Here is a 56753-nt window from a genome sequence, read left to right as displayed (position 1 = left end):
TGTACCGGAAAAGGCGGGCGCGACTGCTCTCGATCATCGGCGAGCATGTCGCCGATGCAGGGCCGGTCGCCTGGGGAGATCCGCGGTTCACGGTCGACGGACGATGCGACACCTGCGACGCCGAGGTACAGGCGACACGTGACGTGCTGCTGGTCGCGGGCATGCGCGTGACGCAGCGGGAGCATCTCCTGGCGGCGGGGCTGGGGACGATCGACGCGCTCGCGGCGTCCACCGGGCCGGTCGACGGCATCCCGGAGGGGACGCTCGACGGCTTGCGTGAGCAGGCCCGTCTCCAGCTAGAGGCCGCGCCAGGCAGCCCGCCGCCGGTGCGCGTCTTCAACGCGCCGGTCCTCGCGGTGCTGCCGAAGCCCGACCCCGGCGACATCTTCTTCGACTTCGAGGGCGACCCGCTCTACACCGAGGGTGCGGGGGAGCGCTGGAATCTCGATTACCTCTTCGGCCTCGTCGACCAGGAGGAACGGTTCACGGCGTTCTGGGCGCATGACTTCGCGGCAGAGCGTGTGGCTCTGGAGGCGTTCCTCGCCTACGTGCGCGACCGGCGGCGGCAGTATCCCGGCATGCACATCTACCACTACGCCGCCTACGAGCAGACGCACCTGCTCGCAATGGCCGCCCGGCACGGCGTCGGTGAAGAGGAGGTCGACGGGCTGCTGCGCGAGAACGTCATGGTCGACCTCTACCCGCTCGTGCGCAAGGCCGTGCGCGTCGGGTCGCGGTCGTACTCCATTAAGAAGCTCGAGCCGCTGTACATGGGTGATGAACTGCGCGAGAGCGACGTGACGAACGGCGCCGACTCCATCACCGAATACGCGAACGCGCGCGACCTGCTCGCTCTCGGTCGGCTCGACGAGGCCCAGGCGCTGCTCGACGACATCGGCTCGTACAACCGCTATGACTGCGTCTCCACTCTCCGTTTGCGCGATTGGCTTCTCGCCCGCGCGGCCGAGAGCGGCATTCCCATCGGCGCGGCGCCGCCTGAGGAGGCGGAGGTTGCTCCCGACGAGTCGCCACTGCGTGCGGGGCTGCTGGCGTTCGCCGGCGATCCGCTCGACCCGCATCGTTCGAGCGACCGGGAGGCGATGGCGCTCGCCGCGGCCGCGATCGACTTCCATCGTCGCGAACAGAAGAGCTTCTGGCAGTCCCACTTCGCGCGACTGATCCAGCCGATCGAGGAGTGGGCAGAAGCGCGGGACGTGCTGGCCGTCGAGACGGCGGTGGTCCTGCGCGACTGGTACCTCGACGAAGGACAGCGTGTCGAGCGACGGGAACTGCTGCTGACCGGCCAGTGGGGCGCGGGAAGCGCCGTGCGGGTCAGCGAGCGCAGCGGTCCGTACCTGCTCTACGAGTACCCCGGGCCTTTCCGTCAGTCGCGAGCGCAACCGGGAGCCCGAACGGCGCGGACCGTGTCCATCATCGACGCCCGCGACGACGGATCGATCGTGGTGCGCGAGACGCTCCCGCCCGAGGTTCCGACGTACAGCGATCTCCCGAGCGCAGTGACGCCGGCCGCGCCACCCGACTCACGGAGACTGGCGGAAGCGATCCGGGAGTGGGGAACGGCGCTGCTGATCGCCCGCCATCACGAGACATGGCCGGTCGATGGCACGATCGATCTGCTGCGGCGAACGCCGCCACGAACACGGTCGGGCATGCTCGTGGCCGATCCCACCCCGAGCGTCGGTGACGCGGGAGGTGGCGGGGTCGGCGGCGACCGGACCGGCGGTGACGGCACCGGCAGACTCGACGCCGTTGTGGCGAGCCTGCTCGACCTCGACCACTCGTATCTCGCCGTGCAGGGGCCACCCGGCACGGGCAAGTCCTATCTCGGGGCGCACGTCATCGCACGCCTCGTTTCGGAGCACGGCTGGAAGGTCGGCGTCGTCGCGCAATCGCACGCCGTGGTGGAGAACCTACTCGATCGGGTCGTCGACGCAGGACTCGATTCGGTCGTGGTCGGGAAAGTGCCCAGCGGGGGAGGGCGAACCGACGCCGTCGCGTCCGATGCAGCGCGACCATCCGGTGACCAGGAGGGGCAGCACCGCTTCACACCGCTGCCGGCGAACGGTCACCTGGAGTTCGCGGCCATCAACGAAGGGCACGGTTTCGTCCTCGGTGGCACCGCCTGGGACTTCGCGAACCCGGCCCGTGTCCCACGCGGCAGTCTCGACCTGCTGGTCGTGGACGAGGCAGGACAGTTCTCTCTGGCTTCGACCATCGCCGTCGGAGTGGCCGCCGAGAACGTGCTGCTCCTCGGCGATCCTCAGCAGCTGCCGCAGGTGAGTCAGGGACGGCATCCCGAACCGGTCGACGGGTCCGCCCTCGGCTGGGTCAGCGACGGGCACGACGTGCTGCCCCCAGAACTCGGGTACTTCCTCGCCGAGACGCGGCGGATGCATCCCGCTCTCGCGACGTCGGTCTCGAGGCTGTCGTACGAGGGGAAGCTCCGTGCCCACGAGGGCGCCTCCGAGCGCGAGCTGCGCGGGGTCGAGCCGGGCGTCCATCCCGTCCCGGTGCTCCACGTCGGCAACTCGACGGCATCGCCCGAAGAGGCCGAAACCGTCGTCGACCTCGTCCGCGACCTCATCGGGCGCTCCTGGAGCGACGCGACCGCCGGCCGCGACGACGAACCGCTCGGCGAAAGCGACATCATCGTCGTCACGCCGTACAACGCGCAACTCGCCGAAGTCCGGGCGCTCCTCGACGCCGCAGGGTATCGCGGGGTGCGAGTGGGTACCGTCGACAAGTTCCAGGGGCAGGAGGCAGCGATCTCGATCGTGAGTCTTGCGGCCTCGTCCGCGATCGACGTGCCGCGAGGCATGTCCTTCCTGCTCATGAAGAACCGGCTCAATGTGGCCATCTCGCGCGCGAAGTGGGCGGCCTATCTCGTGCACTCGCCGGAATTGACCGAGTTCCTCCCCACGACCCCGGCGGGAGTGGGGGAGTTGAGCGCGTTCATCCGGCTCGTCGAGAACGTCGACGAGGCGGCGGCCGTTCCGGTGCTGTGAGCCGCAGGACCGCCGGTGTTACGCTCGACGCGTGTCACCGGAGGAACTGCAGACGCTGGCGCACCTGCGCCGTGCCCGGGACCTGATCGACCGCGACTACGCCAAGCCGCTCGACGTCCCGACGATGGCCGCCCACGCCTACATGTCGCCCGCGCACTTCTCCCGCCGCTTCCGCGCGGCGTACGGCGAGACGCCCTACAGCTACCTGATGACGCGACGTATCGAGCGTGCCATGACTTTGCTGCGCGGGGGCATGAGTGTCACCGACGCCTGCATGGCCGTCGGCTGTACGTCGCTCGGCTCGTTCAGTTCCACGTTCACCCAGGTCGTCGGGATGACTCCCACCGAGTACCGCGCGCGCGAGCATGAGGCGGTACGCGCGATGCCGGACTGCATCGCGAAGCAACGCACCCGGCCGGTCCGCTCCCGCAGCTGACCGTCCGCATCTCGTCCACCGCCGGCGCTCGAACCGGGTTCTCCACAAAAGCAGTTTCGGAGAAGCGCCGTCCGACCGCGATTCCTAGAGTCGACTCATGACCATTTCACTCCAGTACTCGCAGATCACCGTCCTCGACCCCGAGGAATCCCTCGCCTTCTACCGCGACGCTCTCGGGCTCGACGTCATCCAAGACGTCACGTCCGGCGACCACCGCTGGGTCACCCTCGGGGTTGCCGGCGATGAGAGCGCCGCCGTCGTCCTCAGCGACCCGCACGCGGGCCGCTCCCGCGCCGACGGCGACGCCCTCGAAGAGCTCGTCGTGAAGGGGGCCATGAGCCCGATCGTCTTCCGCACGGACGACCTCGACACGGCGTTCGAACGGGTACGCGCGTCCGGCGCCGAGGTGCTCCAGGAGCCCATCGACCAGCCGTGGGGTCCACGCGATTGCGCCTTCCGCGATCCGTCCGGCAACATGGTGCGGATCCTGCAGACCGCACCCGCGACGCAGAGCGCCTGAGCAGACCGCGCGATCAGCTCCAGGGCGGCCAGCTCCAGGGCGATCACCTCACGCGGGATCAGCTCCGCGCGACCGACACCGGAACGAACTCGCGCACCGGATGCGCGATGGTGGCGGCACACGTGCTGAGCAGCGGTTCCGAAAGGCGTTCGCCGACCTCGACCGCCAGCTGGTCGCTTCCGTGCTGCAGCTCGACGGTCCAGCCGTGCGGATGTGGATGCTCGCCGAGCACGCGGAACGCGTCGATCCGATCGTCACCGGTCTCGGCCCGGGCGAACGCCTCAGCGGCCTGCGCGACCGTCGTGAGCGACGTCCGGCCGCGTAGCAGGTCGGGCACGATGCGTCCCTCCGCGTGGCGCGCGACGACCGTCGCCGCTTGGTCGGCGGACACCCGCCCGTAGAGCAGCCCCTGGGGGAACACGATCATCGTGGCGGCGAACCGGTCACCGCCGAGGTGGGAGCACTCCCAGGTGAGTTCGGGATGGGCGGCGGCCAGCGTCTCGACGACCGGCCGTCCGCGCACGGCGCAGCACTGGTCGTGGCGAGCGTGGGTGCACACCGCGTAGATGGGCGCTTCGCTCGGTTCGCCGGCCGAGCCGTCGAGCGGCAACGCGAGCAGGTCGGCCGGGCTAGCGACCTGGCCCCAGCGGATGCTCTCGCGACCGGGTCGGCAGTCGACCAGCGCCCACTTCCACGCCGTCTGCTCGCGCCGGAGCGGTGCGCGCAACCGGGTGCGGCGGATCGCCAGCGGGCGGATGCCGGCCTCCTCCGCCCGGGCGACGATCCGCGCGCCCAGGGCAGGATCGAGAGCGGAGTCGAAGAACGCATGACGCCCCCAACCGCTCTCCACCTCGACGAGCAACCAGCGCTCGCCGAAGCCGGCCGTCCCCGGCAGCGGGTCGCCACGATCCACCGCCCGGTCGCTGCACGGCATCCAGTCGGGAAGGAGGGTGTCCGTCACGTGGCCGTCGCGGTTCCGAAGTCGGCCGTCGCGCTGCGCTCGCCGTCCGACGAGACACCAGAAGGATCAGCGAAGTCGATGTCTTCAGCACTCTCCGACGTGGGTCCGCCCCCACGGGCCTCTGCCGCCAGGACGACCACGCCCTCGCGCAGGAGCCGCCGCGCCACCACCACCGCCGACCGTTCGTCGAGCGGCAACTCGCCGACGGCCGTGGGCCGCCCGTCGAGCAATCGCTCCACGGCGGCCCGCGCGGCGATCGGCAGCGCGACCGTCTTGCCGGGCAGCCGCACGGTCACCGTTTCGACCTCGACCGTCACGTCCGCCCGCAGCTCCCGCCGCGCGACGACGACCGTGCCTGCCGCCAGCGCATCCGCCGCGACGATGGTGGCCAGTGGCCGCACCGGCGCAGGGGGCGAGTCCGAACGCTGCCGGCGGCGCAGCCGCTCCGCCACGGCATCCGCCACCGCCGACCGGGCGGAAGGATCCGAAAGCGCCTCGATCAGCGCAGCAAGGGTCTCGTCCACGACCGGTGCCACGGCCGCGGGGTCTCCGGGATCGAAACCGACGGGAAGGGACGCGCGGAGTTCGGCGATATCCGCGGCCCGCGCGACCGCCTCGCGCACCACGTCGTGCCGGGTGTACGCCGCAACGCCGACCGTGAGGTGCACGGACACGCCGCCCAGCGCTTCGGCGGAGTGGATCCACCCACGCGGCAGGTACAGCACGTCGCCGGGACGGAACGTCTCGTCGATCGCCGGTTCCTGTTCCCCCCGGGCGGCGACCGCCTCGCGGTGGTCATTCCACGGCTGGTCGCGCAGAGGGTCCACGTGCACCGGTTCGTGGATGCGCCAATGCTTCTCGCCCGCGATCTGCAGCACGAAGACATCGTGGACGTCGTAATGGGGGTCGAACCCGCGGGAGGAGGCCGGCGTGATGTACGCGTTCACCTGCGCCGGGTGCCCCAGCTCGGCCGAGAGCCGCCGCGAGAACTCCGCGACGGCCGGCCACGTGCGGTGCAGCCCCTGCAGCACCAGCGTTGCGCCGTTCCCGAACTCGGTCATCACCTTGGCCGAGTCGAGCTGATCGCCCACCTCCGCTCCGAAGCCGCCCGGCCCCGTGAACCGCGACACCGGGAGGACCGCCCCCTCCTTCGCCATGCGCACGAACGGCGTGCGCAGTGCACGCGACGAGACGAGCTCGTCCACCGCGTCGAGGCTGAACAGATCGGCGAAGTCACCGCCCAGTTCGGCCGCACGAGTAAACAGCGGCCGCCGGCCCCAGTACTCGGCTGCGAAGCGCTCGCGGTCGACCGGCACGCAACGCGAAAGCGCGGGCCGGTCGCCCGGCCCGCGCTCGTCCGTCGTCATCAAGCGGACCCGTCGGCTCCGCCGTCGTGGCCGCCCGCGTTGGCGCCGCCGTCCGCGGTGCCTTCGCCCGATCCGCCGGAGCCGGCCGAGCCGTCCGCCCCGCCGTCGTGGCCGCCCGCTTTGGCGCCGCCGTCTGCGGTGCCTTCGCCTGACCCGCCGGAGCCGGCCGAGCCGTCCGCCCCGCCGTCGTGGCCGCCGGGGTTCGCCCCGCCGTCCGCGGGGCCTTCGGCGCCGCCGACCGCGTCGGTGGTGATGTCGTCGTCGTTGATGTCGCTCATCCGGTCTCCCGTTCGTTCATGGGCACCCAGTTCGTTCGTGGGCACCCAGTTGGTTCGTGGGCATGCTGACGCGACTCACCTTACGCGTGGGCACCGGCGACCGTAAGGGTGCCCGGATGAACGCGAGGGGTCGGTCCCACCGTCACATTTCGCAAGACGTTTTGACCGCCGAAGCGCGGCACGGGAGGCTCGAACTGCCGCCAACCGTCGCCGGCAACACCCCCACCCCTTCACAAGAGAGGCACAGCCATGTCCGATGCCACCCCTCCCGCCCCCGTCCTTCCGGAGAAGCCGAAGCGTTCCCGAACCGGCCTGTTCGTCGGCATCGGCATCGCCGTCGTGGCGGTCATCGTCGCCGTCGTGCTCGTCGTGGTGAACCTGACGGGATCGGGCTCCGCGTCGGCCAAGACCGTCACCGTGAAGATCGGCACCACCGAGGCATCCTCTCCGTACTGGGCGGTGCTGAAGAAAGCGGCCGCGAAGGAGGGCATCGACATCCAGACGGTCAACTTCCGCGACTACACGCAGGCAAACCCGGCCCTCGCCGACGGCCAGCTGGACCTGAACCTGTTCCAGCACCTGCAGTTCCTGGCCAACTACGACGTGCAGGCCAAGCAGAACCTGGTGCCGATCGGATCGACCCTCGTCGTCCCACTGCCGCTGTACTCGACGAAGTACACGAACATCGATGACATCCCCCAGGGCGGAAAGATCGCCATCCCGAACGACCCGACCAACCAGGCACGCGCGCTGCTCGTGCTGCAGAAGGCGGGCCTCCTCAAGCTGAAGAGCGGCGGCAGCACCCTGGCGACCCCGGCGGACATCGACGCGTCCGCGTCGAAGGTCACGGTCATCCCGGTGGATGCCGCGCAGACCGCGCCGGCGCTGAGCTCGGCCGACGGCGCGATCGTCAACAACAACTACGCGCTCACCGCGGGCATCGACCCGAAGTCGGCTCTGTTCCAGGACGACCCGAAGTCGGAGACCGCCGAACCGTACATCAACGCGTTCGTCGCCCGGGAGAAGGACAAGGACAACAAGACCTACCTGAAGATCGCCAAGCTGTACCACACCAAGGCCGTGACGGACGCGGTACTCGCGGAGTCGAAGAACACCGCGGTGATCGTGGACCGCAGCGAGTCGGACCTGATCGGCATCCTCGACGGCCTGAAGAAGACCATCCAGGCGGCTCAGTAGTGCCTGAACGCGACAGCGCGGCTCCGATCATCGAGTTCCGCGGCGTCACCAAGAGCTTCGGCTCCGGTGACGCCGCGGTTCCGGCCGTCGACCGGCTGGACCTCGCGATCGGGCGCGGCGAGATCTTCGGCATCATCGGCTACTCCGGCGCCGGAAAAAGCACTCTCGTGCGGCTCATCAACGCGCTCGAGCATCCCAGCTCCGGGTCGGTAATCGTGAACGGGCGCGACCTGACCACCCTGAAAGAGCGCGAGCTGCGGGGCATCCGCGCGGGGATCGGCATGATCTTCCAGCAGTTCAACCTGTTCCGCTCCCGCACCGTGTTCGGAAACATCGCCTACCCGCTGAAGGTGGCGGGCTGGCCGGCCGACAAGCGCAAGGCCCGCGTCGCGGAGCTGCTCGCCTTCGTCGGGCTCACGGAGAAGGCGTGGAGCTACCCCGACCAGCTGTCCGGTGGGCAGAAGCAACGCGTCGGAATCGCCCGGGCTCTGGCGACGAACCCGGACATCCTCCTGGCCGACGAGGCGACCAGCGCGCTCGACCCGGAGACCACCTCCGACGTGCTCGCGCTGCTGAAGCGGGTCAACCAGGAGCTCGGCGTCACCATCGTCGTCATCACGCACGAGATGGAGGTCGTCCGGTCGATCGCCGACCGCGTCGCGGTGCTGGATGCCGGCCGCGTGATCGAGTCGGGAAGCATCTTCGAGGTGTTCTCCGCCCCACAGACGTCGACCGCGCAGCGCTTCGTGTGAACGGTCCTGCGCAACCAGCCGGGGGAGGCGGACATCGAGCGGCTCCGCGGCAAGCACGCGGGGCGGATCGTCTCGGCGCGCATCCACGACGACGGGCGGCTCGGATCGGTTCTGTCGGACGCGGTCGGTCGACACAACGTCCGCTTCGAGATCGTCTACGGCGGCATCTCCGCGTTGCAGGGCCGCTCGTTCGGCAGTCTGACATTGGAGCTGCTGGGTGAGCCTGCCGACGTGGATGCGCTCGTCGCCGAACTGCGAACGGTCACCGAGGTCGAGGAGGTGGCCGCATGACCGACTGGTCGACGCTGTGGCCGGTCTACGTGGAGTCCATCGGCCAGACGCTCTGGATGGTCGTCGCCACCCTCGTGCTCGGAGGCGTGCTCGGGCTCGCGCTGGGCGTGCTGCTCTACACGACGCGGCGGGGCGGGCTGCTCGAGAACCGCACGCTCTTCACCGTGCTGAACGTGGTCGTGAACTTCATCCGGCCCATCCCTTTCATCATCTTCATGACGGCGATCGCACCGCTCACGCAGCTGGTGCTTGGCACGTTCCTCGGCACGCCGGCGGCCATCTTCCCGATGACGATCGCCGCGACGTTCGGCATCTCACGGATCGTGGAGCAGAACCTCGTCACCATCGAACCGGGCGTCATCGAGGCGGCGCGGGCGATGGGGTCGAGCCCGTGGCGGATCATCACGACACTGCTCATCCCGGAGGCGCTCGGCCCGCTCATCCTGGGCTACACGTTCATCTTCGTGGCGATCGTGGATCTCTCGGCGATCGCGGGCAGTATCGGCGGCGGCGGTCTCGGTGACTTCGCGATCTCGTACGGCTACCAGCGTTACAACTGGGCCGTCACCTGGATCGCGGTGATCACGATCGTGGTGCTGGTGCAGGCCGCGCAATTCCTCGGCAACTGGCTGGCGCGCAAGGCTCTGCGGCGCTAGTCGCACGGCCGCGAACGACCAGTCGGTGCGGGCGGCGATGCGGCCGGCGTCAGGGGCCGACGTAGCGGCCGACCGGCCGGAGCCGCAGCGGCGGCTGCGCGTACTCGTCCAGGGCGTGCACCATCCAGCCGACGGTGCGAGCGGTCGCGAAGACCACCTCGCCCGCGTCGTCGCGCATCCCCAGCGCCAGGGTGAGGGCGCCCAGCGCGAGGTCGACGTTGGGATGCGCGCCCGTGCGGTCGCGAATCACCTGTGCCACGGCGTCCACGGCTGCGGTCGCCCGTTCGTGTCGCGGCTCGGCGGACAGCATCCCGAGCAGGAGACGCGCCCGCGGGTCGCCTTCGGGGTAGAGGGGCTGACCGAAGCCCGGCACCGGCCCGTGCGTGGTGACCACCGCATCGGCGATCGCGCGCGCAGGGTCGGTGCCGTCGGCGACGCGCTCCAGCAGACGGTGCGCGGCGCGGCTCGCATTGCCGTGCAGCGACGAGTCCAGAGCTCCCAGGCCGGAGATCACGACGCCGTAGGGCGTTGCCCGGGCGGAGGCTGCAGCGCGTGCCGCCAGCGTCGACACGGCCATGTCGTGGTCGAGCAGCAGGACGAGTGCTGCGTTGAGGAGGGCGGTGTCGGCGGCGACGGTGTCCTCGCTGCCCGTGGGCCGCAACCTCTCGAGAAGGCGCCGCGCCAGCGAGCCGGCGGAGCCGTCGGAGCCGTCGCGCGATGCGCTCGTCGGCAGGACTTCCACCATCCCGGCGACCAGCCGTTCCGCCGCCGACGCGACAACCGCGGGGTCGAGGGATGCGCGCAACGGGTCGGCTGCGGCGAGGGCGGTCGCGGCGACCAGTTGACGATCCCGGTCACCGGCCGCGGCAGGGAGGGCGGCCGCGGCGATGCGCGCAGACTCGAGCCCCGCCCCCGGATCGAATCGCGCCGAGGCGTCCCACTCGCCTGTGAGGGCCCAGTGGGCGACCGTCTCGAACGGTTCCCCGATCAGTTCGTCGACGGGTCGGCCGCGATAGGACAGTTCGCCGTCTTCGATCAGCGCGAACCGCGTCTCGATCACCATGAGCGGGCGCCCCTCCGAGTGTCCCGAATCGTGCGCGGGACGGCGGCGGCGTGTCGCCGCGAAACGTTCGATCTCGAGGGGGTCGAAGCTCGACCCGTCCGCCGTCCGCTGGCGGCTGAGACGGCCGCGGGCGACATAGGCGTAGAGGGTCTCCAGCTTGACGCCGAGCCGGTCGGCCGTCTGCTCGGCGGTGAGGCGGGGGAGCGCATCCATGTTGATCCGATCAACGTTGACGATGTCTTGTATCCAGTTCACACTACCGGTATGGACAGGATGGATGACACCCTCATCGACGTCCCGCGCGGCCTGACGAACGTCGTTGCGGCGCGGACGGAGCTGGGCGACGTGCGCGGGCACGAGGGTTTTTACCACTACCGGCAGTACTCGGCGGTCGACCTCGCCCGCGAACGGACCTTCGAGGAGGCGTGGCACCTGCTGCTCTTCGGGACCCTGCCCTCGGCCGATGAGCTGGCTGCCTTCCAGGCCCGCATCGTCGGCGGTCGCAGCATCCCGGACCCGGTCCGTGAACTGCTCCCGGCGATCGCCCGGCTCACTGCGGGGGCGGACCCGTTGGCCGGCCTGCGCATGGCGCTCGCCGCGGTGGCCGCCTCCGACGGTTCCCGGCCGCTGTACGACGAGGACGGCGACGCGCGCACGGCCGACGCGATCCGCGTGGCCGCGGTCACGCCCGTGCTGCTCGCCCACCTGCACGCACTGTCCGAGGGCCGCGAGCCCGTGCAGCCGCGCGACGAGCTCGGACACGTCGCCGCCTACCTGTTCCAGGTGACCGGCCGCGAGCCGACCGCGCAGGAGGAGCGCGCCCTCAGCGCCTACATGACGGCCGCGATCGACCACGGCTTCAACGCCTCGACGTTCACCGCGCGGGTCATCGCGTCCACCGGGGCCGACCTGGCCTCCGCGGTCGGGGGAGCGCTCGGCGCGCTGGCGGGGCCGCTGCATGGCGGTGCGCCCAGCCGTGCGCTCGACGCCTTGGATGAGATCGGCACGCCCGACCGCATCGACGAGTGGGTGCGCGGCACGGTCGCGGATGGCGGCCGTGTCATGGGCTTCGGGCATGCGGTGTATCGGACGGAAGACCCGCGATCGCGGATGCTCCGGGAGTATGCGGCGGCGTTCGGTGGCCCTCGGGTCGAATTCGCGCTGGAGGTGGAGCGGAGGGTCCCCGAGCTTCTGGCACAGCTGAAACCGGGCCGCGAGCTGCACACCAACGTGGAGTTCTTCGCCGGCGTGGTCATGGAGCAGTGCGGCATCCCCCGGTCGATGTTCACGCCCACCTTCGCGGCCGCTCGCGTCGTCGGCTGGACGGCGCACATCCTGGAGCAGGCGGCCGAAGGGAAGATCGTCCGTCCCTCCGCCCGCTACGTCGGCCCCGCCGCGCCCGTCCCGCTGCCCGCCCGCGGCTGACCCCCGCCCCGATCAGGCGGCGTGGGTCAGGCGCGCGGCGAGTAGACGCGCAGGCTGGCAGGGCGCACGCGTAAGGTGAGCGTCTTCGGCTCGCCGGGCGTCTCCGTCGACGCCTCGCCGTCGTGGGCGAAGCCGGGATCGTCGTGGCCGACGGCCGTGATCGTGATGTCCTCGACCGTCCGCGCTTCGAGGGCTGGCGGCCCCTGAAGGAACGGCAGCCGCGCGACGAGCGCATCCGTCCGCCCGCCGAAGGCCAGCGCGACTGCGCCGCGTGTCCGGGGGCGGCCCCCGGCGAACAGGATGCGCACATCCAGCAGGTGGTCGTCGAGCCGCCGGCGCTCGATCGGCGCCACCGCGACCGGGTAATACCGGTCGACGCCGACGAACACCGACCAGACCTCGCGCCTCGTGCCGTCGATCTCCACTCGAAGCGGGTTTCCGCGGCGGACGACACGGATCGCCGCGATCAGAGCAGCGATCGGCTTTCCCAGTCGCTTCTCGTGCCTCTCGCGCTCTTCGACGAACGCCGGGTAGAGCCCGACGGAGGCGGTGTTGAGCACCGTGAACTCCGTGCCGTCGGCGAACGCCAGATCGGCCACGTCCACCTCGCGCCCGCTCCCGGCCGCCAGGGCGTCGAGGGTCGCATCGACGGTGTCGAGCAGAGCGGCCTTCGCGAAGTGGTTGAACGTGCCGCCCGGAAAGACCAGGAGCGGCAGACCCGCCTTCCGTGCCTGCTGCGCCACCGCTGCGACCGTTCCGTCGCCGCCGTACACCCCCAGCACGCGAGGTGGTGCGTCCCCGTCGAGCTGGCCCGCGATCACCTCGCCGACGTGATCACCCTCGGCGAGCTCGTGGATGCGCGCCTGCGGCAGGCGCTCGCGGAGCAGCGGTCCGGGTTCCGGCCGCCCGAGCCCGCGTCCCGAACCGGGGTTGACCACGATGAACACTCCCTCGCCCGTCCCCGTGGCCGGAAGGTCGAGCATGCGAGCGGTCGGAGGATCGCGGCGCACGATCGGCTTCACCGCGGGCGTGACCGCCTTGAGCGCCAGCGCGGCGCCGGCACCGATGGCCGCGCCCCCGGCGACATCGGACAACCAGTGCGCGCCGGTGTGCAGTCGGGAGTAGCCCACCCCGGCGGCGAGCGGCGCCAAGGCTGCGCCCGCCGCCGGCCACTCCAGGGCGACGCCGGTGGCGAACGCCGCGGCGCTCGCCGTGTGACCGGAGGGGAACGACGGCGACGTGGGGGAGCGCTCGAGGCGTCGGGCGATCGGGATGGATGTGAGAGCCGGGCGGTCGCCGCCGACCAGCCGCTTGCCGACGAGATTGGCGACCAGGCTGGCGAGCCCCAGTGAGGCGAGCCCGCGGGCCGCAGCTCGCGGGCGCCCCAGCGCCAGCAGCACCGCGGCCGCGGCGAACCACAGCTTGCCGTGGTTGGCCGCGAGCGTCAGACCGCGCCAGAAGCCGTCCGAAACCGCACCCGTCGTCCGTGCGTTGATGCGCGACGCGACGCGGGCATCCGCCCGTTTGATGCGGGCGGGGAGGGGGATGCGCGAGCGCGCGCTGCGACGGGGCGAGGCCATGTCCGCCAATCTACGCCGACGCCTGCGGAGCATCCCAGCGGGCGGTAGGATCGACGTCGTGAGCACGCACGTCATCTCCCAGCCCAACGAGCAGGACCGCGAGGCCGTCGGCAGCGACGAGCACGGAACGCTCGTCCGCAGCCTGGCCACCACCCTGCCGAGCGCCCTCGGCAACCTCCTCGCCACCCTCGTGGTGCTGGTGTCCGTGGTCATCGGAATCTGGAGTCTCGTCGCGACCTGGACCGGCAACGCCGACTCCTTCCTGCCGCTCTTCCAGGTGACCGTCGCGGCCACGGTGGTGTCGCTCAACGCGCTCTACGCCCGCCGCACCTTCAGCTACGTGATCACGCTGATCGGCGCCATCCTCTGGCTCTGGGTCTCGGTCACGCCCTTCGCTCCGTTCTTCCAGGTGCTGCTCCAGTCGATCACGGTGACGATCATGCTCGCGGGCGTGGTCTACTCCACCGCCGCGGTTCGCCTCAGCAAGCAGCCGCGGTTCTGAGCGGGGACCCGGCGGACCGCACCGCCGACCCCACCGCTCCGGTCGAGGCCGGCGCTCCGGCGACCGAAGCAGCAGCAACCCTCCCGCACCGCCGACACTTCGTCGACCTCTCGCCGCTGCGCGAGTCGCCCGCTTTCGCCCGCCTCTGGCTGGGCGGTGCGATCTCCGGCATCGGCTCGCAGATGACCATCGTCGCGGTGGGCCTGCACATCTTCGACCTCACGCACTCGACGCTGGCCGTTGCGCTCGTGGCGCTGTTCGCCCTCGTGCCGATGATCGTCTTCGGGCTCTACGGCGGTGTGCTGGCCGATGCCTTCGACCGCCGCACGGTCGCGCTCGTCACGGCGGTCGTCGCCTGGTCGTCGACCGCCGCGCTCGCCCTGCTGGCCTGGATGCACATTCCGGTCGTGTGGCCGCTCTACCTGATCACGACGATCAACGCCGTCGCGGGCGTCATGATCGGCGCGACCCGTCAGGCCATCACGCCGCGCCTGCTCCCGGCGAGCCTGCTTCCGGCCGCCAGCGCTCTCGGCGGCATCAGCATGGGCGTAATGGTCACCGTCGGCCCGGCGTTGGCCGGCCTGCTGGTCGCGACCGTCGGCATCCCGTGGACGTACACGGTGGATGCGGTGCTCTTCACGGCGGCGTTCCTCGGCATTTTCACGCTGCCGTCGATCGTGCCGGAAGGTGAGCGCACGGGCGCGGGACTCGCGTCCGTGCTCGAAGGGCTGCGTTTCCTGCGGACGGCCCCGAACCTCAGCATGACGTTCGTCCTGGATGTGATCGCGATGACGTTCGGACAGCCGCGCGCGCTCTTCCCTGCGGTCGGGGCCCTCCTGATCGGCGGCGGCCCGATCACCGTCGGCATCCTCACCGCTGCGGGCGCCGTCGGAACTCTGGCGTCCAGCGTCTTCTCCGGCCGTCTCGGCAGTGTGCGCTGGCAGGGCCGCGCGGTGGAGCGGGCGATCCTGGTCTACGGCGCCAGCATCCTCGGCTTCGGGATCGTGCTCGCAGTCGTCGCGTTCACCGGGACAGCGGGAGGAGGAGCGTCCCTCGCCCAGGCGAACCTGCCGGCGCTGCTCGTCGCGACGCTGATGCTCGCCGCTTCCGGAGCCGCCGACAACGTCAGCTCCATCTTCCGGATGACGATCCTGCAGGCGTCCGCTCCGGATGTGATGCGCGGCCGGTTGCAAGGCGTGTTCACGGTCGTGGTCACCGGTGGTCCTCGTCTCGGCGACCTGTACATCGGTGTGCTGGCGCTCACCGGCGCGCTCTGGTTCCCGCCGCTCCTCGGCGGCCTCCTCATCGTGGTGCTCGTCGCCGTCGTCGTCCGCGTCCAGCGTTCCTTCCGCCGCTACGACGCGCTCGCCCCCACCCCCTGACACACTTCGGCGGGCGGGGATGCGGGTCAGGACTCGCGGACGACCTCGTCGGGGCGCTTGTCGGGGCGCAGGCCCCGCCAGGAGGGCTGCCGGAGGCGCCCGGGGCCGGTCCACTCGGCGAACTCGACCTCGCCGACCAGGTCGGGTCGCACCCAGTGCGCCCCGCGCGCATCCGCTGAGGGCACGCCCTCCATCGTCTTGGCCTTCTGCTCCAGCTCTCCGAGCTTCGCGGCGAGGTCGTCGAGCGCACGGTCGCTGAACCCGGTGCCCACCTTGCCGACGTAGCGGAGGGTGTTCCCGTCGGGGATGCCGAGCAGCAGCGCGCCGATCGTGTCGGCGCGCCGGCCGTTGCCCGGCGTCCAGCCGGCGATGACGACCTCCTGTGCGAGGTGGTGCTTGATCTTGATCCACGAGCGGGAGCGGCGCCCGCTCGCGTAAGTGCTGTCCCGCCGTTTGGCCATGACGCCTTCGAGACCGAGCTGCTTGCTGGAGGCGACCGCGTGCTCCAGGTCGCCGTCGAACGCGGGGGGCACCTGCACGGCGTCGTTCCGTCCGGGCCGCAGCAACTCGAAGAGCAGCGCACGCCGCTGGTCGTACGGGTCGCGGGTGTGCTTCGTCCCGTCCACCTCGAGCACGTCGAACACCATGTAGTGCGCGGGCGCACGCTTCAGCGCGGCCTGCACGTCCCCCGGGCGCGTCAAGCCCATACGGGTCTGCAGCAGTCCGAAGTCCGGCCGGCCCTGGGGGTTGAGCGTCACGATCTCCCCGTCCAGGACGAGGTCGTGGTCGCCGGTGAGGTCGACGAGTCCCGCGAGGTCCGGGTAGGTCACCGTGACGTCGTTCCCGTTGCGCGTGGTGAGTCGCAGCCGTCCGCCGCGCACCTCGGCGACGGCGCGGATGCCGTCCCATTTCATCTCGAAGGCCCACTCGTCCTCGTCCGAGATCTCCGCCTGCGAGCCCAGCGTGGCCAGCATGGGGGAGACCGGTGCGTCCGTGATCGGCGGCCCCGGGGTACGGGATGTGCGCGCGGCGGACTTCGGTGCAGGCGACTCGGCCGGCGCGACCGCATCCTCGTCGCCCTCCGTCTTCATGCGGTGGATGAGCCAGTTCTTCTCATCTCCGCCCCGCGCCGTGCGGATGAGCGCGAACTTCTGCGGCACACCGCCGAGCCCGCCGTCGGGCTGGCCGTGCAGCGTCGCGATCACTTCGTCGTCGCGCCATTTTTCCAGCTCGTAGTCGCCGTGGTCCCAGATGTCGACGTGCCCGCCGCCGTACTCGCCGTGCGGGATATCGCCGGCGAAGCCGCCGTATTCGAGCGGGTGGTCCTCGGTGTGCACGGCCAGGTGATTCTGCTTCGTGTCGGTGGGCGTCCCCTTCGGCAGCGCCCAGCTGACCAGCACACCGTCGTTCTCCAGCCGGAAGTCCCAGTGCAGCCGTCGCGCATGGTGCTCCTGGATGACGAACGACCGTCCCTCGCGAGCGCTCGGCCGTTCGGCGGGCACCGGCTCCGGCGTCTTCTCAGCGTCCCGCATGGACCGGTACGTGGTCAGCCGGTCGGGTTCGGCCGACGGACTCGCGACCGTTCCGCCGTGACCGGCCGACAGCTCCGCCAACGGGTCGCCCTGCTGTTTCAGCCGATCCATCACCTCCCGGTAGTCGAGGTGTCGGAGATTCGAGGATTCCAGCTCCTCCCACGTCCGGGGAGCGGCGACCGTCGGCTCGAAGCGCCCGCGGAGCGAGTACGGCGCGATGGTCGTCTTCGAGCCGTTGTTCTGACTCCAGTCGACGAGTACCTTGCCCGTCCGCAGCGCTTTCTTCATGTCGCTCACCACGAGGTCGGGATGGTCGGCCTCCAGCGCCCGCGCCAGTTCGTGCGCGACCGCCGAGATCCGCTCGCTGGTCTGCGTGCCGTCCAGTGCCGCGTAGAGGTGGATGCCCTTGGAGCCCGAGGTCACCGGCAGCGGATGCAGTCCCATGTCGGTCAGAATGGCCCGCGCCAGCCGGGCGACGTCCGCGCAATCCGTCAGCGTGACGCCCTCCCCGGGGTCGAGGTCGAGCACAAGCCGGTCGGGGTTGCGGCGCTCGCCGTCCGGTCCGACCCGCCACTGCGGGACGTGGATCTCCAGCGATGCGATCTGCGCCAGCCAGATCAGCGTCGCCCGGTCGTTGACCAGCGGGTAGCTCTTCGTGCCCGACGAGTGCTCGATCGCGACCTGTCGCACCCAGTCGGGGGTGGATCGGGGGTCCAAGTCCTTCTGGAAGAACACCTGGGCCGGGTCGTCGGGAGTCCCCACGCCGTGCACCCAGCGCTTCCGGGTGGCGATCCGGTCGCGGACGTGCGGGATCATCGCGTCGGCGACGGCGTTGTAGTAGCCGAAGATGTCGGCTTTGGTCGTCCCGGTCTCCGGGTACATGACCTTGTCGAGGTTGCTCAGCTTGAGGCGGTGGCCGTCGATGTCGACGACCTCGGTGTCCTGGGCGGCCATAGGCACACCGTACGCCAGAGGCGCCGTACCGGTGCATTCCCTGATCACTCCTTGAAAATGCGCTGATCCCCGGACACGATGGACGCATGAGGGCCATTTGGACGGGCGCTATCACCTTCGGTCTCGTGAACGTGCCGGTGAAGGTGTACAGCGCGACCGAGGATCACGACGTCTCCCTGCACCAGGTGCACGACGAGGACGGCGGACGCATCCGCTATCAGCGGCGCTGCGAGATCGACGGCAAGGTGATCCCGTACGAGCACATCGCGAAGGCGTACGACGACGGTGAGCGCACGGTCATCCTGACTCCGGAGGACCTCGCATCGCTCCCGTCGGAGCGCAGCCGCGAGATCGACGTGGTCGAGTTCGTGCCTAACGACCAGCTCGACCCGCTGATGTTCGACCGCAGCTACTACCTGGAGCCCGACTCCAAGTCGCTCAAGGCATACGCGCTGCTGCGCAAGACGCTGGAGGACGAGGAGCGCACCGCGATCGTGGAGTTCGCCCTCCGCCAGAAGACCCGCCTGGCCGCCCTGCGGGTGCGCGGCAACGTGCTCGTGCTGCAGACGTTGCTGTGGCACGACGAGATCCGCGCCGCCGAGTTCCCGTCGCTCGACCAGGTCCCGAAGATCACCGACCGGGAGCTGCAGCTCTCCAGCGCGCTGATGGAGAGCTTCGCCGGAGACTTCGAGCCCGAGAAGTTCACCGACGAGTACCAGGAGGAGCTGCGCAGGCTCATCGACGCGAAGCTGGAACAGGGCGAGAGCGTGGACACGGCGGCCACCTTCGGCGAGGAGGAGGAGAAGAAGGGCGGCGGCGAGGTGATCGACCTGATGGAGGCGCTGCAGCGCAGCGTCGAGCGCAGCCGGTCGTCGAAGTCCTCGTCGTCCTCGAAGTCCTCGAAGTCCTCGAAGTCCGCGTCATCCGCCTCATCGGAGAAGAAGGCCCCGGCCAAGAAGTCCGCGAAGAAGCCCGCGTGACGCGCCTGAAGCGCAGCAACCCGTCCGGCCCCGGCTACCACCGGACCATGACCGACAAGGGCCCCGTCTACGAAGACGAGGCGGGCAATCGGATCGTCGACGAACGCGAGCTGGAACGCATCCGCTCGCTCGTGCTCCCGCCGGCCTGGCAGGACGTGTGGATCTCGCCCGACGCCCGCGGGCACATCCAGGCCGTCGGCACCGACCAGGCCGGGCGGCGCCAGTACCGTTATCACGACTCGTGGAGGCTGAACCAGGATCGCCTCAAATTCGAGCGCGCCGCTCAACTCGCCGAGACGCTGCCCTCCGCCCGCCGCAAGGTGACCATGGACCTGCGTGAGGAGGGCTTCAGCCGGGATCGCATCCTGGCCGCGGCCTTCCGCATCATCGACCTGGGCAGTGTCCGGATCGGCAGCGAGGAGTACCTGCACGCCAACGGCAGCCGCGGGCTCACCACGCTGCTGTGCCGGCACGCGAACATCGACGGCGACGACATCACGCTGACCTTCCCGGCCAAGTCCGCTCAGAAGTGGACGAGCACCATCACCGACACCGACCTCGCTGAACTGCTGCGGCAGATCCAGGCGTTGCGCGGCCAGCGGTCGCGGCTGCTGTCGTGGAAGGACGGCACGTGGCACACCATCCGTCCCGCCTCCCTCAACGAGTACATCCGCCGGCAGACGCGCGGCGAGTTCACGGCGAAGGACTTCCGGACCCTGCACGGCACCATCGTGGCGGCCGAGGCGCTCGCCGAACTCGGCGTGGCGGGTTCCGACGCGCAGCGGAAGAAGCGCGTCAGCGCCGCCGTGAACGAGGCGGCCGCGGCGCTCGGCAACACGCCGACGATCGCGCGCAACAGCTACATCGACCCGCGCATCTTCGACCGCTATCGCAACGGCGAGGTCATCGACGTCTCCGGCGGCCGCGCCCCCGAGCCCGCCCTCCTGGAGCTGCTCAACTGATCGACGGCCGGACGGCCCGGCGTCTCAGCGCGACGGACGCTGGGCGGGAGTCTCCGACGAGAGCGGCGCCGCGATGTCCTCGAGCGACTTGCCCTCGGCGTCGATCCCGAGGAACAACTCCACGAGCCCCGCGGCGATCATGAGGCCGGCGCCGATGTAGTAGCCGATCGCGACCGCGTGGCTGCCGTCCTCGATCAGGCGACCGAACAGGATCGGCCCCGTGATGCCACCGATCGCGGTGCCGATCGCGTAGAAGAACGCGATCGACATCGCGCGGGTCTCCATCGGGAAGATCTCGCTGACCGTCAGGTACGCGCTGCTCGCTCCGGCCGAGGCGAAGAAGAAGACGACCATCCAGCACGCCGTCAGCCAGAAGGCGTCGAGGATCCCCGCGTCGAACATGATGGCGGTCCCGACCAGGAGCACACCGCTGCCCACGTACGACAGCGTGATCATGAAGCGACGACCGACCGTGTCGAACAGGCGGCCGAGCAGCAGCGGACCGAGGAAGTTGCCCACCGCGATGGGGACGAGCGCCCACGGCGCGACATCGTCCGGCACGTGCAGCAGCTTCGTCAGCACCAGCGAATAGGTGAAGAAGACGGCGTTGTAGAGGAACGCCTGGCCGATGAAGAGCGACAACCCGAGTACGAAGCGCTTCGGGTACCGCGTGACAGCGGTGCGGACGATCTCCCCGAAGCCGGTCGACCGGCGCTGGTGGATCGTGATTCCCTTGTCATCCGGCACGTCCGCCAGCTGCTCGTGGGTCTCGTCCTCGATATCGTGCTCGATCGTGCCGACGAGGGTCTCGGCCTCCTCGTCGCGGCCGTGGATGAACATCCAGCGCGGCGACTCGGGCACGTTGCGACGGACGAGCAGGATGACGAGCCCCAGCACGGCGCCGAGGCCGAACGCGATGCGCCAGCCGATATTGGCCGGGAAGATCGCCGTGTTCAGCAGGAAGACGGTCAGCACCGCGCCGAAGGCGGTCCCGAGCCAGTAGGAGCCGTTGATCGCCAGGTCGACGAGTCCCCGACGGCGCGCCGGGATCAGTTCGTCGATCGCCGAGTTGATGGCCGCGTATTCGCCGCCGATGCCGGCGCCGGTGAAGAAGCGGAACAGGAAGAACATCCACGGCGTGAAGGAGAACGCGGTCAGGACCGTGGCCACCAGGTAGAGGCCGAGGGTCAGGATGAACAGCTTCTTGCGGCCGAACCGGTCGGTCAGGTAGCCGAAGACGAGGGCGCCAGTACAGGCGCCGGCCACATAGATGGCGGCGGCGAGACCGACTTGAGCGGTGGTCAGCCCGAGGCCGCTGTCCGGCTCGGTCAGCCGACTTCCGATGGCACCGACGATGGTCACCTCGAGCCCGTCGAGGATCCACACCGTGCCCAGTCCGACGACGACGAGCCAGTGGAACTTCGACCAGGGGAGGCGGTCCATCCGCGCGGGGATGGTGGTGTGGATCGTCTTCAGCGACACCGCACGCTTTTCTGAGGAGGTCTGCGCACTCACCCGAATGAATATAGGGGCGCTGTGCGTACCCCGTCAGAGCCTTGACAAACGGCTCACTGTGCGCATTGACCAGCGACTAGCTTACGTAGTGCGCAAGTGTCAACCCCTTGTTGGCGGGAGGGGTGCATTGCTTATCGTTGCTAATGACTTCAGACCCGGAAAACGGGTCGGGAGACACCCGAACTGAGAGCACCAACGATGGCTGCCTGCCGAACATGCGGGCTGAATGGGATGACACGATGACGACTCTCGAAGTGACCAGCGACCCGGTACGCGACTACCTCAACTCGATCGGCCGGACACGGCTTCTGACCGCCGACGAGGAAGTCTCCTTGGCCAAGCGGATCGAGGTGGGAGTGCTCGCCGGTGAGCGGCTCGCCATCCGTCCCGGCCTCACCCCGCGCGAGAAGCGCGAACTCCAGTACCTCGCCGATGACGGCAAGCGCGCCTTCGAGCGCTTCATCGAGGCGAACCTGCGCCTCGTGGTGAGCATCGCGAAGCGTTATGCCGGTCGCGGCCTCCCCGTCATGGACCTTATCCAGGAGGGCAACCTCGGCCTGGTGCGTGCGGTCGAGAAGTTCGACTACCGCACCGGCAACAAGTTCTCCACGTACGCGACCTGGTGGATCCGCCAGTCGATCCTGCGCGGCATCGCCGACACGGCACGCCTGATCCGCATCCCGGTGCACACCGTGGAGAAGATCGACAAGCTGGACCGCATCCGCCGCGACCTCGGCGGCGAGCTGGGCCGCACGCCCACGCTGGAGGAGATGGCGGAGGCGTCGAACCTGCTCCCGGCCGAGGTGCACAAGCTGCAGATGAGCGACTCGGAGACCGTCTCCCTGGCCGTGCCGGTCGGTGAGAACGAGGGCGCCGAGCTGGGCGACCTGATCGAGGACGACGACTTCCCAGGCCCGCCGGAGGCCGTGGAGATGGAGTTCCGTCACCGCGACCTGGAGGACCGCCTCCGTGAGCTCCCGCCGCGCGATGCCAAGGTGGTGCGGATGCGCTTCGGGCTCGACGGACAGAAGCCGATGACGCTGGATGAGGTCGGCGAGGTGTACGGGATCACGCGCGAGCGCGTCCGTCAGCTCGAGACCCGCAGCCTGAAGCGCCTGCGCTGCCCGGAGCTGCTCGAGTACCTGCGCTGAGCCCGGCTCGTACCGACACGGAAAACCCCGTACCGATCAGGCGCGGGGTCTTTCCCGTTGCGGCACTCGGTTGCCGACGTGGGTGCAGTGCGTCTGTCGCCGTCAGCGGCCGGGAGGGGCGTCTGCGTCGACCTCGTCGGCGCCGAGCGCGCCGATCTCCTCGGTCAGCTGCAGCCCTTGCGCGCTGTTCGACGACAGCGTCAGCTGTTCGAGCCAGGCCTTGTTGATGCGGGGCCCGCGGCCTCCGCTGTAGCGGAACAGCAGCGGGATGGCCGGGTCGATCCAGATCGCGCTGCGCCCATCTCCGACGCTCTGCTCGTCGCGCCACGAGAAGAAGAAACCTTCCTTGCGGCGGAGCTTCAGCCCGATCACGATCTGCAGGTGCGCCAGGACGCGGTCCTCGAAACCGATCTCGGTGGTCCCGCCGTAGATGAGCTTGCCCATCTGAAAAAAATACATGACGAACGGGGAACCTTAGACCGACGTTCGTTCGGCGAACATCGGACGCCGAACATCCGGACTGCGGATGCGGGCGTACGCTCAGCGCCATGAGCCCCTCGCGCATCCTGGTCACCGGAGCCACCGGCTACATCGGAGGCCGTCTGGTCCCACGACTGCTGGCGCGCGGGCACGCCGTCCGCGTGCTCGTGCGTTCTCCGCAGAAGCTGACCGACGTGCCCTGGGCAGCCCAAGTGGAGGTGGTGGAGGGCGACCTCCACGACTCCGCGGCGGTGGAGCAGGCGATGGTGGATGTGGACGTCGTCTACTACCTCGTGCACTCCATGCGGGCGCGCGGGGACTTCGACGAGGAGGAGTCGGCGGCGGCGCGCACGGTCGCGTCGGCGGCGCGTGCGGCCGGCGTCGGCCGCATCGTCTACCTGGGGGCGCTCCATCCCGACGGCGAGCTCTCCCGCCACCTGCGCTCCCGGGTCGCGGTCGGGCGCATCCTGCTCGAGTCCGGCGTGCCCACCGTCGTACTGCAGGCCGGCGTCGTGATCGGCTCGGGGTCCGCGTCGTTCGAGATGATCCGCCACCTCACCGAGGTGCTGCCGTACATGCCAGCGCCGCGCTGGGTGCGGAACCGCATCCAGCCGATCGCGATCCGGGACGTGCTGCACTACCTGCTCGCTGCGGCGGACCTCCCCGCCGACGTGTCGCGCGCCTTCGATATCGGCGGCCCCGACATCCTGCGCTACGGGCAGATGATGAACGCGTACGCCCTCGAAGCCGGGCTGCCGCAGCGTCCCATCGCTTCGCTCCCCGTGTTCACTCCGTGGCTCGCGTCGCAGTGGGTGAACCTGGTGACGCCCATCCCGCGCAGCCTGGCGGTGCCGATCATCGAGTCGCTGCAGTACGACTGCGTGATGCGCGACCACGATATCGACGCCGTGATCCCGCCGCCTCCTGAGGGGCTGACCGGGTACCGCCGCTCGGTGCGGCTAGCGCTGGCCCGCGAGCGGTCGGGCGAGGTGGAGACGAGTTGGCAGGACGCGTCCGTCGCGGGAGCGCCGAGCGATCCGCTCCCGAGCGACCCGGAGTGGTCGGGCCACACCGTCTACACCGATCTGCGCGAGCGCGACTCGTCGGCCGATCCGGAGATGCTGTGGCGCGTGGTGGAGGGGATCGGGGGCGAGCGCGGCTGGTACTCGTTCCCGCTCGCGTGGGCGCTGCGCGGCTGGGCTGACAAGCTCGTCGGCGGGGTCGGGCTCCGCCGCGGCCGGCGTGACGCCGACCGCCTGAACACCGGCGACGCTCTCGACTGGTGGCGTGTCGAGCGGATCGAGCGGGGGAGGAGTCTGCGGCTCCGCGCTGAGATGCTCGTCCCCGGCCGGGCGTGGCTCGAACTCGCCGTTCGTCCGCGCGACGGCGGCGGATCCGAGTACCGTCAGCGCGCCGTGTTCTTCCCGCGCGGGCTGTCGGGACGGCTGTACTGGTTCGCGATCCTGCCGTTCCATGGCGTGATCTTCAACGGGATGGCGAACCGCATCGTGTACGAGGCCGAGCACCCGAAGGCGGCTAGTCAGCTGGCGCGACCTCTTGAGGGTCAGGATGGCCGCCAGGCATCGGAACCGCGGCCAGCGTCGTCGCGCTGAGCTCCTGGAGGAACCGCGTGACGGTGTCGCGGTCATTGGGGCTGAGCGCCCGGACCACCTCGAACCGGCGCGCGTGCTGCAGTCCCATGGTCCGCCGCACTTCGCGATGGGTCTCCGGGGTGATCTCGACCGTCACCGCGCGGCGGTCGGTGGGATGCGGTCGGCGGACGACGTGCCCGGCCCGCTCCAGCCGGTCCAGCAGCTTGGTGGTGGAGGCGGTGGAGATGTGGAGGTGGTCTGACAGTGCGCCGGCGGTGACCGGCACGTCCGCGTTCATCGAGGCGATGATGTACCGCAGAGCGCGCATGTCGGTCTCGTTGAGCTTCATGTGCGTGCGGGATTCGAAGCTGAGCCGCTGGTCGGCCTCACGCCACTCGCGCATCGCGCCGAGGAGCCGGACGATCTGTGTCAGTTCGTCTTCGCTGAGGTCGTCGTGGCGGACCAGTTCCTGCCGCGGATCGATGATCCGGGGATCGGTGAGGGACTCTGAGATCCGGCGCGCGTTGCGTCGCGCGTCGTCTCGAGCCGAAGTCATGCCGACATCCTATTCCCATTCGTAAGATGCGTGCTAGGTTATTTGCTACCCAAGCTAGACAAGGGAGCGCCGGTATGACGCAACTGCACTCCGAGACACGGAATCCTGTCGAGCACGGCTCCGGCAGCGCTGCCCGTCGCACGAACGACCTCGAGCCCGACCTCGCCGCGGTCGACGCCCGCCTGAACGGGTACTTCGCCGACCGGATCTCGGCGGCCTCCGCCTTCGGCCCGTCGTACCGGCGGCTCTGGGAGAGCGCACGCGATGCCGCCGAGGGCGGGAAGCGCATCCGTCCGCGTTTCGTCCTGACCGCCTACCGCGGGCTGGGCGGAACCGACCACGACGCCGCCTTCACCGCTGCGGTCGCGTACGAGCTCCTGCACACCGCCTTCCTGCTCCACGACGACGTCATCGACGGCGACACCGTTCGCCGCGGCCGGCCGAACGTCGCGGGCGCATTCTCCGCCGACGCCCTGTCCCGCGGGGCCGACAGCGGACGCGGCCGGCGCTGGGGGGAGGCGGGCGCAATCCTCGCCGGCGACCTGCTGCTCCACGCCGCCTCCTCGACGCTGGCCCGCGTGCCGGTGGACGAGTGGACGCGCGAGCGCCTCCTCGAGATCCTCGACCACGGCGTCTTCGTCACGGCAGCCGGGGAACTGGCGGATGTCGCGCTCGCCGAACGGCTCGGGCCCGACACCCCCGCGCTCGAAGACGTCCTGGCGATGACCGAGCACAAGACCGCCGCCTACTCCGTGTCCGGCCCGCTGATGACCGGCGCGCTCCTGGCGGGAGGCGGTGAGGACGTGCTCACCACCCTGGCCGAGTACGGCCGGCTCGTCGGCATCGCGTTCCAGCTCGGAGACGACCTCCTCGGGGTGTTCGGCAGTGAGGACGTCACCGGCAAGAGCATCGTGAGCGACCTGCGGCAGGGCAAGGAGACCTCCCTGATCGCCTATGCCCGCGGCACCGCCCTCTGGGAAGACGTCGTGCCCTCCCTCGGCTGCGGCGACCTCTCGCTGCACGAGGCGGCCCGGCTGGCCGAGGTGCTCGAGGAGTGCGGCGCCCGGCGCTTCGTCGAGCGACTCCTCGCCCAGCATGTCGAGCGTGCGATCGCCCTGCTCGACAGCCCGTCCATCCCGTCGGCCCTATCGGAACCGCTGTCCGACGTGGCACGCTCGTGTATCGGGAGGATCGCATGACACGCGCACCGGAGGCCCCCATCGGCACACCGCCGACCGACCTCGCCACCTACACCGGTGCCGCGCATGCCGGCGCAGCCACCATCATCCACGCCTACTCGACGTCGTTCGGGATGGCGACCCGCCTGCTCGGGCAGCGCGTCCGCCCGCAGGTGGAGGACGTCTACGCCCTGGTCCGCATCGCCGATGAGATCGTCGATGGCGCAGCAGCCGAAGCGGGTCTGAGCCTCCCCGACCAGCGTGAACTCCTCGATGCCCTGGAGGCGGACACCGAGCGCGCCATGCGCACCGGCTACAGCGCCAACGTCGTCGTGCACTCGTTCGCGGTGACCGCGCGTACAGCTGGCATCGGGGTCGAGCTGACGCGTCCCTTCTTCAGCTCCATGCGCCGGGATCTGAGCCCCGTCGACTTCTCGGCCGATGAGCTGCGGGACTACGTGTACGGCTCGGCCGAGGTGATCGGGCTGATGTGCCTGAAGGTCTTCCTCGCCGACTCGCCGGTCGACGCCGACACGCGCCGGCGCCTCGAGGCGGGGGCGCGGAGGCTGGGCTCCGCCTTCCAGAAGATCAACTTCCTGCGCGACCTCGCCGTCGACTGGACGGAACTCGGCCGCAGCTACTTCCCTGGGATCGACCCGACCCACCTCACCGAGCGGCAGAAGCTCGCCCTGGTCGTCGACATCGACTGCGACCTCGGCGCGGCCGCCGATGCCATCCCGGACCTGCCGGACAACTGCCGCCGCGCCATCACCGCGGCCCACGGGCTGTTCGCCGAGTTGAGCGACCGGATCCGGGAGACGCCCGCGACCGAGCTGTTGAGCCGGCGCGTCAGTGTCCCGACGCGGGTGAAGCTCGGCATCCTCGCGCGTGCCACGGTGGTGTCCGCTGTTCCCCGCGGCGCGGCGGCGGGGCGCACCGCCTCCATCGTCCCCGCGTCGGCGGCACGCCCGGAGCAGAAGCCATGACCGGCCGGCGCGTCGCCGTCATCGGCGGGGGCATCGCCGGTCTCGCGACGGCGGCACTGCTCGCACGCGAGGGCTACGCGGTCACGCTGTTGGAGCAGAAGCAGACGCTCGGCGGCCGTGCGGGCTCGTGGCAGCACGACGGCTTCCGCTTCGACACCGGCCCGTCGTGGTACCTGATGCCGGAGGTCTTCGACCACTTCTTCCGGCTGATGGGCACCTCAACGCAGGAGCAGCTCGACCTGGTGACGCTGGACCCCGGCTACCGCGTGTTCTCGGAGGACGGGCGGCCTCCGCTCGACGTGCGCGCCGACGGCGCCGGCAACCGGGCCATGTTCGAGCACGAGGAGCCGGGCGCCGCGGCCGCGCTCGACCGCTACCTCGCGGGTGCCGCCGAGACCTACCGGATGGCGGTGGACCGCTTCCTGTACAGCACCTTCGCCGACCTCCGGCCGTTGCTCGCGCCCGACCTGATCCGTCATCTGCCGCGCCTCGCCCGGCTGCTGTTGCAACCCCTCGACCGGTACGTCGCCGGCTTCGTCTCCGACAACCGGCTGCGGCAGATCCTCGGCTACCCGGCGGTGTTCCTCGGGACCTCGCCCGACCGGGCGCCCAGCATGTACCACCTGATGAGCCACCTCGACCTGGACGACGGCGTCCGCTACCCGCTCGGCGGCTTCGCCGAGTTGATCGACCGGATCGCCTCCCTGGCGGCCGGTGCCGGCGCGCACCTGGTCACGGGCGCGCGCGTCACCGCGATCCGCACCGCGGACGGCTCGCGACGACCGCACGCGGCCGGCGTGGAGTACCGGGATGCGGCGGGCCGTCTGCACATCGTGGACGCCGACATCGTGGTCTCGGCGGCCGACCTCCACCACACTGAGACTGCCTTGCTCCCGGAGTCGCTCCGCACGCACCCCGAGAAGGTCTGGGACCGCCGCGACCCGGGTCCGGGCGTCGTTCTCGCGATGCTCGGCGTGCGCGGGCGGCTGCCGCAGCTGACCCACCACAACCTGTTCTTCACCACGGACTGGGAGGCGAACTTCCAGACCATCTACGGGCCGGACCCCGGCATCCCGGACCCGGCGTCGCTCTACGTCTGCATGCCGAGCGAGACCGACCCGAACGTGGCGCCGGACAACCACGAGAACCTGTTCGTGCTGATCCCCGTGCCGGCCGACGTCTCGCTCGGCGCCGGAGGGGTCGACGGAGCGGGTGACCGGGCGATCGAGCGCGCGGCCGATGCGGCCATCGCCCAGATCTCCGCGTGGGCCGGCATCCCGGACCTCGCGGATCGCGTCGTCGTTCGCCGCACCGTCGGGCCCGAGGACTTCGCCACCGACCTGAACGCGTGGCGGGGCGGCGCACTCGGAGCGGCCCACATCCTGCGGCAGAGCGCGTTCTTCCGCCCGGGGAACGCGTCCAAGAAAGGCGACGGTCTGCTCTACGCCGGATCCTCCACGATCCCCGGCATCGGCCTGCCGATGTGCCTGATCAGCGCCGAACTCGTGGTGAAGCGCCTCCGTGGTGACGGAAGCGCGGGCCCGCTTCCCGAACCCCTCCCGGCCCCGCAGGCGGAGCGCGTGTCGTGAGCATCGTCTACCTGGCGTGCCTGCTGGTCGCGCTGGGGGCGATGGTGCTGCTCGACGCCCGGTTCCGGCTGGTGTTCTGGAGGGATGCGCGGCGCGCGACGATCGTGCTCGCGCTGGGGCTGGTGTTCTTTCTGGTCTGGGATGCCGCGGGCATCGTCCTGGGGGTCTTCGCTCGCGGTGGTTCCCGGTTCATGACCGGCATCGTGCTGGCGCCCGAGTTCCCGCTCGAGGAGGTGTTCTTCCTCCTCTTCCTCTGCTATCTGACCCTCGTGGTGCTGTTCGGCGGCCGTGCGGTGCTCGATCGCCGGGGGAGCGGCGCGCGCGGGCACGGGAGCGACGGATGACGTACGCGCTGCTCAGCCTCGTCTTCCTGGCCGTGGCCGTCGTCGTACTCGCGGTCGCCCTCATCCTGGCGCCCGACCGCGCCCGGCTGGTCCGTCGCTGGTGGGCTCCCACGCTGCTCGCCGCTCTGGTGGTGCTGGTGCTGACGGCGGTGTTCGACAACCTCATGATCGTCGCGGGATTCATGACCTACGCCGACGCGCACATCACCGGTGCCAAGCTGGTTCTCGTGCCGCTCGAAGACTTCAGCTATCCGCTCGCAGCGCTGGTGCTGCTCCCGGCCCTGTGGCTGCTCACGCGCCGCCGGGGGACGCGGGCGTGACCGCCGTGGTCCCGGCTCCGTTCCGGCAGCTGGTGCTGGTCTCGCGTCCGCTGAGCTGGATCAACACCGCCTTCCCGTTCGCCGCCGCCTATCTGCTCACGACCGGCCGCATCGACCTCACCTTCGTCGTCGGGACAGTGTTCTTCCTCATCCCGTACAACCTGGCGATGTACGGGATCAACGACGTCTTCGACTACGAGTCCGACCTCCGCAACCCGAGGAAGGGCGGAGCTGAGGGCGCGCTCCTGGACCGCTCGGCACATCGCCGCACGCTCGTGGCCGCCGTGGTCTCGACGGTCCCGTTCGTGGTCTACCTCGTGATCGTCGGCTCGCCGTTGTCGTGGCTGGTGCTCGCGTTCTCGCTGTTCGCGGTCGTGGCCTACTCGGCGAAAGGGCTGCGGTTCAAAGAGGTCCCCTTCCTCGACTCGGTCACATCCAGCGTCCACTTCGTGAGTCCGGCCTTGTACGGCCTCGTGCTCGCCGGAGCGGTGTTCACGCCCGGGCTCTGGCTGGTGCTGCTCGCGTTCTTCCTGTGGGGGATCGGCAGCCACGCGTTCGGAGCGGTTCAGGATGTGGTGCCCGACCGCGAGGCGGGGATCGCCTCCATCGCCACCGCCATCGGCGCAGCCGCCACCGTCCGGGTCGCCATCGCGGCGTGGGCGCTCGCCGGGGCGGCGATGCTGCTGACGCCGTGGCCGGGACCGCTCGCAGCCGTGCTCGCCCTCCCGTACATCGCGACGGCGGCCCCGTTCTGGTCGGTCACCGACGCGGGGGCGAGCGCCGCCAACCGCGGCTGGCGGCGCTTCTTGTGGATCAACTACGCCTGCGGCTTCCTGGTGACGCTCCTGCTCATCCTCTGGGCGGCGGTCCGGTAGGTCAGTTCGCCTCCCGCTTCGGGAGTTCCTGGAGCGTCCAGGCGTTCCCGTCCGGGTCGGTGAAGTCGACGAAGCGGCCCCACGCCAGGTCGTTCACCCCGGTGGCCTCGATGCCCTGCTCGGCGAGGTGCGCCAGCGCCTCGTCCGCGTTCGGTACCACGATCTGCAGGCCCTTCATCGTGCCAGGCGTCATGTCGGTGAGGCTCTCGCCGAACGCGATCGAGCACGCAGAACCGGGAGGCGTCACCTGCACGAACCGCAGGGTGGGGGAGACGCGCTGATCCATGTCGGCGTTCCAGCCGAGGCTGTCGACATAGAACGCCTTCGCCCGATCGACGTCGGTGACGGGGAGGATGATGAGCTCGACGCGCCAGTCGCTGATGGCCATGATGAGTGCCTTCCTGTTCGATTGACTCCACGCTACGACCGCATCCGGTCAGTTTCCGGCCGCAATGCGAATTCGGCGATTTTGCGGATCCGCGCGCTATCGTCGAATCCTCGACCGCCCACCAGACCCGAAAGCTTCAGCCAAGCGATGAGCGACTCACCGGCCTCGCCCACCCCCTACGAGGTGCTCGGCGTCCGCCCCGATGTGAGCACGGACGAACTGCGGCGCGCCTATCGGCGACTGCTGCGGGAGACGCATCCCGACACCGGCGGCACCGCAGCGGCGTTCCAGGCCGTGCAGCACGCGTGGGAACTGATCGGCGAGCCTGATGACCGAGCGCGCTACGACCGCGGCGAGAGCATCACGGTCGATGCCGTCGCCGGCGACTCGGCGGGCGGCGGCTTCAGCGCCACCTTTCACACCTCGCGCCCGGGTCCGGGCGGCGCGTCGGTCCGCGCGCGCAGCTACGGGCATCCCGGCGGCCGGTCGCGCGAGCGGTTCCTCGGCCTGATGCGCGAGTGGATGGGCCGGGGCACGGACGACCGCGACCCGTACGACCCTGCGCTCGTCCGCTCCGCCCCGCGCGAGATCCGTCAGCTGCTGGCGGAGGCGCTCGCCGAGGAGGCGACGGCCCGTGCCGTCACCGGGCTCGGCATCGGCTTCACGATCTGGAACGACGTGGCCGTGCATCCCTCGACCGACGCGAAGCTCGACCACATCGTGCTCGGGCCGGCCGGACTGTTCGCGATCCGCTCCGCCGATTGGGGCGGTGCCGTCAAGCTGGCCAAGGGCGAGATCGTCGGTGCCGGCATCGGACCGGATGAGGAACCCTTCCGCGATCTGTACCACGCGTCGAAGAGCTTCGGCCGTCAGGCGGGGGTGCGGTTCACCGGTCTGATCGTGGTCGTGCCGGACAACGACCTGGACGTCCCGTTCGACGTGGTCCGCCGTGGCCGGCTCACGGGTGCAATGGTGGTGCGCCGGTCGCTCCTGCCGCGCGTCCTCCGCGATGGGGCGAACGCCGCCGGGCGTGAGAGCGTCGATCGCGCGTTCGAGCTGCGGACGCGGTTGCAGGAAGCCGTGCGGTTCGTCTGAGCCGATGTTCTCCGCAGGGTGGCGACGCTCTAGACACCGGGCGCGCAACGCGAGCAGAGTGGACGCCATGGTCACCCCACTCGAAATCTTCAGCGGCTTCAGCGTCGACGACATCCCCGCGGCGAAAGCCTTCTACGGCGAGACGCTCGGCTTGCGCATCTCGGACGGCCCCATGGGCAATCTCGACCTCGAACTGCCCGCCGGCGGTCACGTGTTCATCTACCCGAAGGAGGACCACACGCCCGCGACGTTCACCATTCTGAATCTCGTCGTCGACGACATCGATGCGGCTGTCGACGAGCTGAACGCGAAGGGCGTGGTCACCGCCATCTACGACGATCCGCAGCTGCCGACGGACGAGAAGGGTGTGCTGCGGGGCCGATCGGTCGACCGGGGCCCGGACATCGCGTGGTTCCGCGACCCGGCAGGCAACGTGCTGTCGGTCCTGCAAGACTGAGGGCTCGCTCAGGCGAGCGGCTCGTCGTCGCTGTCGAGGTCGTCCAGATCCCACGTGATGGTCTCGTCGACCGGCAGGTCGGCAGTCGAGCGCGGGATGGTCGCCACGAGCTGGTAGGTCGCCTCGACCGGCCAGCCCCGGTCGTCGGCCAGCTCGAAGACCTCGAACGCTGACGTGCCCTCGAACTCCGCCGGCACGCGGACGCGGCTCGGCGGCACGTCCACCTCGGCGAGCAGCGTCAGCGCGTACGGCGGCTCCCCGTCACCGCGGAGGAGTACCGCACGGAAAGTCCGCGACCCGGAATTCGACACGCCCACACGTTAGGCGCGTCCTGGGCGGAGTTCGAGTGCGACACAGAAGACGCACAGGAGGCAGACGATCCGGCTCAGACCTAGGATGTGGTCGTGGAGCCGTTCATCATCTGCCTGTGGATCCTGGTCGTCGCGTGTCTGGGCACCTGGGTGCTCTCCCTCGTCACGAAGGAGCACTCCTGGGTCGACCGCATCTGGTCGATCGTCCCCGTCGTCTACATCTGGGTGTTCGCCGGTGCCGCCGGCCTCGCGGACGCACGGCTCGATCTCATCGCCGTTCTGGTCACTCTGTGGGGCGCGCGGCTCACCTTCAACTTCGCGCGCAAGGGCGGCTACGCTCCGGGCGGCGAGGACTACCGGTGGGAGGTGCTCCGCGGGCGGATGGGCGCCGGGGCGTTCCAGCTCTTCAACCTGTTCTTCATCGTCATCTACCAGAATGTCCTGCTGCTCCTGATAACGCTGCCCGCCTGGACGGCCTACCAGCACCGGACACCGCTCAACGCGCTGGACATCATCCTGGCGGCGGTGTTCCTGGCCTTCCTGACGGGCGAGACGATCGCCGACCAGCAGCAGTGGCGCTTCCACGAGTGGAAGAAGCAGGAGACCGCAGCGGGCCGTCAGCCCTCGCCGAAGTTCCTGCAGTCCGGGCTGTTCCGCTTCTCCCGGCACCCCAACTTCTTCTTCGAGCAGGCGCAGTGGTGGGTGGTGTTCCTGTTCGGCTGTGTGGCCGCGGGCTCGCTCCTGCAGTGGACCGTCCTCGGCCCGCTGCTCCTGACCGGGCTGTTCATCGGGTCCACCGTGTTCACGGAGAGCATCTCCCGCGCCCGCTACCCGGAGTACGCCGAGTATCAGACCCGCACGTCACCCGTGGTGCCGTGGTTCCCAGGCCGCGGGAACACGGCCCGCATATGGTCGGAGTCCAAGTAGTCGGCGACGCCGATCAGGATGAGGCTGAACACGATCTGCTCGGTCACCATCCACAGCGGGTACAGCCCGGGGATCGCGGCGATCACCAGCGTGACCACCGGGAAGATCTTCGCGAACAGCCGGAGGCGCGAGTACGCCCAGTAGTAGCCCCTCTGCGCGCGCCAGGCGAAGTAGAAGAGTGTCGCCGTCATGCCGAGCACGATCACCGAGCGCATCCACACCGGGAACGCCACGACGACGCCGTCACGGGTCAGGACGACCGCGACCACGACCGCGGAAAGCCCGATGACGAGCTCGGCGGCCAGAAGCCAGGTGATGACGGTGAACGCCCGGCGCGTCCGGGGATGGGTGCGACCGTCCTCGGGCACGGTATACGCGGCGTGACGGCCTCCCGCGATGCGGTCGAGCCGCGCGAGGAGAGTTTCCATGCAATCACGGTAACCCGGGCTACGGTGGGAATATGTCGTGCATCCGGTTCAACACCCCCGCTCAGCGTCAGGCGATGCGGAGCCACCGGCCGGCCATGCTCACCGCCGAAGAAGCAGCCGCACTGCACCCGGCGCCCGAGGTGACGGAGAGCAAGGTCCGCCGGTTGCGATTGTTGGCGACCGACCCGAACCCGAAGATCCGGGAGGCCGTTGCGAGCAGCTACAACACCCCGGAGGACCTCTTCCTGGCTCTCGCCAAGGACCCCGACGAGGGCGTGCGCGGCTGCGTCGCGAAGAACGAGGCGACCCCGTGCGACATTCTCCGGATGCTCGCCGACGACCGGTCGGAGACGGTGCGCGGCTGGGTGGCCGTCAACTACTTCGTGCCCACCGACGTCATGGAGAAGCTCGCCGGCGACCGCAGCCGCACGGTGCGCAGCCTGGTGAAGTGGAAGGCGTCGCTCGCCGACGAGCAGCAGCCGCTCCCGGTGGGCTGACGTGACCGGATCCGACCCGTCGCGCAGCGTCCCGCAGCAGGGGCCGTCCAGCGTGCGCGTCGACTCCTGGGCGTGGGCGGTGCGGCTGTTCAAGACGCGCTCGGCCGCGTCCGACGCGTGCAAGGCCGGCCATCTGAAGGTCAACGGCGACCGTGCGAAGCCCGCGCAGCCGGTGAAGGTGGGGGATGAGGTGCGCGCCTTCGCGGGCGGCACGGAGCACATCTACATCGCCCGCCGCCTGATCGTGAAGCGCGTCAGCGCGGCCGTCGCCGCCGACTGCTTCGAAGACCGCACACCTCCGCCCGCGCCGCGCACGGAGACGCCGGCGACAGTCACCCGGGAGCGCGGCGCCGGACGCCCGACCAAGCGGGAGCGGCGGATGCTCGACCACCTCCGGGGCCGCTGATGGCGCTCGCGCGCATCGGGATCTCGGGATGGACCTACGCACCCTGGCGCGGCGTCTTCTACCCTCCGAAGCTGCAGCACCGGCTGGAACTGGAGTACGCCTCCGAGCGGTTGGACTCGATCGAGATCAACGGCAGCTTCTACTCGCTGCAGCGCCCATCCAGCTACCGCACCTGGGCGGAGCACACCCCCGACGGGTTCGTGTTCAGCGTCAAGGGCGGCCGGTACATCACGCACATCCTGCGGCTGAGAAATGCGCGCCCGGCGCTCGCCAACTTCTTCGCCTCCGGCGTCCTCGCCCTGGGGCCGAAGCTCGGTCCGCTGCTGTGGCAGCTACCGCCGACCCTGCAGTTCGATGCGGAGTCGGTGGATGCGTTCCTCGGCATGCTGCCCCGCACCACGACCGAGGCCTCCGCGCTGGCGGGCGAGACGACGCTCGACGAGGACCGCACCCACACCGCGGCCGACGCCGACCGGCCGTTGCGTCACGCGGTCGAGGTGCGGCACGCATCCTTCGACGTCCCCGCCTTCACCGAGCTCGCCCGTACCCACGATGTCGCGATCGTGCTGGCCGACACCGCGGGCCGCTACCCGGTCATCCGGGAGTTGACGGCCGAGTTCGCGTATGTACGACTGCACGGCGACGAGGAACTGTACACGAGCGGCTACACCGACGAGTCGCTGGACCGGTGGGCGGCGGAGCTCGGCGGCTGGCTTGAACGCGGAATGGACGTCTACGCCTACTTCGACAACGATGTGAAGGTGCGGGCGCCCTACGACGCGATGGGGCTGCGCGACCGGCTCGCGGGCTGGACGCCGCGTCCTCACTAGACTCAGAGGTGTGGAAGGAGACAGCGCCGTCGTGAGTTCGCGGGTCTGGACGATCCCGAACGTCCTGAGCTTCTTCCGGCTCGCGCTCGTCCCGGTCTTCCTCTGGCTCGTCATCACCGGCGAAGACGGCCCCGCTCTGTTGGTGCTGGTGTTCGCCAGCGCGACGGACTTCCTCGACGGCTGGCTCGCCCGGCGCCTCCGTCAGGAGTCCCGCCTCGGTCAGCTGCTCGATCCGGCCGCCGACCGCCTCTACATCTTCGCCGCCCTGATCGGGCTCTGCTGGCGCGAAGTGATCCCCTGGTGGCTCTTCATCGTGATCGTGGCGCGGGATGTGATGCTCGCCGTCCTCGGCATCATCCTCGCGAACCACGGCTTCGGCCCGCTCCCCGTGCACCACCTCGGGAAAGTGGCCACTTTCTGCCTCTTCTGGGCGCTTCCCCTGTTGATGCTCGGGGAGGCGTTCACGCCGCTCGCACCCGTATCGCTGCCGCTCGGATGGGCGTTCGCCTTGTGGGGTGCGTTCCTCTACTGGTGGGCGGGAATCGTGTACATCCGGGAGACGGCACGGGTCATCCGCCGTCCGGCCGATGACAGGGGCGCTCCATCGGATACGCTGGACGGCAAGGAGGTAGACGGTGCCTGAAGACATTAACCCCAACGCTGCGGCCGGTGAAGCCGACGACGCCGCCCGGGGCCCCCTGCGCGACCCCGCGAGCAACGAGGACACGACCGCGCGTTTCGGCGAGGACTTCGTCTCGAAGATGTACCCGTCGGGCGAGGTCTCGCCCGAGGAGCTGGAGGCCATCGCGGCCCTCCCGTCCGGTTCGGCGCTGCTCATCGTGCGTCGCGGGCCCAACTCGGGCGCGCGGTTCCTCCTCGACGCCGACGTGACGACCGCTGGCCGCCACCCGAACGCCGACATCTTCCTGGACGACGTGACGGTGTCGCGCCGTCACGCGGAGTTCACGCGCCGCGGCACCTCGTTCGAGGTCCGCGATCTGGGCTCATTGAACGGCACGTACTACGACGGTGTGCGGATCGAGAGCGCCCTGCTCGCCGACTCCGCCGAGGTCCAGATCGGGAAGTTCCGGCTGACGTTCTACGCCTCGCGCCACGACCTCGCCGCAGCGGCGAACGGCTAGTGGCCCGGCCGGCCCAGCGGGCCGCCGGTGACGCTCCGGCCCTGCTCAGCATCGGCCAGGTACTCGGGCGGCTGAGTCCAGAGTTCCCCGACCTGTCGTCGTCGAAGCTGCGCTTCCTCGAGGAGCGCGGGTTGGTGTCCCCCTCCCGCACAGCCTCCGGCTACCGCAAGTTCGCATCCGCCGACGTCGATCGGCTGCGAGCGGTGCTCGCGATGCAGCGCGACCACTACCTCCCGCTCAAGGTGATCAAGAAGTACTTCGCCGAGCTCGACGCAGGGCTCGACCCCGTGTTCCCTGGCGCCGCTCCGGCCGGCTCCATCCTCGGCGGCGCTCGGCGCTACCGCCGGGACGAGCTCCTGCGCGAGGCCGGCGCCGACGCCGAGCTCCTGCAGGACGCCGTCAGCGCATCCCTCATCGTCGCCTCCGATGTGTACGGGGACGAGGCACTCACCGTGCTGCGCGCACTCGCCGAGCTGCGGCGCAGCGGCATCGAGCCCCGGCACCTCCGCGGGTTCCGCGCGGCCGCCGAGCGCGAGATCGGCCTGATCGAGACCGCCCTGGTCCCGATCGCGCGGCGCAACGACGTGAGCAGCAAGGCACGCACGGCCGAGCTCGCCCGCGAGATCGCGGCGCAGCTCGACGTGGTCCGTGGCAGCATCATTCGCTCGTCCATCTCCCGACTCCGCCCGTGAGCGCGGCGCCGGAGCTCGACACGCCGACACCGAAACGACGGATGTCGTTGCCGGGCGACCGCCGCATGGGTACCGTGGATGAAGCGACGCGGATGCGACGCGAGATTCACTACCCGGGTGAGAGGCGATCTTGATGAGCGAACTGAGTCGTGACGACGGCGCCTCCCGCTACGACCTGGGGCTCCTGTTCACGGACGGCCTCCCCGAGATGGACGACGTGAACGGTTACCGCGGCGCGGTCGCCGCCCGCGCGGCCGGCATCTCGTACCGCCAGCTCGACTACTGGGCGCGCACCGGGCTGGTCGAGCCGACCGTCCGCGGCGCCGCCGGTTCCGGCTCCCAGCGCCTGTACGGCTTCCGCGACATCCTCGTCCTCAAGCTCGTGAAACGCCTGCTCGACACCGGTATCTCGCTCCAGCAGATCCGCACGGCGGTCAACCAGCTGCGGGAGTCGGGCGTCAGCGACCTCGCTCAGACCACGCTGATGAGCGACGGCGCGAGCGTCTACCTGTGCACCTCCAACGACGAGGTGATCGACCTCGTCAGCCGCGGTCAGGGCGTCTTCGGAATCGCGGTCGGCAAGGTGCTGCGCGAGGTGGAGACGAGCCTCGTCGAACTGGACACCCAGACGGACGCCATGGACGAGCTGGCCGCCCGACGCGCTTCGCGCACGCGCGCCTCCTGAGCGCCCCCAGCCTCTAGCCCTTCCGCGCGGTCTAGGCGCGCCTGACGGTCTCCGCTTCCCTCCGCCTGCCCGGTCCGTCCCGCAGATTTGCGCCAATTCGCGGTTATGCGGTTCCCTTTCCCACGATTTGCGCCAAATCGCGCCTCGCCCTCCCTCGACGGCGCTGAAGGCGGCACGATTCGTGACGAATCGGGATTTCGCGGGGGCCGCGACGGTCGTCGAGGCAGAGATTTGCGCCAAATCGCGGTTATCGCGGTCGCATAACCGCGATTTGCGCCAAATCGCGCGCTGACCGCACGCCGACAGGGCGCGCCAGTGCAGCACGCACCCTCAGCGGCGACGTCAGGGAGCGGTCGCGTACTCGCCGAGGCGCGCCGTCCGGAGCACGCGCTCCAGCAGCATGTCGAAGTTGTGCGCCATCTCCTGGGCGCTCTCACCGGGCCACACGTGCAGCGGCTTCGCCGCGCCCTGGGCCTGCTGCAGGGAGGTGCGCTCGGGCAGCTGCGGCGACAGCACGAGCGGTCCGAACATGTCGCGCAGCTCCTTGATCCGGAACTGGTGCTCGAGCGACTGGACGCGGGCACGGTTCACGATGATGCCGAGGGGCTGGAGGCGCGGCGAGAGACCGCGGCGGATCTCCTCGATCGCGCGCAGGGCACGGTCGGCGGCCGCGACGGAGAATAGGCCGGGCTCGGTCACCACGGCGACGCGGTCGCTCGCGGCCCAAGCCGTGCGAGTGAGCGCGTTGAGCGAAGGCGCGCAGTCGATCAGCACGAGTTCGTAGTCGTGCTCGACGTTGGCGAGCGCCTCCTCGAGCTTCCAGATGTCGCGGATGCTCGGGTGCGGGCCGTCGAAGTTGATGGCCGACGGGCTCCCGATCATGACGTCGATGGTGCCCGAGCGGCCCTTCGTCCAGCCGGACGGGGCGATCGCCGCGCGCACGATCTTCTCCTTGGGGGAGGCGAGGACATCGGCGACATTGAGGTGTCCGGCGACCTGGATATCCATGCCGGTGGAGACATCCGACTGCGGGTCGAGATCCACGACCAGCGTGCGAAGGCCCTTCGCAAACGCCGCTGACGCCAGTCCGAGCGTCACCGTCGTCTTTCCGACACCACCCTTGAGGGAGCTAACGCTGAGTACGTGCACGACAGCCACGTTACCTTTACTAGTCTTAGAGAACCTAACCGTTTGCTGTGTGGTGTCGACCCCTGCTCGAAAGGTCCCCATGTTCCGAAAGATCCTCGTTGCCAACCGCGGTGAAATCGCCATCCGGGCTTTCCGGGCCGCGTACGAGCTCGGCGCCCGCACGGTCGCCGTGTTCCCGTACGAAGACCGGAACTCGATGCACCGCCTGAAGGCCGACGAGGCGTACCAGATCGGTGAGCCGGGTCACCCCGTCCGCGCCTACCTGGACGTGCAGGAGATCATCCGCGTCGCCCAGGAGTCCGGTGCCGACGCGATCTACCCGGGATACGGGTTCCTGTCCGAGAACCCCGAACTCGCCGACGCCGCCCGCGCGGCCGGTATTGCGTTCATCGGCCCGCGCGCCGAGGTCCTCGAGATGGCCGGCAACAAGGTGACCGCGAAGGAGCACGCGATCGCCGCGGGCGTCCCGGTGCTCAAGTCCACTCCGCCTTCGCGCGACATCGACGAACTCATCGCCGGCGCCGACGACATCGGGTTCCCGATCTTCGCCAAGGCGGTCGCCGGTGGCGGTGGCCGCGGCATGCGCCGCGTGAACAGCAAGGGCGAGCTGCGTGCCGCCCTCGAAGAGGCCATGCGCGAGGCGGACAGCGCGTTCGGCGACGCCACGATGTTCCTGGAGCAGGCCGTTCTGCGGCCGCGCCACATCGAGGTCCAGATCCTCGCCGACTCCACCGGCGACACCATGCACCTGTTCGAGCGCGACTGCTCGGTGCAGCGCCGCCACCAGAAGGTGGTCGAGATCGCGCCGGCCCCGAACCTGTCCGACGACATCCGGCAGGCGCTGTACCGCGATGCCATCGCCTTCGCCCGCTCGATCAACTACGAGAACGCCGGAACGGTGGAGTTCCTGCTCGACACGGCGGGCGAGCGCGCCGGCCAGCACGTCTTCATCGAGATGAACCCGCGCATCCAGGTCGAGCACACGGTCACCGAGGAGATCACCGACGTCGACCTCGTGCAGTCGCAGATCCGGATCGCGGCGGGGGAGACGCTCGCCGACCTCGGCCTCAGCCAGGACACGGTCCAGATGCGCGGTGCCGCCCTGCAGTGCCGCATCACCACGGAGGACCCGACGGCCGGCTTCCGGCCGGACACCGGCAAGATCACCACGTACCGCTCCCCGGGCGGCGCGGGGATCCGCCTCGACGGTGGAACGATCAACCCGGGCGCGCAGATCAGCCCGCACTTCGACTCCATGCTGGCGAAGCTCATCACCCGCGGCCGCGACTTCCCCGCCGCCGTGCTGCGGGCCCGTCGCGCGCTGGCCGAGTTCCGCGTCCGCGGCGTCGCCACGAACATCCCCTTCCTCCAGGCCGTGATGGAGGACCCGGACTTCATCGCCGGCAACGTCTCCACCTCGTTCATCGAGGAGCGGCCGGAGCTGTTCAAGGGCCGCGCCTCGAAGGACCGCGGCACGAAGGTGCTCAACTGGCTCGCCGACGTGACCGTCAACCAGCCGAACGGCGCACACCCGGAGACGGCCCACCCCACGGAGAAGCTGCCGAAGATCGACCTCAGCGCGCCGGCCCCTGCCGGGTCACGGCAGCGGCTGCTCGAGCTGGGCCCGAAGGGCTTCGCCGAGGCACTGCGTGCCCAGAAGGCGCTGGCGGTCACCGAGACCACGTTCCGCGACGCGCACCAGTCGCTCCTCGCCACGCGCGTCCGCACCCGCGACCTGGTCGCGGTCGCACCCTATGTCGCGCGGATGACGCCCGAACTGCTCTCCGTCGAAGCCTGGGGAGGCGCGACCTACGACGTCGCACTCCGCTTCCTCGGCGAGGACCCGTGGGAGCGCCTGGCGACGCTGCGCGAGGCGCTGCCGAACATCAACATCCAGATGCTGCTCCGCGGCCGCAACACCGTCGGCTACACGCCGTACCCGACCCAGGTGACCGACGCCTTCGTGCGCGAGGCGGCGGCGACCGGGGTGGACATTTTCCGCATCTTCGACGCCCTCAACGACGTCTCGCAGATGCGCCCGGCCATCGAGTCGGTGCTGTCGACCGGCTCGGCGATCGCCGAGGTCGCCGTCTGCTACACCGGCGACCTGCTCGATCCCGCCGAAGACCTGTACACGCTCGACTACTACCTGCGTCTCGCCGAACAGATCGTCGACTCCGGCGCGCACATCCTGGCGATCAAGGACATGGCGGGCCTGCTGCGTCCGTCCGCCGCCGAGAAGCTCGTCGCGGCGTTCCGTGAGCGCTTCGACCTGCCGGTCCACGTGCACACCCACGACACCCCGGGCGGCCAGCTCGCCACGCTGCTCGCGGCATCCCGGGCCGGTGCGGATGCGGTGGATGTGGCGAGCGCGCCGATGGCGGGAACGACGAGCCAGCCGAGCGCCTCCGCTCTGGTGGCCGCTCTCGCGCACACCGAGCGTGACACCGGCATCTCGCTGACGGCTGTCGAGGACCTCGAGCCGTACTGGGAGGCCGTGCGCCAGGTGTACCGGCCGTTCGAGTCGGGTCTGCCCGGCCCCACCGGCCGTGTCTACAAGCACGAGATCCCGGGCGGTCAGCTCTCCAACCTCCGCCAGCAGGCGAAGGCACTGGGGCTCGCCGAGGACTTCGAGCTGGTGGAAGACATGTATGCGGCGGCGAACCGCATCCTGGGCCGCATCCCGAAGGTGACGCCCTCCTCGAAGGTGGTCGGCGACCTGGCGCTGCACCTCGCGGCGGTCAAGGCCGACCCCGACGACTTCGCCGAGAACCCGCAGAACTACGACATCCCCGACTCCGTCGTTGGCTTCATGGCGGGCGAGCTCGGTGAGCTCCCGGGTGGATGGCCGGAGCCGTTCCGCACGAAGGTCCTGGCCGGGAAGACGGTCAAGATCGGCGTCGAGGACCTCTCGGCCGACGACGCGTCGGCCCTCGAGGGCTCCAGCGAGGAGCGCCGCGCCACCCTGAACCGGCTGCTGTTCCCGGCGCCGACGCGCATCTACGAGCAGATGCGCGAGCTGTTCGGCGACCTCTCGGTGGTGGACTCCCTCGATTACCTGTACGGCCTGCAGCAGGGCAGCGAGCACGTCATCGAGTTCAGCCGCGGGGTGCGCCTCTACATCGGCCTGGAGGCGATCGGCGAGGCGGACGAGAAGGGGATGCGGACCGTGATGACCACGCTCAACGGCCAATTGCGGCCGGTGTTCGTGCGCGACCGCAGCATCACCGTCGAGTCGAAGGCCGCCGAGAAGGCGGACTCCGCCAAGCCGGGGCATGTCGCGGCACCGTTCTCGGGCGTCGTCACGCTGCAGGTCGGCGTCGGCGACACCATCGCCGCCGGTCAGGCCGTCGCGTCCATCGAGGCCATGAAGATGGAGGCCGCGATCACCGCTCCGGTGGCCGGGACGGTCGAGCGGCTCGCCATCCCGAAGACGCAGCAGGTGGACGCCGGCGACCTCATCGTGGTGATCCAGCCCGCCTGAGACGGGGCCTGAGCCCGGCCGTCGCGTCCCTCGTGGGGCGCAACGGCCTACAATGGCGAGTCGCGGGGCCCAGAGCGGGTCACCGCTCCAGACGAAGGAGAACGTTCGACGTGGCAGAAGGTCCTGACGCCGACACCCCGGAGGCGCGTCCGCCCCGCGACCTCGTGCCGGCCGACGACGAGCTGACGCCGTCGCCTGCCTTCGAGCCGCTGCCGTCGCTGGACGTCGACTCGACGCTCAGCATCGACGTCGACCTGCCTCCGGTGCCCGCACGCGAGATCCCCGAGGACGAGGCCGCCGTCGCGATCGACGACGTCCCCGTCGACCCGGGCTTCGTCGCGTCGCCCAGTGAGCCGACCACGATGTCGGTCGCCATCGTCGCATCCCGACTGGCCGCCACCCCGCCGGAGGCGCCTGCGGGTCTCGCCGCGATCTCCGCAGACGACGCGCCGCCCCTGCCGCCGAGCGAGCCGTTCGCCGGCTCCCGCCGCGACCGCCTGCGGGGGGAGTCCTCCCTGCAGCCGGAGCCGGCCGCGATGCTGACCGCCGACCGCCTGCTCGAGGTCAACCGCAAGACGCGCCCCGGCCCCGAAGGCCCGTGGCAGCGCTTCGTCTACAACGTCACCTTCCGTACCGTGAACCTCGGCGACTCCGCCAAGGTCCGCGCGCGCAAAGAGCTGGACCACCGCATCCAGAAGCACTTCGAGGGCGGTGCCCGCTTCGTCCCCGTGCTCACCCGCAAGGGAGGCGTCGGCAAGACCACAGTCACCACGCTGCTCGGGATGGCGCTGGCCTCGGCCCGCGAGGACCGCATCATCGCGATCGACGCCAACCCGGACCGCGGGACGCTCTCCGAGCGGGTGCCGCGGCAGACGCGGTCCACGGTGCGGGACGTCGTGCACAAGGCGGCGAGCATCGGCGGGTTCACCGACTTCTCGGCACTCGTGTCGCGCGACGAGACGCGCCTGGACATCCTCGCCTCGGACACCGACCCGATGCTCTCGGAGGCGTTCGACGAGAACGACTACAACGTCGTCGCCGATCTGTCCGCCCGGTTCTACTCGATCGTGCTGACAGACTGCGGCACCGGAATCGTCCACTCGGTGATGCGCGCCACCCTGCAGCGCGCCGATTCGCTGGTCATCGTCTCCGGCGGCAGCGTCGATGAGGCCCGGCTGGCCTCCGAGACGCTGACGTGGCTGGAAGCGAACGGCTACGGCGAGCTCGTCCGCAACGCCGTCGTCGCGCTCAACACGGCGACGCACGCGACCAACCTCGTCAAGCTCGAGGAGATCGAGGCGCACTTCCGTTCGCGCGTCCGCGAGATCGTGCGTGTCCCGTACGACCCGCAGCTCGCCGCAGGCTCGGTGGTGTCGTGGAAGGACCTCAAGCCGCTGACCCGCCTGTCCGCCCGGACCCTGGCCGCTCTCGTCGTCGAGGGCCTCCCGGCCGAGCGCGACTGAGCCGCCCCGCCCGTCCCCGCCGTTCTCTCGAGGAGTGCCCGTGACCGAACGTCAGATCCGCCTGTTCGGCGATCCCGTACTGAAGACCCCATCCGACCCGATCGGGGACATCGACGAGGGAGTCCGCGGGCTCGTCGAGGACCTCGTGGACAGCGTCCTCCCTCCGGGTCGCGCCGGGGTCGCAGCTCCCCAGATCGGCGTCAACGAGCGCGCCTTCAGCTACAACGTCGACGGCGAGATCGGTTACGTGATCAATCCGATGCTCGCCGAGGTGTCGGGCGAGCCGGAGTTGGTGGACGAGGGCTGCCTGTCCGTCCCGGGCCTGTGGTTCAAGACGCTGCGCTATCCGTTCGCCCGGGTGACCGGTATCGACCTGGAGGGGAACGCGATCGAGGTGTCGGGTACCGGTGTGCTCGCACAGGCACTGCAGCACGAGACCGACCACCTCGACGGCAAGCTGTACCTCGACCGTCTCGACAAGGAAACGCGCCGCGAGGCGATGCGCCAGGTGCGCGAGTCGGACTGGTTCTGACACCGCGCGCCTAGGATGACCGTATGCGTATTGCGGTCACAGGAGGATCGGGCAAGCTCGGACGCACCGTGGTGCGGGAGCTGCGGAAGGCGGGGGACGAGGTCGTCTCCCTCGATGCGACGGGGGAGCGCGGGCCAGGGTTCGTGCGGGTCGACCTGACCGACTACGGTCAGACGGTCGACGCCATCTTCGGGGTGAACGACCAGCACGACGGCTTCGACGCGATCGTGCACCTCGCCGCGATCCCCGCTCCGGGCATCCTGAGCGACGTGGCGACGTTCCACAACAACATCCGCGTCACCTACAACGTGTTCCAGGCCGCCCGCCGCGCCGGAATCCGCAATGTCGTCTACGCATCCAGCGAGACGGTGCTGGGACTGCCGTTCGACGTGCCGCCGCCGTACATCCCCGTGGACGAGGACTACCCGGCCCGCCCGGAGAGCACTTACTCGCTGGTGAAGCACCTCGAGGAGCAGATGGCGATCGAGCTGGTCCGCTGGGATCCCGCGCTGAAGATCGTTGCGCTGCGCTTCTCCAACGTGATGGACCCGGAAGACTACGCGGCCTTCCCGGCCTTCGACGACGACGCCCGTGCCCGCAAGTGGAACCTGTGGGGCTACATCGACGCACGAGACGGCGCGCAGGCCATCCGCCGCGCCCTGGAGTGGGACACGACCGGCTTCGACCGCTTCATCATCGCCGCGGCCGACACGGTGATGAGCCGGCCCAACGCCGAACTCGTCGCGGAGGTCTTCCCCGGCGTGCCGCTCAAACGCGAACTCGGCACGAACGACACGCTCCTCTCGATCGACAAAGCTCGCCGCATCCTCGGCTACGCCCCCGAGCACAGCTGGCGCGACGAGGTCTGATCGTCGTAGATTCGTGCCGAATGTCGCTTGTGACGCCGCCATAACGTCGATTCGTGCCGAATGTCGCTTGTGACGCCGCCATAACGTCCATTCGTGCGGAATCTTGTCGGGCGAGATGCTGTGGATAAGAGCGGCTGTCCACAGATTGCGGGAGCCGCTGTTGGGGGCGATTCCGACGCGGTGACAATAGCGGATGCGAACGCCTCGATCCCTCCCAGCATCACTGGTTTCCGTGCCCTTCACCCCCGACCACGCCCGTCGGTCAGCGGTGGCATACCGACGCTTGCGGGCCCGCGACCTGCACCATCCGTTTCACGGCATCCACGTCGCCACCGCCCCTCGCACCGTTTCCGAACTGTGCAAGGCGTATCTCCCGCTCCTTCCCGACGGCGCTCTGTTCAGCCACCAGACCGCGGCCGAACTGCTCCGCATCCCACTCCCGGGGTCGCTCCCCGATGCACGTCTGCACGTCTCCGTCGAATTCCCGCGGTCGCCCCCTCGTGCTCGTGGCGTGATCGGGCACAGCCTCGGAAAGGTGACGGGCGAAGTGGTGGATGGGTTCCCTGTCTGCTCGCCAGCCATCGTCTGGTGCCAGCTCTCCGGCGTGATCGGTAGGGAGGATCTCGTCGCCGCCGGCGACTATTTGCTCGGGGCACGCAAGCGGGCGCCCCTCGTCGACCTCGATGAACTCGCGACGCTGTCAGAAGAGCTCTGCCGAACGAAGGGAGCTCGAGCCCGCTCGTGGGCGCTCCCGCGCATCCGTTTCGGCGCCGATTCCCGTCCCGAGAGCCTGCTGCGGCTTGTCTTGGAAGAGCGCGGTCTGAACGGTATCGAGGTGAATAGCCCGGTGAGTGTCGCTGATGGCCGGTTGACCCTGCACCCCGATCTCGCCATCCCCGCCCGACGGATCGCGTTCGAGTACGAGGGAGACGGCCATCGGGTGGATCGACGACAGTGGGCCACAGACATTGAGCGCCGCGAGCTCTTCGAAGGCGAGGGGTGGCGGGTCATGAGAGTCACAGCCTCCGACCTCTTCGTCGACCGCGTCGCCTTCCTCGGGCGCCTCAACAGATTCGTGCCGAATGTCGCTTTCGGCGAGGCCAAAACGACAATTCGGCACGAATCATGACTCGGATCAGTGGGCGAGCGAGAAGCCCTGCGTGCTCGGGTTGTCGCTGTAGATGCCGTCGATCACGTCGGCGAAGTCGGCCAGGATGACGTTGCGCTTGATGCTCAGCTTCGGCGTCAGGTGACCGCTCGCCTCGCTCAGGTCCGTCGCGAGCACGACGAACTTGCGGATGCTCTCCGCGCGCGACACACCCGCGTTCGCGTGATCGATCGCGCGCTGGATCTCGGCGTGCACGGCCGGATTGACCGAGGCTTCCGCGAGGGTCATGTCCTTGTCCTCGCCGTTGTTGGCGAGCCAGGTCGGCAGCATCTCGGTGTCGAGGGTGACGAGGGCGGAGATGAACGGACGCTGGTCGCCGACCACGATCACCTGGGACACCAGCGGATTGGCGCGGACCGGGTCCTCCAGCGCGGCGGGGGAGACGTTCTTGCCGCCGGCCGTGACGATGATCTCCTTCTTGCGCCCGGTGATGGTGAGGAATCCGTCCGCGTCGAACGAGCCGAGGTCGCCGGTGCGGAACCAGCCGTCCTCGAACGCCGCAGCCGTCGCCTCCGGGTTCTGCCAGTACTCCTTGAAGATGTTGATCCCGCGCACCTGAATCTCGCCGTCCTCCGCGAGCCGGAGGTCGACGCCCGGCAGGGCGGGACCGACGCTGCCGATGCGGAACGTATCCGGACGGTTCACCGTGGCCGGAGCGGTCGTCTCGGTCAGGCCGTACCCCTCGAGGATCTTGATGCCGAGGCTGTGGTAGAAGTGGCCCAGGTGCGATCCGAGCGGCGCCGAGCCGGAGACGGCGAACTTCACGCGACCGCCCATCGCCGCCCGCAGCTTCGAGTACACGAGCCGGTCGTACAGGGCGAACTTGAGCTTCAGACCGAACGGCACGGAGCCGGCCTCGACCGCCTTCGAGTGCTCGACCGCGACCTCGGCGGCGGCACGGAAGATCTTGCCGCGTCCGCCGCTTTCCGCCTTCTGCTCGGCCGAGTTGTAGACCTTCTCGAACACGCGGGGAACGGCGAGCAGGAAGGTCGGCTTGAAGCTGGCGAGCGCCGGGAGCAGCTGCTTGGTGTCCGCCTGATGACCCACCTTCACCCCGCCGGTGACGCTCAGCACCGAGATGAACCGCGCGAATACGTGCGCTGCGGTGATGAAGAGCAGAGTGGATGCGCCACCCGGCTGCTGCACCACATCCTTCAGGGCTTCGGCCGAGTTGCGCGAGAGCTCCACGAAGTTGGAGTGGGTGAGGACGCATCCCTTGGGCCGCCCGGTGGATCCCGACGTGTAGATGAGCGTGCCGATGTCGGAGCCCTTGGCGATCCGGCGGCGCCGCTCGATCTCCTCGTCGGGCACATCGCGTCCCGCCGCCGCGAGCTTGTCCAGGTCGCCGAGGTGGAGCTGCCAGACCGTGCCGATGAGGGGGAGCTCCGGGTGGACCTCGTCGAACCGCGCGTACATCTCGGCGGTCTCCAGGAACACCGCGATCGCGCCAGAGTCGGACATGTTCCACTGCACCTGCGTGGGCGAAGAGGTCTCATAGATCGGCACGAGCACGGCACCGGCGAACCAGGTGGCGAAGTCGATCAGCGTCCACTCGTAACGGGTCTTCGACATGAGCCCGATCTTGTCGCCCGGCTGGATGCCCGCAGCGACGAGACCCTTCGCAAGTGCGATGACCTGGCGGTGGAATTCGGCCGCCGTGACGTCCTTCCATCCCGCGCCGTCGGGCAGGCTGAACAGGGGCGCATCGGGGGTCAGGGCCACACGGTCCACCAGCAGATCGGTGGCGTTGGCGTCCGGGTCGGCCGGGACGATGGCGGGGGTGTCGAACTCTTTCACGGTAGCTCCCTCGATACCGGGCGGGCGGGCGTACGGCCGAATGGCTTTCGGCCGAATCGGTTGATTACACTCTAGATGGTCCCGGCGGGGGTCCCTGAGACCCGGCCCGGGCCGCACTCCCACCCGAGCCCAGGAAGGCCACACGTGCACGCGATCGGCATCGACATCGGTGGGACCAAGATCGCGGGAGCCGTGGTCGACGAGCTCGGCACGATCGTGCGCGAAGACCGCGTGCCCACCGACGCGAGCCGGCCGGTGGAGATCGAGAACGCGGTCGTCGCCATGATCGAGCGCTTGTCCGATGGCCCCGAGGAGATCGCGGGCGCGGGAGTCGCCGCCGCCGGATTCATCGACGCGGCGCAGTCCACCGTCTACTACGCGCCCAACATCAGTTGGAGGCACGAGCCGTTCCGCGAGAAGCTCGAGAAGCGGATCGACCTCCCCGTCCTCATCGAGAACGACGCCAACGCAGCAGGGTGGGCCGAGTTCCGGTACGGCGCCGGGCGCCTGGTCTCCGACATGGTCGTCCTCACCATCGGCACCGGGGTCGGCGGCGCCATCGTCAGCAACGACCGGCTGTTCCGCGGCGGATTCGGCGCGGGAGCCGAGATCGGCCACATGCGCGTGGTGCCCGGCGGGCTGCCCTGCGGCTGCGGAGCGCACGGCTGCATCGAGCAGTACGGATCCGGACGCGCGCTGCAGCGCATGGCGAACGAGCTCGCCGACGCCGGCGGCATTGGGCAGGCCCTGGCGGATGTTCGCGCACGCACCGGCGTGCTCGGCGGGCACGACATCAGCGCCCTGATCACCGCGGGCGATCCCGGCGCACTCGCCGCCCTGCGCCAGCTCGGGGACTGGCTGGGCCAGGCCTGCGCCAGCCTCGGCGCCATCCTCGACCCGCAGCTGTTCGTGTTCGGCGGCGGCGTCGCCCAGGCCGGAGAGCTCCTGCTCGAGCCGATCCGCCAGGCGTACCTGGAGAACCTGCCTGCGCGCGGGTTCCACCCCGAGCCGGAGTTCGCGATCGCCGAACTCGTGAACGACGCCGGGGTCGTCGGTGCGGCCGACCTGGCGCGCCTCCACGCCTCCTCGCTCTAGGGGTCTGCGGGGGATAGGCTTCAACGCGATGTTCTACTGGCTGATGAAGTACGTGGTCGTGGGCCCGCTGCTGCGCGCCATCTTCCGGCCGTGGGTCGTCGGCCTCGAGAACATCCCCGCCGAGGGCGCCGCCATCCTGGCGAGCAACCACCTCTCGTTCATCGACTCGGTCTTCCTGCCGATCGAAGTGGACCGCCGCGTCTCCTTCCTGGCGAAGAGCGACTACTTCACGCGCCGGGGACTCCGCGGCTGGGCGACGAAGGCCTTCATGAATGCGACCGGCCAGCTGCCCATCGACCGCTCCGGCGGCAAGGCGTCCGAGGCCTCCCTCAACACCGGGCTCGCCGTGTTGGCGCGGGGCAAGATCCTGGGCATCTACCCGGAGGGCACGCGCAGCCCTGACGGCAAGCTGTACCGCGGCCGGACGGGTGTGGCGCGGATGATCCTGGAAGCCGGGGTCCCGGTCGTCCCCGTCGCGATGGTGGACACAGCCAAGGTCATGCCGATCGGCCGACGGCTGCCGAAGATCGGCCGCATCGGGATCATCGTCGGCAAGCCGCTCGACTTCTCCCGGTTCGACGGGATGGAGGGCGACCGTTTCATCCTGCGGTCCGTCACCGACGAGATCATGTACGAACTGCAGCGGCTGGGTGAGCAGGAGTACGTCGACGTGTACGCCACCACGGTCAAGGAGAAACGGGCGACGCTGTCACAGTAGGACGGCCTCACGGCCATTCGCGATAGGCTCGGATATCCCCAAGCCATCTCGAGTGAGCGGAAGACCAGTGCTACAGACCACAGAGCCCGTCGTGCGACCAGACGAGTCCGTGATCGAGGGCCTGGAGTATTGGCGCACCCTCCCCATCAAGCAGCAGCCGCAGTGGGCGGACCAGGAGGCGGCGGCCGCCGCGTCCGCCGAGATCGCCGGACTGCCTCCGCTGGTGTTCGCCGGTGAGGTCGATCAGCTGCGCACGCGCCTGGCGCGCGCCGCGTCCGGAGAGGCCTTCCTGCTTCAGGGCGGCGACTGCGCCGAGACGTTCGCCGGTGCGACGGCCGACGCGATCCGCAACCGGGTCAAGACCGTGCTGCAGATGGCGGTCGTGCTGACGTACGGCGCTTCGGTGCCGGTCATCAAGATGGGTCGCATGGCCGGCCAGTTCGCCAAGCCGCGCTCCAGCGATACCGAGACGCGCAACGGCGTCACCCTCCCGGCGTACCGCGGCGACATCGTCAACGGCTACGACTTCACGCCCGAGTCGCGGAAGGCCGACCCCCGGCGTCTGGTGCAGGGGTACCACACCGCCGCATCCACTCTGAACCTCATCCGCGCCTTCACCCAGGGTGGCTTCGCCGACCTGCGCCAGGTGCACAGCTGGAACAGGGGCTTCGCGGCCAACCCGGCGAACCAGCGTTACGAGGGTCTCGCGCGCGAGATCGACCGCGCCATCCGGTTCATGGAGGCGGCCGGAGCCGACTTCGACGAGTTGACGCGCGTGGAGTTCTACTCCAGCCACGAAGCGCTCCTGATGGACTACGAGCGCCCGATGACGCGCATCGACTCCCGCACGGGCACACCGTACAACACCTCGGCGCACTTCGTCTGGATCGGCGAGCGGACGCGCGAACTCGACGGCGCGCACGTCGACTTCCTGTCCCGAGTGCGCAACCCGATCGGCGTGAAGCTGGGCCCGTCGACCTCGCGCGACGACATGCTGCGCCTCATCGACAAGCTCGACCCCGAGCGCGAGCCCGGCCGTCTGACGTTCATCACCCGGATGGGCGCGGGCAAGATCCGGGATGCGCTGCCTCCCCTGCTCGAGGCCATCAAGCGGTCCGACGCGAAGCCGCTGTGGGTCACGGACCCGATGCACGGCAACGGTCTCACCACGCCGAACGGCTACAAGACCCGGCGCTTCGACGACATCGTCGACGAGGTGAAGGGGTTCTTCGAGGCGCACCGTGCGGCCGGCACGAACCCGGGCGGCATCCACGTCGAGCTCACGGGCGACGACGTGACCGAATGCCTGGGCGGTTCGGAGCACATCGACGAGGCGACGCTGGCGACGCGATACGAATCGCTCTGCGACCCGCGCCTCAACCACCAGCAGTCGCTGGAGCTGGCCTTCCTGGTCGCCGAGGAGCTCTCCGCCGCGCGCGTCGACTGACCGCGTGAGTGGAGGAGTCCCGGTCGCCCGGCGGCCGGGACTCCTCCATTCCGGTGTTTGCGGCCCGTTGCGCCGGAAACTCCTCCGTCTTCGACGCGCACGAAACGGAGGAGAAGGGCGTCGCCGCGGCCTGCTTTCGCGTGAACGGGAGGAGTTCACGCCCTAGGCGGCGCAGAACTCCTCCGGTTCGCGAAGGGCTTCGCGGTGCTTCGCCGGCTTAGAAGCCGGCGAAGTTGACCGTGATCGTCGAGCCCTTGGGCTGCTGGGTGCCGGAGCCGGGGGTGACCTTCGAGACGACGAACGCCGGGGGCGCCACGTCCGCGATAGCGCTGTACTTGAGCTTGAAGCCGGCGTCGGTCAGCGCCTTCTTCGCGACGTCCCACGTCTTCCCCACCACCTCCGGTACCGTCACCGGCTCCGGGCCCTTCGACGTCTCGAGGAGGAGGGTGTCGCCCGGGCGCACCGGCTGGTGCTGCGGTTGCGCGGAGATGACGTCGCCGTCGGCGACCGTGTCGCTGAAGCTTTCGGGGCCGGCCGAGGTCAGTAGTCCGACCTTGCTGAGGGCGGCAGAGGCGTCCTCGACCGACTTGCCGGCCACATCCGGGATGGCGCCCGCCGAGACGACGAGGTTGACCGCGGCTGCTTCGAAGTAGGAGCCGCCGCCCGAGATGTCCGCCCCGTTGTCAGCGCGGGTCGCGGAGAGGACTGTATTCGCGGGCACCTTGGCGTCGAACTGCTGCGCCACGTCGCCGACCTTCGCGCCCGCGTCGGTGATCGCCTTCTTGGCGGCGTCGACGTTCTGACCGGCGAGGGGAGGGATGTCGACGGGCTTCGGTCCCTGCGACACGCGCAGGGTCACCGTGCTGCCCTGCCCCGCGGGCACTCCGGCGCCGGGGTCGGTGCTGGACACCAAACCCTTCGCGACGGTGGTGCTGTATTCGGGCGCCTGGGCCGCCTTGAAGCCGAGCTTCTGCAGTTGCGCGGTTGCGGCATCCGGGGCCGTGTTCACGACGTTCGGCACGGTGACCAGTGAGCCGGGCCCGGCGCCGAAGTACCAGCCGGTGCCTCCCGCCAGGCCGGCGAGCAGGATGACGAGCGCGAACAGCCACCAGCCCTTCGACCGGCGCTTGGCCGCCGCCTGGGTGAGGGTCGCCGTAGCAGCGGGTGTGCTGGATGCCATCTGCTGGCGGATGGCCGGGTTGATGATCTGGGTGTCGCCGGCATCCACGTCGAGCGCCGGGGGCAGCACCATGGTCGGTTGCAGCACGGCCTCGCCTCGGAGCGACTTCTCCGCCTCCAGAAGCCGGTCGAGCATCTCGCGCGCGTCGCGCGGGCGCCGCTCGGGGTCTTTCTCGGTCGCCCACAGCACGAGCTCGTCGAGTTCGGCGGGCACGGCCGGGTTCTTCGCGCTCGGTGCGGGCACCGCGTCGTTGGCGTGCTGGTAGGCGATCTGCATCGGCTGTTCACCCTGGAAGGGCTGCTCGCCGGTGAGCATCTCGTACATCATGATCCCGAGCGCGTAGATGTCGCTGCGGGCGTCGGCGACCCCGCGCGTGACGAGCTCGGGGGAGAGGTAGGCGATGGTGCCGAGCAGGGCCTGCCCGGTGGCGGTGTTCGCGGACGCCGCGCGGGCGAGGCCGAAGTCGCCGATCTTGATGCGGCCATCGTCGGCCAGCAGCACGTTCTCGGGCTTCAGGTCGCGGTGAACGATGCCCGCCTTGTGCGCGGCGGCCAGCCCGGAGAGTACCGCCTCCATGATGTCGATGGTCTGCTCGGGCGTGAGTTTGCCGTAGTCCTTCAGCAGGTCGCGCAGGGTGATGCCCGGCAGGTACTCCATCACCAGGTAGGCCATGTCGGAGTCTTGACCCTGGTCGAAGACGTTGACCACGTTGGGATGCGCGAGGCGCGCGGCCGAGCGGGCCTCCTGCACGAAACGGCTCTTGAACGTCGAATCGTCGGCCAGGTGGCCGTGCATGATCTTGATGGCGACGCGTCGCTCGAGACGCAGGTCGGTCGCCAGGTAGACCGTGGCCATGCCGCCGCGGGCGATCCGCGAGCGCACCTGATAGCGGCCGTCGATGAGACGGCCGATCATCGGGTCAGTCTGGCTCGTGGTCACGGATCGAGTCTAGGGAACGACGGGTGCGGGAACCCTGCAAAACACCGGTGGACGCCAGGGCCGTGACCCGGCTGTGACCTTCGGGTTCACCCGAGCTGGGCGAGCCAGGCCCGCGCCGACGTCTCCCACTTGGCGTAGGCGTCGGGGAAGGCGGAGATCTGCACCGCCTGGGCGGCCTGGGTGACGCTCAGCGAGCTCCAGCCGGGGATGTCGAGCAGGCCGCGCGTGTGTCCCTTGTTCGGGTTGGCGGCTCCGCCGTAGAAAGCGAGAGTGGCGCGGGTGGGGTCGAGCACCTGCTCCGGGGTGCCCCAGCCGGTGCTGGGCCGCTGCTGGAACAGCCCGAGCGAGTCGCGGTCACCGTAGCGGACATTGCGGAGGCCGGACTCTTGGGCCGCGGCCGCGAGCGCGACGACGATGCCCTGATCCGGGACGCCGTGCTGGCGGCCGATCCGGATGATGAGCTGGGCGTTGGCGCGCATGTCGTCGCTGAGGGCGACGACCCGGCCGGGAGAGGCAGTGGGCAACGGAGCGGGAGCGACGACCGGTGCAGCAGCGACCGGAGCCGGCGCCGCGGGCGTGTTCAGGGCGGCCGTCGTCATGCCCGGGATGCGCACCTTCTGCCCGGGGAAGATCAGGCTCGAGGAGCTGAGGCCGTTCGCCGCGAGGACGGCGCGCGTGGTCACCCCGAACCGGCCGGCGATGCCGCTGATCGTGTCGCCGCGGGCGACCGTGTACGTCGTCGTCGGCCCGGCAGGAGCAGGAGCGGGCGCCGGAGCGGCGGGAGCGGCCGGGGCGGGCGCAGCCGCCCTGGGTGCGGCTGCCGGGCCGGCCAGCGCGAGCACCTGGCCCGGAAAGATGAGGCTTTTCCAGCTCAGCCCGTTCATGGCGAGGACGGCGGCGGTGGAGAGGCCGAATCGCGCGGCGATCCCCGAGATCGTGTCTCCGGACTGGACGCGGTAGGTGGCGGGTGCCGCCGCAACGCTGGTCTGCGCGGGGGAGACATCGGCACCCTGCCGGATCGTGCTGGTGACGGTGGCGCGGTCGAGCGCGGTCACTTCGCCGGTGTCGCCCGCATGGTCGGTGGCGTGGTCCTCGCTCGGCGCCGCCTGGGCAGGCGAAACCAGGTTGAGGGTCATCGCCAGCGAACTCGCGATGGCGATAGGGACGGTGCCGAACGCGCCCCGGATTCTGCCGGTGTCTGCCAGAGCCATACGACCCCCCTGTTTGAGTGACACGACGAGTCCCCACGCTGGCACAGATGGATATGGGAGTCAACAGAAGTGACGCGTGTGAAATGAGTTTACCTGATCGTAACAATTGAGCGAATGTGCGTCCTGCCGTCTGGCGTGGCACGCTGGAGGTGTGACCGAGAACGTCCAGACCACCGAATGGTTGACCGTCCCCGACCTCGTCGAGCAGTTGGGCCTGAGCGTGAGCCGGGTCCGCCGTCTCATCGAGGACCGCCACCTCGCGGCTAAGCGCATCGATGGGGTCCTGAAGGTCCCCGCGGCGTTCGTGCGAGACGGCGAGCCGCTGAGTGAACTGCGCGGAACGCTGATCGTCCTCGCGGATGACGGCTTCACCGAGGACGAGGCGGTGGATTGGCTGCTCGCCGAAGAGGAGAGCCTGCGGACGTCGCCGATCGAGGCGCTCCGCGCCGGCCGCAAGGCGGAGGTCCGCCGCGTGGCCCAGGCCCTGGCCTGACTCTTCCGCGGCGAGTGCCGCCGTCGGGCCCGAACGGGGTCAGGCGCTCCTGCGCGTGACGGTGATCGCGAGGTCGCGGAGCTGCGCCTTGGCCGCTGTTCCGAGCGGCGCGGCCTCGAGGGCGGCGATCGCGCGCTGAACGTTGTCCGCGATCATCTTCTCCACCGTCTCGACCGCGCCGGATTCCCGGATGGTCAGCTGCATCGTGCGGATCTGCTCGGGCGTGAGCTCCGGGTCGCCCAGCAGCTCGTCGAGCGCTGCGCGGGCTCCCGACGGGATGGCTTGGCGCGTGAGCGCGATGAGGACGGTCCGCTTGCCCTCGCGCAGGTCGTCGCCGCTCGGCTTCCCGGTGACCTCCGCGTCGCCGAACACACCGAGCAGGTCGTCCCGCAGCTGGTAGGCGATCCCCAGGGGGAGGCCGAAGTCGCGCAGCGACTGGAGCTGGCCCACGGTCGCCCCGGCGAGGCTTGCCCCGATGAGCAAGGGCGACTCGATCGAGTACTTGGCCGACTTGTAGACGATGACGCGTTCGGCGCGCGCGAGCTGGTCCGCGTCCGGACGGCCGGCCCAGCCGATCTCCTCGAAGATGTCGAGATACTGGCCGGCGGTCACGTCCAGTCGCATCCGGTTGAACTCGGCCCGGGCGGCGCGCCGGGCGGCGGCGCTGACCAGCTGGCTGAGGCCCTCGTCGAACAGCTCGTCGCTCAAGATGAGGAGCAGATCGCCGAGCAGCGTGGCGGCTCCCGTGCCGAACGACGCTCCCGAACCACCCCATCCCTCTTCCTCGTGCAGACTCTCGAACCGCTTGTGCGCTGCAGGGGCGCCGCGGCGGGTGTCGGAGTTGTCGATGAGGTCGTCGTGGACGAGCGCGGCCGCGTGGAAGAGCTCCAGAGCGCTGGC

54 protein-coding genes and 1 pseudogene (2 of these 55 running past the window's edge) are annotated in these 56753 nt (G+C 69.7%); 38 read left to right on the top strand and 17 right to left on the bottom strand.

The genetic code is table 11. The features are described from left to right. The 3 genes from AB4Y74_RS10335 to AB4Y74_RS10325 all read left to right on the top strand — a co-directional run. Positions 1-3026: the 3' portion of a TM0106 family RecB-like putative nuclease gene (locus AB4Y74_RS10335; protein WP_441798994.1), read on the top strand. It extends 559 nt beyond the left edge of the window; 3026 of the gene's 3585 nt are visible here — the last part of the coding sequence; its start codon lies beyond the left edge, outside the window; its stop codon occupies positions 3024-3026. A 31-nt stretch (positions 3027-3057) separates the two neighbouring features. Next, positions 3058-3462: a helix-turn-helix transcriptional regulator gene (locus AB4Y74_RS10330; protein ID WP_441798993.1), complete on the top strand. Its 405-nt coding sequence runs from the start codon at positions 3058-3060 to the stop codon at positions 3460-3462. Between the two features lie 97 nt (positions 3463-3559). Beyond that, positions 3560-3982, top strand: a complete 423-nt coding sequence (locus AB4Y74_RS10325; RefSeq protein ID WP_441798992.1) for a VOC family protein — start codon at positions 3560-3562, stop codon at positions 3980-3982. Positions 3983-4040: 58 nt separating this feature from the next. On the opposite strand, the gene AB4Y74_RS10320 is transcribed toward AB4Y74_RS10325, so the two are convergent. Genes AB4Y74_RS10320 through AB4Y74_RS10310 form a run of 3 tightly spaced genes read right to left on the bottom strand, consistent with a single transcriptional unit; the run spans position 4041 to position 6588 of the window. Further along, complete coding sequence (locus AB4Y74_RS10320) at positions 4041-4943, bottom strand: sucrase ferredoxin (RefSeq protein ID WP_441798991.1); 903 nt, start codon at positions 4941-4943, stop codon at positions 4041-4043. Continuing rightward, the gene (locus AB4Y74_RS10315; protein ID WP_441798990.1) at positions 4940-6310 is read right to left on the bottom strand and encodes a cupin domain-containing protein; all 1371 of its coding nucleotides are present in this window, start codon (positions 6308-6310) and stop codon (positions 4940-4942) included. Before AB4Y74_RS10315 ends, AB4Y74_RS10320 begins: the two co-directional genes overlap by 4 nt. Then, a complete protein-coding gene (locus AB4Y74_RS10310; RefSeq protein ID WP_441798989.1) occupies positions 6310-6588 on the bottom strand; it encodes a BatC protein in 279 nt (92 codons plus the stop codon). Before AB4Y74_RS10310 ends, AB4Y74_RS10315 begins: the two co-directional genes overlap by 1 nt. Before the next feature lie 249 nt (positions 6589-6837). On the opposite strand from AB4Y74_RS10310, the gene AB4Y74_RS10305 reads away from it, so the two are divergent. The 3 genes and pseudogenes from AB4Y74_RS10305 to AB4Y74_RS10295 all read left to right on the top strand — a co-directional run bounded on the left by AB4Y74_RS10305 (position 6838) and on the right by AB4Y74_RS10295 (position 9484). Next, positions 6838-7785: a MetQ/NlpA family ABC transporter substrate-binding protein gene (locus tag AB4Y74_RS10305; RefSeq protein WP_441798988.1), complete on the top strand. Its 948-nt coding sequence runs from the start codon at positions 6838-6840 to the stop codon at positions 7783-7785. Then, positions 7785-8828: pseudogene (locus AB4Y74_RS10300) on the top strand (methionine ABC transporter ATP-binding protein). The gene AB4Y74_RS10305 and the pseudogene AB4Y74_RS10300 overlap by 1 nt, the downstream one beginning before the upstream one ends. Then, the gene (locus tag AB4Y74_RS10295) at positions 8825-9484 is read left to right on the top strand and encodes a methionine ABC transporter permease (RefSeq protein ID WP_441798987.1); all 660 of its coding nucleotides are present in this window, start codon (positions 8825-8827) and stop codon (positions 9482-9484) included. The pseudogene AB4Y74_RS10300 and the gene AB4Y74_RS10295 overlap by 4 nt, the downstream one beginning before the upstream one ends. A 49-nt stretch (positions 9485-9533) precedes the next feature. Here AB4Y74_RS10295 and AB4Y74_RS10290 read toward each other — a convergent pair whose 3' ends face one another. Continuing rightward, positions 9534-10802: a citrate/2-methylcitrate synthase gene (locus AB4Y74_RS10290; protein WP_441798986.1), complete on the bottom strand. Its 1269-nt coding sequence runs from the start codon at positions 10800-10802 to the stop codon at positions 9534-9536. 9 nt (positions 10803-10811) lie between these two features. Here AB4Y74_RS10290 and AB4Y74_RS10285 point away from each other — a divergent pair, with 9 nt between their 5' ends. Next, on the top strand, positions 10812-11972 hold the full coding sequence (locus AB4Y74_RS10285) for a citrate synthase (RefSeq protein ID WP_441798985.1): 1161 nt from the start codon (positions 10812-10814) through the stop codon (positions 11970-11972). 26 nt (positions 11973-11998) lie between these two features. On the opposite strand, the gene AB4Y74_RS10280 is transcribed toward AB4Y74_RS10285, so the two are convergent. After that, positions 11999-13552, bottom strand: a complete 1554-nt coding sequence (locus AB4Y74_RS10280; protein WP_441798984.1) for a bifunctional phosphatase PAP2/diacylglycerol kinase family protein — start codon at positions 13550-13552, stop codon at positions 11999-12001. Between the two features lie 58 nt (positions 13553-13610). On the opposite strand from AB4Y74_RS10280, the gene AB4Y74_RS10275 reads away from it, so the two are divergent. Both AB4Y74_RS10275 and AB4Y74_RS10270 read left to right on the top strand, forming a co-directional pair. After that, positions 13611-14054 (top strand): hypothetical protein, encoded by a 444-nt coding sequence (locus AB4Y74_RS10275; RefSeq protein WP_441798983.1) that lies wholly within the window; start codon positions 13611-13613, stop codon positions 14052-14054. A 116-nt stretch (positions 14055-14170) separates the two neighbouring features. After that, the gene (locus AB4Y74_RS10270) at positions 14171-15436 is read left to right on the top strand and encodes an MFS transporter (RefSeq protein WP_441800435.1); all 1266 of its coding nucleotides are present in this window, start codon (positions 14171-14173) and stop codon (positions 15434-15436) included. Between the two features lie 26 nt (positions 15437-15462). Here the strand turns inward: AB4Y74_RS10270 and AB4Y74_RS10265 are convergent, their stop codons facing one another. Further along, a complete protein-coding gene (locus AB4Y74_RS10265; protein ID WP_441798982.1) occupies positions 15463-17922 on the bottom strand; it encodes an ATP-dependent DNA ligase in 2460 nt (819 codons plus the stop codon). An 86-nt stretch (positions 17923-18008) separates the two neighbouring features. On the opposite strand from AB4Y74_RS10265, the gene ku reads away from it, so the two are divergent. Both ku and AB4Y74_RS10255 read left to right on the top strand, forming a co-directional pair. Further along, on the top strand, positions 18009-18902 hold the full coding sequence (gene ku, locus AB4Y74_RS10260; RefSeq protein ID WP_441798981.1) for a non-homologous end joining protein Ku: 894 nt from the start codon (positions 18009-18011) through the stop codon (positions 18900-18902). Then, positions 18899-19864 carry a DNA topoisomerase IB gene (locus AB4Y74_RS10255; RefSeq protein ID WP_441798980.1) on the top strand — a complete coding sequence of 322 codons (966 nt, stop codon included), beginning with the start codon at positions 18899-18901 and terminating at the stop codon, positions 19862-19864. Before ku ends, AB4Y74_RS10255 begins: the two co-directional genes overlap by 4 nt. Positions 19865-19888: 24 nt before the next feature. Here the strand turns inward: AB4Y74_RS10255 and AB4Y74_RS10250 are convergent, their stop codons facing one another. Continuing rightward, on the bottom strand, positions 19889-21307 hold the full coding sequence (locus AB4Y74_RS10250; protein WP_441800434.1) for an MFS transporter: 1419 nt from the start codon (positions 21305-21307) through the stop codon (positions 19889-19891). Between the two features lie 311 nt (positions 21308-21618). Here AB4Y74_RS10250 and AB4Y74_RS10245 point away from each other — a divergent pair, with 311 nt between their 5' ends. Next, on the top strand, positions 21619-22530 hold the full coding sequence (locus AB4Y74_RS10245; protein WP_441798979.1) for a sigma-70 family RNA polymerase sigma factor: 912 nt from the start codon (positions 21619-21621) through the stop codon (positions 22528-22530). Between the two features lie 102 nt (positions 22531-22632). Here the strand turns inward: AB4Y74_RS10245 and AB4Y74_RS10240 are convergent, their stop codons facing one another. Further along, positions 22633-22974 carry a DUF7882 family protein gene (locus tag AB4Y74_RS10240; RefSeq protein WP_441798978.1) on the bottom strand — a complete coding sequence of 114 codons (342 nt, stop codon included), beginning with the start codon at positions 22972-22974 and terminating at the stop codon, positions 22633-22635. Between the two features lie 104 nt (positions 22975-23078). Here AB4Y74_RS10240 and AB4Y74_RS10235 point away from each other — a divergent pair, with 104 nt between their 5' ends. Next, positions 23079-24623: an SDR family oxidoreductase gene (locus AB4Y74_RS10235; protein ID WP_441798977.1), complete on the top strand. Its 1545-nt coding sequence runs from the start codon at positions 23079-23081 to the stop codon at positions 24621-24623. Here the strand turns inward: AB4Y74_RS10235 and AB4Y74_RS10230 are convergent. Further along, entirely contained in the window at positions 24547-25158 is a 612-nt protein-coding gene (locus AB4Y74_RS10230; protein WP_441798976.1) for a MarR family winged helix-turn-helix transcriptional regulator, read from the bottom strand. The genes AB4Y74_RS10235 and AB4Y74_RS10230 overlap by 77 nt on opposite strands. Before the next feature lie 74 nt (positions 25159-25232). Between AB4Y74_RS10230 and AB4Y74_RS10225 the strand changes: the two genes are divergently transcribed. The 6 genes from AB4Y74_RS10225 to AB4Y74_RS10200 are packed head-to-tail and all read left to right on the top strand — an operon-like array spanning position 25233 to position 30450. Further along, entirely contained in the window at positions 25233-26357 is a 1125-nt protein-coding gene (locus AB4Y74_RS10225; protein ID WP_441798975.1) for a polyprenyl synthetase family protein, read from the top strand. Next, positions 26354-27322: a phytoene/squalene synthase family protein gene (locus AB4Y74_RS10220; protein ID WP_441798974.1), complete on the top strand. Its 969-nt coding sequence runs from the start codon at positions 26354-26356 to the stop codon at positions 27320-27322. The genes AB4Y74_RS10225 and AB4Y74_RS10220 overlap by 4 nt, the downstream gene beginning before the upstream one ends. Next, positions 27319-28911: a phytoene desaturase family protein gene (crtI, locus tag AB4Y74_RS10215; protein WP_441798973.1), complete on the top strand. Its 1593-nt coding sequence runs from the start codon at positions 27319-27321 to the stop codon at positions 28909-28911. The genes AB4Y74_RS10220 and crtI overlap by 4 nt, the downstream gene beginning before the upstream one ends. Further along, on the top strand, positions 28908-29255 hold the full coding sequence (locus tag AB4Y74_RS10210) for a lycopene cyclase domain-containing protein (RefSeq protein ID WP_441798972.1): 348 nt from the start codon (positions 28908-28910) through the stop codon (positions 29253-29255). The genes crtI and AB4Y74_RS10210 overlap by 4 nt, the downstream gene beginning before the upstream one ends. Then, positions 29252-29575: a lycopene cyclase domain-containing protein gene (locus tag AB4Y74_RS10205; protein ID WP_441798971.1), complete on the top strand. Its 324-nt coding sequence runs from the start codon at positions 29252-29254 to the stop codon at positions 29573-29575. The genes AB4Y74_RS10210 and AB4Y74_RS10205 overlap by 4 nt, the downstream gene beginning before the upstream one ends. Next, the gene (locus AB4Y74_RS10200) at positions 29572-30450 is read left to right on the top strand and encodes a prenyltransferase (protein WP_441798970.1); all 879 of its coding nucleotides are present in this window, start codon (positions 29572-29574) and stop codon (positions 30448-30450) included. The genes AB4Y74_RS10205 and AB4Y74_RS10200 overlap by 4 nt, the downstream gene beginning before the upstream one ends. 1 nt (position 30451) lies before the next feature. Here the strand turns inward: AB4Y74_RS10200 and AB4Y74_RS10195 are convergent, their stop codons facing one another. Further along, complete coding sequence (locus AB4Y74_RS10195; RefSeq protein WP_441798969.1) at positions 30452-30838, bottom strand: glyoxalase superfamily protein; 387 nt, start codon at positions 30836-30838, stop codon at positions 30452-30454. Between the two features lie 147 nt (positions 30839-30985). Here AB4Y74_RS10195 and AB4Y74_RS10190 point away from each other — a divergent pair, with 147 nt between their 5' ends. Both AB4Y74_RS10190 and AB4Y74_RS10185 read left to right on the top strand, forming a co-directional pair. After that, positions 30986-31933, top strand: a complete 948-nt coding sequence (locus AB4Y74_RS10190) for a J domain-containing protein (RefSeq protein ID WP_441798968.1) — start codon at positions 30986-30988, stop codon at positions 31931-31933. Between the two features lie 67 nt (positions 31934-32000). Next, on the top strand, positions 32001-32390 hold the full coding sequence (locus AB4Y74_RS10185; RefSeq protein ID WP_441798967.1) for a VOC family protein: 390 nt from the start codon (positions 32001-32003) through the stop codon (positions 32388-32390). Positions 32391-32398: 8 nt separating this feature from the next. On the opposite strand, the gene AB4Y74_RS10180 is transcribed toward AB4Y74_RS10185, so the two are convergent. Beyond that, positions 32399-32701 (bottom strand): hypothetical protein, encoded by a 303-nt coding sequence (locus AB4Y74_RS10180; protein ID WP_441798966.1) that lies wholly within the window; start codon positions 32699-32701, stop codon positions 32399-32401. A gap of 93 nt (positions 32702-32794) precedes the next feature. Here AB4Y74_RS10180 and AB4Y74_RS10175 point away from each other — a divergent pair, with 93 nt between their 5' ends. Next, complete coding sequence (locus tag AB4Y74_RS10175; protein WP_441798965.1) at positions 32795-33628, top strand: DUF1295 domain-containing protein; 834 nt, start codon at positions 32795-32797, stop codon at positions 33626-33628. On the opposite strand, the gene AB4Y74_RS10170 is transcribed toward AB4Y74_RS10175, so the two are convergent. Then, positions 33550-34056, bottom strand: a complete 507-nt coding sequence (locus tag AB4Y74_RS10170) for a hypothetical protein (protein WP_441798964.1) — start codon at positions 34054-34056, stop codon at positions 33550-33552. The genes AB4Y74_RS10175 and AB4Y74_RS10170 overlap by 79 nt on opposite strands. Before the next feature lie 32 nt (positions 34057-34088). Between AB4Y74_RS10170 and AB4Y74_RS10165 the strand changes: the two genes are divergently transcribed. From AB4Y74_RS10165 to AB4Y74_RS10135, 7 genes are all read left to right on the top strand, one after another. Continuing rightward, positions 34089-34553, top strand: a complete 465-nt coding sequence (locus AB4Y74_RS10165; RefSeq protein ID WP_441798963.1) for a HEAT repeat domain-containing protein — start codon at positions 34089-34091, stop codon at positions 34551-34553. A 1-nt stretch (position 34554) separates the two neighbouring features. Next, a complete protein-coding gene (locus AB4Y74_RS10160; protein ID WP_441798962.1) occupies positions 34555-34959 on the top strand; it encodes an RNA-binding S4 domain-containing protein in 405 nt (134 codons plus the stop codon). Then, the gene (locus AB4Y74_RS10155; RefSeq protein ID WP_441798961.1) at positions 34959-35789 is read left to right on the top strand and encodes a DUF72 domain-containing protein; all 831 of its coding nucleotides are present in this window, start codon (positions 34959-34961) and stop codon (positions 35787-35789) included. The genes AB4Y74_RS10160 and AB4Y74_RS10155 overlap by 1 nt, the downstream gene beginning before the upstream one ends. A gap of 10 nt (positions 35790-35799) precedes the next feature. Then, complete coding sequence (locus tag AB4Y74_RS10150; RefSeq protein ID WP_441798960.1) at positions 35800-36432, top strand: CDP-alcohol phosphatidyltransferase family protein; 633 nt, start codon at positions 35800-35802, stop codon at positions 36430-36432. Then, positions 36425-36931: an FHA domain-containing protein gene (locus AB4Y74_RS10145; RefSeq protein WP_441798959.1), complete on the top strand. Its 507-nt coding sequence runs from the start codon at positions 36425-36427 to the stop codon at positions 36929-36931. The genes AB4Y74_RS10150 and AB4Y74_RS10145 overlap by 8 nt, the downstream gene beginning before the upstream one ends. After that, positions 36931-37623, top strand: coding sequence for a transcriptional regulator FtsR (gene ftsR / locus AB4Y74_RS10140; protein ID WP_441798958.1), 693 nt, complete (start codon positions 36931-36933; stop codon positions 37621-37623). The genes AB4Y74_RS10145 and ftsR overlap by 1 nt, the downstream gene beginning before the upstream one ends. A 133-nt stretch (positions 37624-37756) precedes the next feature. Beyond that, positions 37757-38308 carry a MerR family transcriptional regulator gene (locus tag AB4Y74_RS10135; RefSeq protein ID WP_441798957.1) on the top strand — a complete coding sequence of 184 codons (552 nt, stop codon included), beginning with the start codon at positions 37757-37759 and terminating at the stop codon, positions 38306-38308. 342 nt (positions 38309-38650) lie between these two features. Here AB4Y74_RS10135 and AB4Y74_RS10130 read toward each other — a convergent pair whose 3' ends face one another. Beyond that, a complete protein-coding gene (locus tag AB4Y74_RS10130; protein WP_441800433.1) occupies positions 38651-39457 on the bottom strand; it encodes a ParA family protein in 807 nt (268 codons plus the stop codon). Between the two features lie 79 nt (positions 39458-39536). Here AB4Y74_RS10130 and AB4Y74_RS10125 point away from each other — a divergent pair, with 79 nt between their 5' ends. From AB4Y74_RS10125 to AB4Y74_RS10105, 5 genes are all read left to right on the top strand, one after another. Beyond that, positions 39537-42941, top strand: a complete 3405-nt coding sequence (locus AB4Y74_RS10125) for a pyruvate carboxylase (protein ID WP_441798956.1) — start codon at positions 39537-39539, stop codon at positions 42939-42941. Between the two features lie 110 nt (positions 42942-43051). Next, positions 43052-44404, top strand: coding sequence for a nucleotide-binding protein (locus tag AB4Y74_RS10120; protein WP_441798955.1), 1353 nt, complete (start codon positions 43052-43054; stop codon positions 44402-44404). 40 nt (positions 44405-44444) lie between these two features. Next, positions 44445-44936 carry a peptide deformylase gene (locus AB4Y74_RS10115; protein WP_441798954.1) on the top strand — a complete coding sequence of 164 codons (492 nt, stop codon included), beginning with the start codon at positions 44445-44447 and terminating at the stop codon, positions 44934-44936. 23 nt (positions 44937-44959) lie between these two features. Beyond that, the gene (locus AB4Y74_RS10110) at positions 44960-45805 is read left to right on the top strand and encodes an NAD-dependent epimerase/dehydratase family protein (protein ID WP_441798953.1); all 846 of its coding nucleotides are present in this window, start codon (positions 44960-44962) and stop codon (positions 45803-45805) included. A gap of 535 nt (positions 45806-46340) precedes the next feature. Further along, on the top strand, positions 46341-46934 hold the full coding sequence (locus tag AB4Y74_RS10105) for an endonuclease domain-containing protein (protein ID WP_441798952.1): 594 nt from the start codon (positions 46341-46343) through the stop codon (positions 46932-46934). 6 nt (positions 46935-46940) lie between these two features. Here the strand turns inward: AB4Y74_RS10105 and AB4Y74_RS10100 are convergent, their stop codons facing one another. After that, positions 46941-48770 carry an AMP-dependent synthetase/ligase gene (locus tag AB4Y74_RS10100; RefSeq protein ID WP_441798951.1) on the bottom strand — a complete coding sequence of 610 codons (1830 nt, stop codon included), beginning with the start codon at positions 48768-48770 and terminating at the stop codon, positions 46941-46943. 144 nt (positions 48771-48914) lie between these two features. On the opposite strand from AB4Y74_RS10100, the gene AB4Y74_RS10095 reads away from it, so the two are divergent. The 3 genes from AB4Y74_RS10095 (at position 48915) to AB4Y74_RS10085 (ending at position 52030) form a co-directional block, all read left to right on the top strand. Further along, the gene (locus tag AB4Y74_RS10095) at positions 48915-49865 is read left to right on the top strand and encodes an ROK family glucokinase (RefSeq protein WP_441798950.1); all 951 of its coding nucleotides are present in this window, start codon (positions 48915-48917) and stop codon (positions 49863-49865) included. 28 nt (positions 49866-49893) lie between these two features. After that, on the top strand, positions 49894-50583 hold the full coding sequence (locus AB4Y74_RS10090; protein WP_441798949.1) for a lysophospholipid acyltransferase family protein: 690 nt from the start codon (positions 49894-49896) through the stop codon (positions 50581-50583). Between the two features lie 109 nt (positions 50584-50692). Continuing rightward, positions 50693-52030 carry a class II 3-deoxy-7-phosphoheptulonate synthase gene (locus tag AB4Y74_RS10085; protein WP_441800432.1) on the top strand — a complete coding sequence of 446 codons (1338 nt, stop codon included), beginning with the start codon at positions 50693-50695 and terminating at the stop codon, positions 52028-52030. A gap of 217 nt (positions 52031-52247) precedes the next feature. Here AB4Y74_RS10085 and pknB read toward each other — a convergent pair whose 3' ends face one another. Together pknB and AB4Y74_RS10075 are read right to left on the bottom strand one after the other, a co-directional pair. Continuing rightward, the gene (gene pknB / locus AB4Y74_RS10080) at positions 52248-54149 is read right to left on the bottom strand and encodes a Stk1 family PASTA domain-containing Ser/Thr kinase (protein WP_441798948.1); all 1902 of its coding nucleotides are present in this window, start codon (positions 54147-54149) and stop codon (positions 52248-52250) included. Positions 54150-54235: 86 nt separating this feature from the next. Then, complete coding sequence (locus AB4Y74_RS10075) at positions 54236-55360, bottom strand: LysM peptidoglycan-binding domain-containing protein (RefSeq protein WP_441798947.1); 1125 nt, start codon at positions 55358-55360, stop codon at positions 54236-54238. A 151-nt stretch (positions 55361-55511) separates the two neighbouring features. On the opposite strand from AB4Y74_RS10075, the gene AB4Y74_RS10070 reads away from it, so the two are divergent. After that, positions 55512-55853, top strand: a complete 342-nt coding sequence (locus AB4Y74_RS10070; RefSeq protein ID WP_441798946.1) for an Rv2175c family DNA-binding protein — start codon at positions 55512-55514, stop codon at positions 55851-55853. A 39-nt stretch (positions 55854-55892) separates the two neighbouring features. Here the strand turns inward: AB4Y74_RS10070 and AB4Y74_RS10065 are convergent, their stop codons facing one another. Further along, positions 55893-56753 carry the 3' portion of a polyprenyl synthetase family protein gene (locus AB4Y74_RS10065; protein WP_441798945.1) on the bottom strand. Its footprint extends 270 nt past the window's final position, so the window shows 861 of its 1131 coding nt (coding positions 271-1131); its start codon lies beyond the right edge, outside the window — the gene reads right to left on this strand; it ends in the stop codon at positions 55893-55895.

The sequence above is a fragment of the Leifsonia sp. RAF41 genome (assembly GCF_052114085.1).
Classification (GTDB): domain Bacteria; phylum Actinomycetota; class Actinomycetes; order Actinomycetales; family Microbacteriaceae; genus Leifsonia.
This window is presented reverse-complemented; position numbering and strand designations above follow the sequence as displayed.

Coding starts and splice junctions, on each gene's coding strand:
- AB4Y74_RS10250 (WP_441800434.1), bottom strand. CDS start 21,307: ATGGACCGCCTCCCCTGGTCGAAGTTCCACTGGCTCGTCGTCGTCGGA.
- AB4Y74_RS10310 (WP_441798989.1), bottom strand. CDS start 6,588: ATGAGCGACATCAACGACGACGACATCACCACCGACGCGGTCGGCGGC.
- AB4Y74_RS10305 (WP_441798988.1), top strand. CDS start 6,838: ATGTCCGATGCCACCCCTCCCGCCCCCGTCCTTCCGGAGAAGCCGAAG.
- AB4Y74_RS10125 (WP_441798956.1), top strand. CDS start 39,537: ATGTTCCGAAAGATCCTCGTTGCCAACCGCGGTGAAATCGCCATCCGG.
- AB4Y74_RS10315 (WP_441798990.1), bottom strand. CDS start 6,310: ATGACGACGGACGAGCGCGGGCCGGGCGACCGGCCCGCGCTTTCGCGT.
- AB4Y74_RS10325 (WP_441798992.1), top strand. CDS start 3,560: ATGACCATTTCACTCCAGTACTCGCAGATCACCGTCCTCGACCCCGAG.
- AB4Y74_RS10220 (WP_441798974.1), top strand. CDS start 26,354: ATGACACGCGCACCGGAGGCCCCCATCGGCACACCGCCGACCGACCTC.
- AB4Y74_RS10110 (WP_441798953.1), top strand. CDS start 44,960: ATGCGTATTGCGGTCACAGGAGGATCGGGCAAGCTCGGACGCACCGTG.
- AB4Y74_RS10190 (WP_441798968.1), top strand. CDS start 30,986: ATGAGCGACTCACCGGCCTCGCCCACCCCCTACGAGGTGCTCGGCGTC.
- AB4Y74_RS10135 (WP_441798957.1), top strand. CDS start 37,757: ATGAGCGAACTGAGTCGTGACGACGGCGCCTCCCGCTACGACCTGGGG.
- AB4Y74_RS10075 (WP_441798947.1), bottom strand. CDS start 55,360: ATGGCTCTGGCAGACACCGGCAGAATCCGGGGCGCGTTCGGCACCGTC.
- ku (WP_441798981.1), top strand. CDS start 18,009: ATGAGGGCCATTTGGACGGGCGCTATCACCTTCGGTCTCGTGAACGTG.
- AB4Y74_RS10230 (WP_441798976.1), bottom strand. CDS start 25,158: ATGACTTCGGCTCGAGACGACGCGCGACGCAACGCGCGCCGGATCTCA.
- crtI (WP_441798973.1), top strand. CDS start 27,319: ATGACCGGCCGGCGCGTCGCCGTCATCGGCGGGGGCATCGCCGGTCTC.
- AB4Y74_RS10265 (WP_441798982.1), bottom strand. CDS start 17,922: ATGGCCGCCCAGGACACCGAGGTCGTCGACATCGACGGCCACCGCCTC.
- AB4Y74_RS10205 (WP_441798971.1), top strand. CDS start 29,252: ATGACGTACGCGCTGCTCAGCCTCGTCTTCCTGGCCGTGGCCGTCGTC.
- AB4Y74_RS10285 (WP_441798985.1), top strand. CDS start 10,812: ATGGACAGGATGGATGACACCCTCATCGACGTCCCGCGCGGCCTGACG.
- AB4Y74_RS10170 (WP_441798964.1), bottom strand. CDS start 34,056: ATGGAAACTCTCCTCGCGCGGCTCGACCGCATCGCGGGAGGCCGTCAC.
- AB4Y74_RS10240 (WP_441798978.1), bottom strand. CDS start 22,974: ATGGGCAAGCTCATCTACGGCGGGACCACCGAGATCGGTTTCGAGGAC.
- AB4Y74_RS10295 (WP_441798987.1), top strand. CDS start 8,825: ATGACCGACTGGTCGACGCTGTGGCCGGTCTACGTGGAGTCCATCGGC.
- AB4Y74_RS10185 (WP_441798967.1), top strand. CDS start 32,001: ATGGTCACCCCACTCGAAATCTTCAGCGGCTTCAGCGTCGACGACATC.
- AB4Y74_RS10235 (WP_441798977.1), top strand. CDS start 23,079: ATGAGCCCCTCGCGCATCCTGGTCACCGGAGCCACCGGCTACATCGGA.
- AB4Y74_RS10155 (WP_441798961.1), top strand. CDS start 34,959: ATGGCGCTCGCGCGCATCGGGATCTCGGGATGGACCTACGCACCCTGG.
- AB4Y74_RS10280 (WP_441798984.1), bottom strand. CDS start 13,552: ATGGCCTCGCCCCGTCGCAGCGCGCGCTCGCGCATCCCCCTCCCCGCC.
- AB4Y74_RS10090 (WP_441798949.1), top strand. CDS start 49,894: ATGTTCTACTGGCTGATGAAGTACGTGGTCGTGGGCCCGCTGCTGCGC.
- AB4Y74_RS10245 (WP_441798979.1), top strand. CDS start 21,619: ATGACGACTCTCGAAGTGACCAGCGACCCGGTACGCGACTACCTCAAC.
- AB4Y74_RS10165 (WP_441798963.1), top strand. CDS start 34,089: ATGTCGTGCATCCGGTTCAACACCCCCGCTCAGCGTCAGGCGATGCGG.
- AB4Y74_RS10225 (WP_441798975.1), top strand. CDS start 25,233: ATGACGCAACTGCACTCCGAGACACGGAATCCTGTCGAGCACGGCTCC.
- AB4Y74_RS10195 (WP_441798969.1), bottom strand. CDS start 30,838: ATGGCCATCAGCGACTGGCGCGTCGAGCTCATCATCCTCCCCGTCACC.